Source organism: Salinicola sp. CPA57 (assembly GCF_003206035.1).
Taxonomy (GTDB): Bacteria; Pseudomonadota; Gammaproteobacteria; order Pseudomonadales; family Halomonadaceae; genus Salinicola; species Salinicola socius.
Genome location: NZ_PZJR01000001.1, coordinates 229553 through 287223 on the forward strand (window position 1 = coordinate 229553; position 57671 = coordinate 287223).

The window sequence follows — 57671 nt, forward strand, 5'->3', positions numbered from 1 at the left end:
TTGAATGCGTTTGCGGTGCCCGGTGGCGTGGTCGGCGTCAATGCCGGCCTGTTCACCACCGCCCCCAATGAAGACGAGTTCGCCTCGGTACTGGCTCACGAGCTGGGCCACCTGGCCCAACGCCATTATGCCCGGCGCATGGAGCGGGTCGAGGAGACGCAACTGCCGACCATGGCAGCGATGCTGGCGGGGATGATTTTTGCCGCGGGCGGCGGCGGTGGTGCCGGCATTGCCGCCATGATGGGCTCACAGGCAGCATTCATTCAGGATCAGCTGGCCTACTCACGACGCTTCGAGCAGGAGGCCGATCGCGTCGGTCTCAGCGCCATGTCCAAGGCCGGATATGATCCCCAGGCCATGCCGGAGATGTTTCGCACCTTGCAGAAGCTGGCCGCGCTTCAGGGCGGCAACCCGCCGGAGTTCCTGCTGACGCACCCGGTCACCGAATCGCGGATCAGCGATACCCAGGCTCGTGCCGACCAGCTGCCCTCTCCCCCACACCGTGACGACCCGACCTACGCCATGATCCGTGGTCGCGCGCTGGTGATGCTCAATCAGGACAATCCGAGCCAGGCAATGACGACGCTGGAACAGGACGACCCGCCCCAGGCCGCCGTCCGCTACCTGCAGGCACTGATCGACGCACGACAGTCGCGGCCGGACGCGGCACTGAAGACGCTCGACGAACTCGCCGAGGCGTATCCCGATCTTTCGATGATCCCCGCCACCGCCGCCGAGGTCGCCTACGACGCCGGCCGCCGCCAGGACGCGCTGACCCGGGCACAGCACCTCCTGCGACTCTCTCCCCGATACTATCCGGCGCAGTGGGTACAGGCGGAAGCCCTGGTGCAGACGTCTCCGGCCCAGGCATTCGACGTGCTGCGCGACATGAGTGAGCAGTATCCGGAAGATCCCGGCGTGTTCGGGTTGCTATCCGAAGCCGCCGGCCGCACCGGCCGCGACGCCTGGGGGCAGCTGGCGCGCGCCGAACAGCTCCAGCTCGAGGGCCGGATCGATACCGCCATCCGTCAGATCGACTCCGCCGAGAAAGTCGCCAAGCAGAACGGTGACTACGCCATGGCCAGCCGTATCGAACAGCGACACAAGGATTTCCTGGGCTATCGCGAAACGATGCGCAACTTTTAGCGCGGCAAGCCGTTCGGGGTGAAGAATGGGGGGTAAAAAGCGGAACATGAATCGAATGGTGGGCCCCGCCCGACGATGATGGGCACTACCTCTACGCTAAAGCACTCTAATGGCGCCCTCTGCCCGAAGCAGGCACTTCGGGTTGCGCGGGTTCTGACGCGGGAAGCATGGGCGTCGCGTCATCGCGGTCATTCCAATTCTGCGCCAGACGCCTGATAACTGCATAATCGAGCAGCAGGTGAATCGCCGCGCCGACCATGCCGCCCAGCAAGACCTCGCCGCTGCGTTGGGCGGCAGTGTATAAAATACTATGGTCGGTGGTGGCGGTCAGGATCACCAGCGGCGCGGTCCACAGGCAGACGCGCATGCGCGGCCAGCGTCGGGCGATGGCGGCGCAGATCGCCACGGCGGCGCCGGTAGCGGTCAGGGGATGCGCCGGATCGGGCATCAGCAGCACCGCTGCCGGCAGCGCCGCGCCCGTCCCGATCAACGTTCCCGCCGCCCGCCACAGGAACGAGCGCCGCGTTTCGCGAGCGGTTTCCTGCGACACGATCAGGGCGGAGACGACCGCCCAGACCGGGTGCCCCAGCCCGAGCGCATCCGCGACGGCATAGGACAGGATCGCCGCCGCGGTGCAGCGCGCCACCAACAGGGCCGAGCGAATCCTCGCCAGGTTGCGCGGGCCGAGCGAAGCGATCATCGCAGGAGATTGGTCCGTGCGAGTTCGACCAGTTCGTCGCCGCGCCCGTTCATGATCGCACGGGTCGAATAGAGGCTGAACCCCGCCACCTGCTGCGCCTTGATCTTCGGCGGCATCACCAGTTCCATGCCATCGGTGACGACATCGACCAGCGCCGGGCCGTCATGCGCGAACGCCTCGCGCAACACGGTTTCCAATCGATCCGAGCGCGTCACGCGCTGGCCAAAAAAGCCCATCTCGCGCGCGATCGTGCCGAAATCGGGGTTCTTGAGCGATACGTTGGTGTCGAGATAACCGGACGCCTTCTGCTCCAGCTCGACGAAACCGAGCGTGCCGTTGTTGAAGACGACGATCTTGATCGGAAGCTGCATCTGGATCGCGGTCAGGAGATCCCCCATCATCATCGTCAGCCCGCCGTCGCCCGACAGCGACACCACCTGCCGCCCGGGATAGGCCGCCTGCGCGCCCAGCGCCTGCGGCATCGCGTTGGCCATCGAGCCGTGGTTGAACGATCCGATCAGCCGGCGCTTACCGTTCATCGTCAGGTAGCGGGCTGCCCAGACCGAGGGCGTCCCGACATCGGCGGTGAAGATCGCGTCGTCGGTCGCAAGGTCGTTCACCATCCTGGCCACATACTGCGGATGCAGCGGCTTGTCGCCCTCGCGCGGGGCGGCGAGGTCATCGAGGCCCTCGCGCGCCTTGCGGTAATGCCTCAGCGCCTTGTCAAGGAACGTCCGGTCGCGACCACCCGCAATGAGCGGCCGAAGCATTGTCGCCGCTTCGGACACATCGCCGACAATGCCTTGGTGGAGCTGCGCGCGGCGGCCCAGCGCCGACGGATCGCGATCGATCTGCACGATCGTTGCCTTCTCGGGATAGAAGTTGCGATAGGGAAAATCGGTCCCCAGCATCAGTAGCGTGTCGCACTCCATCATCGCGTGATAGCCCGACGAAAAGCCGATCAGCCCGGTCATGCCGACGTCGAACGGGTTGTCCCACTCGATATGTTCCTTGCCTCGGAAAGCGTGGACGATGGGGGCGCCGAGCGCGTCGGCGAGCGCTACCACCTCGGCATGAGAGCCCGCGACTCCCGACCCGCAGAGCAACGTCACAGCCTTCGAGGCGTTCAGCGTTTCCGCGAGCGTCCCGATCTCGTCGGCATTGGGAACAATGCGCGGCGCGAACAGCGGCGGCATTTCGGCACGCGCATGGGCGGGCGCGTCCTTCATCGACACGTCGCCGGGAATGACCAGCACCGCGACGCCGCGCTGCCCGATCGCGGTGCGGATCGCGCGATGAAGCAGTTCGGGCAGTTGCGCCGGGTCCTGCACCATCTCGCAGAAATGGCTGCATTCGCGGAACAGCTCGGTCGGCCGCGTCTCCTGGAAATAGCCAAGGCCGATCTCGGACGAAGGAATGTGCGCGGCGATGGCGAGCACGGGGACGTGATTGCGCTGGCAGTCGTAAAGCCCGTTGATCAGGTGGAGATGACCCGGCCCGCAACTGCCGGCGCAGACCGCAAGCTTGCCCGTCGCCGATGCCTCCGCGCCAGCGGCGAAGGCGCCCGTTTCCTCGTTGCGCACATGCATCCACTCGATGCTGCCCAGCCGCCGCAACGAGTCGTTGATCGCGTTCAGGCTGTCGCCGGTAACGCCCCAGATCCGCTCGACACCGATATCGGCAAGAGTCTGGGTGATGAGGTCGGCAACCGACAGCGTTTCTGTTTTTCCGAATAAGGTCATGAGAGAACTCCTACGATGGCGATGCCGCCGCTGATGGAAAGGATGGCGAAGAGGGCGCTGGCCATCACGCTGGCCGCAGCCTCGTCCGCATAGGTTTGATGCGCCAGGGCAAGCGTCGGCACTGCGGTCGCCGCCGGCAGCACGCCGATCAGGAAGACCTGGGCGAGCTGGTCCCCCGACAGGCCCACCGCCATCCCCGTCCCAAGGATCAGGGCGGGCTGAACGATGTTCTTGAGGCTGACATTGACGAGGACGTCGCGGTCGATCCGGGGCGTGATCCGGGACAGGATCAGGCCAAGCGTGAAGAGCGCGGCGCCGCCCGCCGCCCTGCCGATCTCGTCGACCGAGGATGTCAGCAGGTCGGGCAGGCGGACACCGGCAACGGCAAGCACCGCGCCGAAGACCGGCAGCAGCACAAGCGGCTGCAGCACCGCCGAGCGGATCGCGCGCGCGATGCCGCTGCTGCCGCCGAGCAGAACCAGCGTCAGGGGAATGAGGATCAGCGTCACGATGAGATTGCCCATCACCACCGCCAGCACCGCGGACGGTCCGATCGCCGCGATCAGGACGGGGGGGCCGCAATAGGCCATGTTGGGAAAGGACGCCGCGATGGCCTGGACGGAGGCCTCCGGCACGGTTCGTTGGAACGCGAAGCGAGCGAGCAGCAGCCCGATCGCGTAACTGCCGACGAGCCCCGCTGCGAGCGCGGCGAGGTAGGGTGGGTTCAGGATCTCCGACGGCTTGGCTGCCACGGCCGCCAGAAATAGCGACAGCGGTAGCGCGAAGGTGACGACGAAACCCGCCAGCACCGCGGCGGCGTTGTCGGGCAGCACCTTCCAGCGCCCGGCGAACCAGCCGAGCGCCGTCACCAGCGCGATCGGCGCCAAAGCCGAGACGATCGTGCCGATCATGCCGTCCCGAGCTCCGCGTAGGCCGGCGTGTAGAGCATCCCCTCGATCCATGCCCGGACATCCGCCGGACGCTCGACCGTCGCCGCGCAGATGAAGCGTACGTCCTCGACCGGCCAGGCGCGGAGCACCTCGGCGACGCGGCCCTTGTGGGTCAGCGACACATACATTCCGCGTGCCCGGCGGTAGATGTGTCCGAACTTCAGGCATACCTCGCCGACGGTCGGATCGTAGAGGATCGGCAGGAAGCGCATCGGGTCCGCCATCACCATCTTGTAGAACAGCGTCTCGTTGCGATAGAGGAGCTCGATCAGATAGATATAGCGTTCGAGGTCGCTGTCCTTGGCCGCAAGATGGGTCTGCACGCGCTCGACCTGCCGGTCCAGCGTTTCGACCGTATCGGGAAGCAGACCGACGAGGCCGTATCGTTCCCGTTCGGTGGCGGTAAAGGCGGTGCCCTTGTTGAGATGTGGATCGTTCAGCAGGGCTACCCCTGAAATGTCAGCAGGGGAGGATTTTATTCTCGATGCGTTTGCCATTCTGAAACCACCTTGATCTGCACATGACAATGCATATGAAAGTCCTATCGTAAGATAAATTCCGATATGACTTTTAAGGTTTTTTGATATGATATGAATATCGAAATCAGAAAACCGAAACCCAAAGACGTCTCATGTGGCAGTCACGCCGGAAAGAGCCGTCGTGATCCGGGAAGAAAACAATGACTAAACCGCAGCTCGATCTCCGTCGGCTTCGCTATTTCGTCGCTGTTGCGGAAGCATCGAGCTTCAAACGCGCGGCGGAGCATCTCGGCATGGCGCAACCGCCTCTCAGCCAACAGATCATGGCGCTGGAGGCGCAATTGGGTCAGCGACTGTTTATCCGCCATGCGCGAACGGTCGAACTCACCGATGCCGGACAAGAGCTTCGCGCGCTTGCCGAACCTCTTCTAACCGCAGCGGCCGCGATCCCCGCCCGTGTGCAGAGCGCAGCCAAGGGACGCAAAGGGGCGCTGTCAATTGGGTTCACGCCAGGCGCAACGCTACATCCGCTGTTACCAAGGGCCATTCGGGCCTTTCGTGAAGAGGCCCCTGACGTCGATCTGCTGTTCGAGGAACGCGACACAGTGCCACTGTGCGACCGCGTGGCAGACGGAAAGGTGCAGGTCGCCTTCATCCGGCCGCCCGCGCCCGTTCGCGACCGACTGCGCGTCGAGCATATCGTCGATGAACCGATTGTCGCCGTCGTCCCGCATACGCACCGCCTGGCGAAGTTGGAGCAGGTCTCTCTGGCCGATTTCGCCAACGAAGATGTGGTGATGTTCGAGCGCAGCCTGGCTCCCGCCATCTATGATGCGATCCTTGGCGCTTGTGCGGATGCCGGCTTTTCTCCCCGGATCGTCCACCATGCCCCTCAAAAGGCATCGGCGATGATGCTGGCGGCCGGAGGTGCGGGGGTCACTTTCGTCCCGGCCTCGATGCGGGGGGTTCAAACCGGTGCCCTGAAGCTGGTAAGACTCGTGGGGCCGCAACCCGTTGCCGCGTTCGCCATCGCCACCCGTGACCGAGAGCAGAGTGTGCTCGCCCAACGCTTTCGCCAGACCGTCATGGCCGAGGCCGCCTTGCTGGCGGAACCGGACGTCAAGACGGCGGGATAGAGGCGAGCCATTGGCACGGCGGATGAAGAGTCGCCAAATAGAACAGCGTCATCCATTGTCGGGATTGCCGCGCCTACCTGTCATTGTTCCAAATGGCGCACCTATCAGAAGGTACGGTAATCGGCGGTGTTAGCGTCACGATTGCGCGTAAAATCGCGCTGTGGCGTGGAATCGGCGGGTCTGGTGGGTCGTGTAGGATTCGAACCTACGACCAATTGGTTAAAAGCCAACTGCTCTACCAACTGAGCTAACGACCCAGAACGTGCGACCGGCGAGAAATGCCGAATCAGTGCCATAAAGGCGAGGGATTGATCGATGGTGGGTCGTGTAGGATTCGAACCTACGACCAATTGGTTAAAAGCCAACTGCTCTACCAACTGAGCTAACGACCCATGCGCTGTTGATCCATGGCGCTAATCGGCGCCAAAAGCATCGACCCGTCGGAGAGTGGTGGGTCGTGTAGGATTCGAACCTACGACCAATTGGTTAAAAGCCAACTGCTCTACCAACTGAGCTAACGACCCCTTCCGACTGGGCGCACATATTACTCATAACCATCGGAGCAGGCAAGCGTTTTTTCCCGCCCCGAGGCGGCTGTCACGACACCGGAATCAGGAGTCTTCGCGTCGCGGACGACGCGGTTTCTTCATCGCCGTCACCGGACGACGCTTGTTCTTGTCGCGGCTCCAGCGATTTTTCTCGTCAGGGGTCAGCTCCGGCACCTTGCGCGGTTCGAGGCCGGCCAGGGTCGACAGCTCGTCGATCTCGTCCTGGGTCATCTCGGTCCACTCGCCGGCCTTGGCTCGCTTGTCGAGGAAGATGTTGCCATAGCGCACGCGCTTCAACCGACTCACCGTCAGCCCCTGGGACTCCCACAGCCGGCGAACCTCACGGTTGCGCCCTTCCAGGATCACGACGTGGAACCAGGTATTGATGCCTTCACCACCGAACTCCTGCACGTCGGAAAAACGCGCCGGGCCATCCTCGAGCATCACGCCCTCGACCATGGCGACCACGTGCTCGCGCTTGACCTCGCCCATCACGCGTACCGCGTATTCGCGCTCGATCTGGTGGGAGGGATGCATCAACCGGTTGGCCAGTTCGCCGTCGGTCGTGAACAGCAGCAGCCCGCTGGTATTGATATCCAGCCGGCCGATCGCGATCCAGCGCTCGCCTTTCAGTCGCGGCAACCGCTCGAACACGGTTCGCCGCCCCTCCGGATCCTTGCGCGTGCACAGCTCGCCTTCCGGCTTGTTGTACATGATGACCCGGCGCGGGACTTCCTCGACCGCCCGCAGGTTGATCGGCCGATCGTCGAGTGCCACGCGATCACGCGAGCCGACCCGGTCACCCAGCTTGGCGACCTGACCGTTGACCTTGATCCGGCCGGCGCTGATCGCCGTTTCCATTTCCCGCCGCGAGCCATAGCCGGCACGCGCGAGCACTTTCTGCAGCTTTTCGGTGTTGATGTCCGTCATGATGTTTCATTGCCTCATCGGCTCGAGAAGCCACCGGTGATCGCCTGCCAAAGGGCAACCCGATCGGTCGTGGTGACGCTCATGTGTCCGTGTCCGACTTGCCATCCGCCGGGGCGGAGTTCGACTCCGCTTCCTCGGCCTGACGCTGTCGGGCACGTTCGGCCAGTCGCGCTTCGAGCTCGGCAAAACTCGGCGACTCGCCGGGGGACGCCATCTCGGCGTGTTCGTCATTGTCGGAACCTTCCGACGTTGCCGATATATTTTCCGTATCATTCGATCCGTCATCGATATCCGCGCCGCCCTCGATACCCGCACTGAGGTCGCCCCCGATCGTCTCGTCATCGGAGGGCCCGGCATCCGATGCATCGCTGCCATCGGACACCTCGGGAAACGGCTCGGCCATGCCGGTTTCGAACGTTTCGAACGTCTTGAGCTCATGCATCGGCGGTAGCGAATCCAGCGTCTTCAGCCCCAGATCATCGAGGAAGGCCCGCGTGGTCGCATAGACCGCCGGCCGCCCCGGCACGTCGCGATGACCGACGACGCGAATCCAGCCGCGCTCCACCAGCGTGCGCATGATCGAGCTGCTGACCGCCACCCCGCGCACCTCTTCGATATCCCCGCGAGTGACCGGCTGGCGATAGGCGATCAGCGCCAGCGTCTCGAGCAGCGCCCGGGAATAGCGCTGCGGTTTTTCGTCCCACAGCCGCGACACCCAGGGTGAATAGCGCTGCCGGATACGCAACTGATAGCCCGATGCCGATTCGTTGAGCTCCAGCGCCCCGCCGGCTGTCAGCCGATCCGAAAGCTTGTTGAGCGACTCGCGAAGCGCCGCTCGCGAGGGCGGCTGCGCTGACTCGAAAAGCCCCTCGTCGAACAGCGTCTCGAGTCGCTCCAGCGATACCGGCTCGCCGGCGGCCAGCAGCACCGCTTCGAGAATGTCGTCCAGCATGGGGGTCACGTAGGGGTCGGTCAGGCGGTTCATGCCTTCGCCTCGTCGTCGCTGCCGGTCTCGAAGACACCCTCTGCTTCGCCGGGAGCGCCTTCGGTCTCGTCGACGATGCCCGCTTCCAGCGCCAGCCGCGCCCGCAGGTGAATCGGCGAGAGCGGCGCATTCTGCACGATTTCGATCATCGACTCACGCGCTAATTCGAGAATCGCCATGAAGGTCACGATGACCCCGGCACGCCCCTCGGAAAGCGCGAACAGCGCCTCGAACGGAGTGTAATGATCCGCGTTCAGCCGGGCCATGATCGCGAGCATTCGCTCGCGGGTCGAGAGTACTTCACGACTGATCCGGTGCGACTGACGCAGATCGGCCCGCTTGAGCATGCCGCCCAGCGCGCCCAGCAGATCGCCCAGCGAGACATCCGGATGCACCACGCGCGGTTCGAGCTGCGGCAGCGCCGCCTGGGCCGGGTGCCAGTCGCGTCCCATGCGCGGCAGCGCATCGAGCTCCTCGGCGGAAAGCTTGAGCTGCTCGTACGCCTGCAGGCGACGGATCAGCTCGGCACGCGGATCGTGCTCTTCATCCTCTTCATCGCCCTTGGGCGGACGCGGCAGCAGCGTGCGCGACTTGATCTCGGCGAGCATCGCGGCCATCACCAGATACTCGCCGGCGAGATCGATCTCCATCGCCTGCATCAGATCCACGTACTCGACGTACTGATGGGTGATCGCGGCGACATTGATGGCCAGGATATCGAGATTCTGGCGGCGGATCAGATAGAGCAGCAGGTCGAGCGGCCCTTCGAAGGTCTCGAGAAAGACCTTGAGCGCTTCTGGCGGAATGTAGAGATCCTGCGGCAGCTCGGTCAGCCCTTCGCCATTGACCCGCGCCACGAACTCCAGCGGCAGCTGACCGGCAGGCGACGCCTCGGCGGCATCGGGTCGTTCGGATTCGATAACGCTCACGCCGCCTCCCTCTTTGTCGCGCGATGAAAAGCCGCTGCTGAATGAAAGGATGTCCAGTCTATCAAGCGTTGGCAGCGTGGCCTATCGGGAGGAGGCGATCGCTCTTTTCGGCGGCGTTGTCAGGCAAGATCGTCTTAGGCAGGCTGGCGCGCAAATCGGCGATAGGTAAATTCATCGTCTCGACTCGAATCGATGATCGCCAGCGTCTGGATCTCTTCGTGATAGGGCGAAAGCTCGCAGACCGGGTCCATCTGGGTGGCGTCGCCGGTCAACATCAGGGCCTGGCAGCGACAGCCGCCCCAGTCGATCTCGCGGCGCTCGCAGCCCTGGCAGGCGTCGGGCATCCAGTCGGTGCCGCGATAGGCGTTGAACGCGGGGCTGTGCTGCCAGATATCGCCCAGGGCGTGCTCGCCCACGTTCCAGAACTCGAGTCCGGGGATCGTCTCGGCGGCGTGGCAAGGCAGCACCTTGCCCGCGGGCGTGACGTTGAGCGACTGGCGGCCCCAGCCGTTCATGCACGGCTTGGGCAGCCGCGCGTAGTAATCCGGCACCACGGCGTCGATCACCAACTTGCCCTTGAGGCGCTCGCGGGCCGCCTCCACCAGATCGAGCGCCTCCATTACCTGTTCACGCGGCGGCATCAGCGCGCCACGGTTCTGAAGCGCCCAGCCGTAGTACTGCGCGTGAGCGATCTCGAGACGCCGCGCGCCCAGCGCCAGTGCCAGTTCGACCAGATCGGGAATCTGATGCAGGTTGACGCGATGGATCACGCTGTTGAGCGTCAACGGCAGCCCGACGTCGGTCACTTCCGCCGCAAAGGCCAGCTTCTTGTCGAAGGCCCCGGGGAGATTGGCGATATGATCGTTGACCTCGGCAGTCGCGCCCTGCACCGAGAGCTGCACGTGATCGAGCCCGGCATCCGCCAACGCTTCGAGCCGCGCCCGGCTGATATTGACGCCGGCGGTGATCAGGTTGGAGTAGAGGCCGTGCTCGGCACAGCTCGCCACCAGCGCTTCCAGATCCTGGCGCAGTGCCGGCTCGCCACCGGAAAGATGCACCTGCAGTACGCCAAGCTCGGCCGCCTCGGCAAAGACCCGCTGCCAGGTCCCGGTATCGAGCTCTTCGCGCTTGCGGGTCAATTCGACCGGATTGGAGCAGTACGGGCACTGCAGTGGGCAGCGGTGGGTCAGTTCCGCCAACATGCCGATGGGGGGTGGCTGCATCGAGGGCGACTGTCGCGCTTCCGGCTGAGTATTCATGCCACTTCCAGGACGTTCTTGGTGATCAGATCGGCGAGCATCGCCCCCACGTCGACGAGTATGCGATCCCGCGGCGCGGCGAACGTCTGCGCAAGATCATCGACGATGGCGGCGACATCACGCTCGCCATCGACGCGGGTGAGCACCTGCTGGGCGATGGGATCGAGCTGGAACACGCGTTCCGGCGCCAGCAGCACCCAGCCACCGCGGGCCTTGTCCTCGCGCAGCCGAACGCCGCGCGGGATCTTCACCACGTCGGATTCGTGAAGACCGGGCACGCCGCCGGTGTCGCCATTGCTATCGGTATCGGCACTCATCGGGCATGCCTCCCGTGGTCATTCAGGCCGTCACTCAGGTGGCCACTCACGTAGCCACTCACGTAGCCACTCACGTAGCCACCCAGGCCGTCACCTTCGATCTCCTGCCCTTCGATGCCACTGCCCCAGGCGCCCGGCGGCACCAGACCCGCTGCATTCGAGCCGGAACCGACATAGGCGTGTTGCAGCGCATCGAGCATCGCCCACAGCACGCTGCACTTGAAGCGCAGCGCATCGATCACCGCCTGCTGCTGGTCGGCGCGCTTGGCATGGCGTTTGACGTAGTCGAGCGCCATCTCGGCGTCGCGCGGCGCCTGGGTCAGGCGCGGCTCGAAGTAGGAGAGCGTCTCGCGGGAGACGAAGTCGTAGTGTTCGAGCATGCCGCGCACGCGCTGGCCGATCACCATCGGCGAGAACAGCTCGGTCAGCGACGAGGCGATCGCCTCCAGCAGCGTCCGATCGCGCACGAAGTGGGTATAGGCTTCGACGGCAAAACGCGTCGCCGGGAGGATGCCGCGAGTCGAGACGACCAGCTCACGCGACAGGCCGAGGCCGTCGGTCAGCTTGAGCCAGCGCTCGATGCCGCCCTCGCCCGCCACTTCACCGTCGTGATCGACCAGTCGCGAACGCCAGGTTCGGCGCAGGTCAGGATCGTCGAGCCTGGCCATCAAGGAAGCATCCTTGATCGGAATCATCGCCTGATAATAGTAGCGGTTGAGCGCCCAGGCCTGGACCTGACGCTTGTCGAGCTCACCGTTCTGGAGCATCAACTGGAACGGATGACGATGATGGTAGCGGGTCTCGCCGACCTCGCGCAGGCGCGCTTCCAGCGCTTCGATGCTCAGCGGTTCGACGAGATCGGGATGGTTTTCGAAATTCAGCAAGAGAGCTCCATGCCGTCATGGGCGATGTCCCAGCCGGCGCGTTCGGCCGCCTGACGCTCGGGAGAATCCGCGATCAACACCGGATTGGTGTTGTTGATATGGACGAAGACACGCCTGCCCAGCGAGAGCTCGGCCAGCGCCGCGATGCTGCCCTCGGCGCCGGACATCGACATGTGGCCCATGCGCTGGCCCGTCTTGTGGCCGACGCCCGCGCGTACCATTTCGTCGTCGCGCCACAGGGTGCCGTCGAACAGCAGCAGGTCGGCACCTTCGAGACGCGCAGCGAGTGTCGGCGTCATCGCGGCGCAGCCGGGGATATAGTAGGCGCGCTTGTCGCCGCCGATCAGTTCGACGCCGACGGTACTCTCGCCTTCGACACCGATCTCGACCCGGTCGCCCTCCAGAAAGAGCGCGGTCTTGCCCGGCACCGCGAACAGCCGAGCCTGCAGGCCGTCGAGCAGCGTGAAGGGTTGGTCCAGGGCGATCGATTCACGACTGACATGATCGGGGTTCAGTACATCGAAGATCGGGCTGCCACGCAGCACATCCTGGATCATCGGCGTCGCCAGCAGCCGAAACGGCGAGCTTTCGCGGAGATTGAGCAGCCCGCCAATATGATCGACGTCGGCATTGGTCAGCAGCACGCTGGCGATCGGCGTGTGCCGTCGGCCCTCGCGCGGATGCAATGCCGGCGTCTGTTGAATCTGTTTGAGAATATCGGGCGCGCAGTTGATCAGCGCCCAGTTTTCGCCGTCGACACTGACGGCAATCGAGGATTGGGTTCGCGGCGTCACGCGCGGATCGCCTTCCCAGACCAGGCGGCACACCTCGCAGCGGCAGTTCCACTGAGGCGAACCGCCACCGGCGGCCGCCCCCAGTACGCGCAGCTGCAGAGCAGCGCCGCCGCGCGTGTCTTGCTGTTGGCTCAAAATTCAGCGGGCATGTAGTCGTTGATTTCCATGCCGACGCAGATTTCCTTCACTTCCGGGGTCGTCCAGCTCATGGGGAGCTCCTTGATCTTCGGTTTGGGGTGAGCGCTCGAACGAGCGGCACTTCATTCTAGTCAAAGGGCGCGATTGGCCCAATGCTTTTATTAGCAAGAAAACGATTCTACCCTTCGGCGCCTGCCGTGTCCGCCGTGCGATAACGCCCGACATAGTCGAACAGCTTCTCGTCGACCCGCCAGTGACGCCCGGTCTTGCGGCCGATGACGAAGTCCGGCGCGCGCAGACGCGCCGCTTCGGCAGCCGCCTCCTCGGCCGAGCCTGGCCGCCAGCCGCTGCCCGGAGCGCGCAGATGCTGGCGTAGAAAGACGCGTGCAAAGACATGCTGCTGAGCGGGCGTGTCGAGCCCGAACCATTCATCCAGCGTCTCGCCGTCTTCATCATGGTAGGTCACCTTGAGCCGCGGCACCCCGCGCCCGTTGGTGGTCGCCTCGAGCTGCATGCCACTGACCCGCAGGACCTTGGCGTGACGCAGCTTGAGCGCATCGCGCAGCTTGTCGTCCGGATCGACCAGGTGCTCGCCGCAGTGGCCGCAGGCGCGTGCGGCGATATCGTTCTCGCCCCCGCACTGCTCGCACACCTTGAAGCGAAAGCGGAAGGTACATTGACTTTTTATAGCGCCCGAGGCCGCGCCCTTGCTTTCATCGGCGCCCGACCCAGCGCCGGCATCAGGCTCACCCGTCGGGTTTGACCTTTCGCTTTGCGCGTGGCTTTGGCCGCGATAGACGATACCTTGACAGCGCCGACCGTGATGTTCGATCACGAAGTCGCCGTCGCGCTTGCCCCAAAAGGTATTGGCGAAGCCGCATTCGGGGCACTCGACCTGCACCGGTTCGCTTTCGCCGTCCGGGCGCGCCTGGGCAATCTCCGGCGCGTAGAGCTCCCAGGGGTTGCCGGCGTAGTCGAGAATCAGGCAGTCGCGCTTGCCTGGCGAGAGCCGCAGGCCGCGCCCCACGATCTGCTGATAGAGCCCCACCGATTCCGTCGGGCGCAGAATGGCGATCACATCCACGTGGGGCGCATCGAAACCGGTCGTCAATACCGCCACGTTGACCAGATACTTGAGCTCGCGGGCCTTGAACGTCGTGATCAGGCGCTCCCGCTCCGGCCCCGGCGTCGCCCCGGTCACCAGCGCGCTTTCCCCTGAAGGCAACAGCCCCAGCACCTCCTCGGCGTGAGCCACCGTCGCCGCGAAGATCATCACCCCCTCTCGGTCCCGGGCACGTTCGATCACGTCGTGAATGATCTGCGGCGTGGCACGATTGCCTCGAACCACGCCGTTGAGATCGCGCTCGGCAAACTGGCCGTTGCGCTGTGGGGTCAAGCGCGAGAAGTCGTAGAAGGCCATGGCCCCGTCGATGCGCCGGGGTTCGGCGAGGTAGCCCTGGCGCACCATCACGCGCAGCGGCTGCTCGAACACGCAATCGCGAAAGAACGCCGCCTCCGGCCCTTTCACCATGCCGTGGTAGTGGCGGTGATAGAGAAAGCCCTCGCCAAGCCGATACGGCGTTGCCGTCAGTCCCAGCACCTTGAGGTTGGGCCGCGCCTGGCGCAGTCGCGCGATCACCTTTTCGTAGGTGGAGACGGTCCGCTGACCCGCTTTTCCCGACGCTGCCGCATGGCGCTCCGAACCGCCCTCTCGAGTGAACGTGACCCGGTGGCACTCGTCGATCACCAGCAGCGTGAACTCGCCGGTGGCGAAATCGTCCAGACCGTTGACCACCGACTGCACCGAACCGAACACCACCTGGCGACCGCTCTCCTTGCGGCCCAGGCCGGCGCTGAAGATATCCGCCTCCAACCCATAGGCCAGGTACTTGGCATGGTTCTGCTCGACCAGTTCGCGCACGTGGGCCAGCACCAGTACCCGGCCACGGGCACGCCGCGCCAGCTCGGCGATGACCAGAGATTTACCGCTCCCGGTCGGCAACACGACCACGGCCGGGTCGTCGCTGCCACGAAAGTGCGCGATGACGTTATCGACGGCTTGCGTCTGGTAGGGCCGCAACTGGGGAGCGTGGGAGAAGGGGGCGTCGTTGACCATGGCGGCAGATTATATACGTCCATCCACCCCGATGCTTACAGCGACGCCCCCGCACACACGGTCAACGTCTGCCCCGTGATCGAGCGCGCGTCACGGGAGATCAGGAACTCGATAGCGGCGGCAATCTCGTCAGGCGCAATGAAATGCCCCATTGGCGGCGCTTGAGGCGGCACGCCAGTTCGAGCCGGATCATTGAGCATCGGCGTGTCCGTCGGCCCCGGGGCCACCAGATTGACCGTCACGCCTTGGCCCACCAACTCCATCGCCCATGAGCGCACCAGCCCCTGTTGCGCCGCCTTGGATGCCGAGTAAGCGCTTTTCCCCCTCGCGCCCTGCTGTGTTCGGCTGCCCACGAGGATGATCCTCGACAGCGGGTGTCGCTGTGCCATCAGCCTGTCGACCAGGCGCGAGGGCGCCTCCACGTGCAGCCGCCACATCGTCTGCGCTTGTGCTGGATTCAGCGCCCCCAGATAGGCCGTATGCATGAAGCCGGCAGCATGGACCAGGGCTTCGATGGCCAGATCCTCGACCAGCCACGCCATCCCATCATCGGAATCCAGCAGATCCGCCGGGCACCATCGAAATCCAGCGGTCTCGATGGGTGGCGGCCGCCGACTGATGCCGATCAACTCATGGCCTTGATGGAGCAGTCGACGGGTCGTTGCCAAGCCAATACCTGAACTGCAGCCGGAGATCAGAATGCGCATGTCGGTCAAACACCTCGGCAAAAATGGAAGAATCAATCATACTCGATCACCATGCCGAAGCCGTTAGACCAAAGCACTATCTTTTATTTTTCATTTAAAAACATAAAATTATAGACAAAATGGCTAACAGCTAGACCTTGGTATAAGCTTGTCTTTCTTGCGAAAAAAGATCGAATTGATCAGATTTGTCGCCACCAAAAAGATCGAATCAATCAGATGCTGGAGGCGGCATTCATGTCACAACGCTCAGTCACCGCACAGGCGATTCCGCCCGCGCCGCAAGCCGAAGGCAGTTCCGAGCCCCTGCTACCTCGCACGGCAGGCGAATACATTCGCTGCATCGGCCCTGGACTTGTCCTGGCCATGGCTTTTCTGGGCACCGGGGATCTGGTCAGTTCCACCGTATCGGGCGCCAACTACGGCTATGCCCTGATGTGGACACTGGTCGTCGCGCTCTTTGCGCGCTACTGCATGATCTCGGCCATCGCCAAGTACAAGCTCGAGAACCGCTTTGGCGACACGTCGGTCCTGCAAGGCTTTCAACGCGTCTGGCGAGGATTCCCGATGTTCTTCGGGGTGGCGATTTTCTTCTACGCCATCATCATCCAGATGAGTTTCCTACGCGCCTGCGCGGTCGCGCTCTACCATCTTGGCGGTGGTATCGGGACGACTACCTGGGGTTACTTCATCGGTGGCGCCATCGTCGTGGTACTGACCATCGTGATGCTGTCGAGAAGTAACGCCTACCAGTGGCTGGAGTGGACGGCACGAATCGCATCGGTGGTCATCATCGTGACCTTCATCGGCGCGATCGCCGCGACCGGGCATATCGATCTGGTGGAAATGGTCAAGGGGCTGACCTTCTCGATCCCGGCCAACAACGGTCCCTTCGACGCCATTTTCATCGCCGTCGCGACGATCGGCACCATCGGTGGCTCGGCACTCAATCTGCTCTACCCTTACTTCATGGATGAACGCGGCTGGAACGGCCCCCGGTATCGTCGTCTACAGCAGTTCGACCTGCTGGCGGGCATGTTGCCGCTGCTGATCATCAATGTCCTGTTCTGGATCGTCGCAGCGGAAACCATCCGCGGTACCGGCATGACCGTCTCCAACGAGAACGACCTGGCGACCATGATGGAAATGGCCGTCGGCCCGCTCGGCCCGCCGCTGCTGTGGATTAGCCTGTTCCTGGCGGCGTTCTCCAGCTTCCCGGCCAACGCTCGCGGTTTCGCCAACCTGATGTTCAACGGCCTGCATCTGGCGACCAAACGCGGCAAGTCCTTTGCCAAGCCCGTGGACGATCCCTGGTACAACCGCGTGCTGATCGCTGCCTTCATCGTCGTGCCGCTGTTCATCTGCATGCCGCAGGCACCCAACCTGGTCTATCTGAGTGTCTTCGGCACCAGCGTGATCACGGCGATTCTGTTGCCGCCGATTCTCTATGGCGTGCTACGCATGACCAGCTCGCGTCGGTTCATGCTGGACGAGCACGTCAACCGCTGGTGGCAGACGCTGATTCTGATGGTGCTGTCGTTGATCGGCCTGTGGTCGCTTTACGCCATCGTCGACAATCTCATCAAGGCAATTGGCCAGTTGAGCTGATTGGGAAACAACGAGGAAATTTCATGAGCAACGAATTCCAGGGCATCGTGCCTGCCATGATCACCCCGCTGGACGAGCACGAGGAGATCGACGAGCCAGGTCTGCGTGATTTGACCGAGACCCTGATCAACAAGGGCGTCCACGGGCTCTTCGCATTGGGCACCAACGGTGAATTCTTTTCGCTCACCGATGATGAAAAAGTGCGCGTCGCCTCGATCGTCAAGGACCAGGCCGCGGGGCGCGTACCGGTCTTCGCCGGCACCGGTGGCTATACCACGCGTGGCGTGATCGCACTCAACCGCCGGATGGAAGAGGTCGGCGTCGATGGCCTGTCGATCATCACGCCCTATTTCAACGGCGCCACCCAGGCCGAGCTGATCACCCATTACGAGCGCATCGCCGAGGCCACCGACCTGCCGATCCTGCTCTACACCATTCCGGCCAAGGCGGGCGTGACGCTGACCATACCCAGCGTGGCGACGCTCTCTGAAATACCCAATATCCGCGCGATCAAGGATAGCGGCGGCGACTTTGACCGCCTGGTGCAGCTAATCCGCCTGCGCCGCGACGACTTCGCCGTCTTCACCGGCACCGACTCGATGATCCTGTGGACGCTGATGGCCGGCGGCGACGGTGCCGTTGCCGCGACCACCAATGCCGTGCCCGATGTCGTGATGACGATCTGGAACGCCTGGCAGGCCGGCGATTTCGAGACCGCTCGCGAAGCTCAGGAGAAGCTCCGCCCCCTGCGCAACGCCTTTGCGCTGGGCACCATGCCGAGCGTGCTGAAGATGGCCGCCGGTCTTCTCGGCATGCCGGCCGGCCCGGCCCGATCACCGGTGCAGGCACTGGAGCCGGAAGCGCTGGAGAAGCTCAAGCAGGCCATCAAGGTCTACGACCGTGTCGAACGCTGAGCCCGCACCGAATGACGAGTCCACCGGCGTCGAGACGATACCAACGCGCCTGCTGATCCTCGCCGATGACCTGACCGGCACCGCGGACTCGGCCATTGGCTGTGCCCGGGCGGGGCTGGAGACGACCGTGGCCCTGGACGCCGAGGACATCGTCGGCACCGAGGCCGTGGCCATCGACATGGATTCTCGCGGCCGCACGCCCGGCGAGGCCGCCGACCGTCACCGCAAGGCACTAGCGGCCTGGCGTGGCCGCCACCACTATCTCTACAAGAAAGTGGATTCGACCCTGCGCGGCAACGTCGCCGCCGAGATCGCGAGCCTGGTGGACGTTGCCGGCATGGCGATCGTCGCCCCCGCCTATCCGGCCACCGGTCGCACCACGCGTGACGGTCGTCAATGGCTCCATGGCCGGCCGGTGGAAGAGACGGAGGTCTGGACCAACGAAGGCATTACCGGCCAGGCCGATCTGGTGGCGATGCTTCGGGGGACGGCGCTGCGCACCGGCCATCTCGATCTCGTCGCGCTCAACGGCCGCGAGGAGGATGTCGTCGCCACACTACGCGAGCAGCAGCGGCTGGGCGTCCAGGCCGTGGTCTGCGATGCCGAGACGGACAGCGACCTCCGCCGTCTCGCGGCGCTCAGCGCCAGGCTGGAAAATGTCTTCTGGGTCGGTTCCGCCGGTCTTGGCGAGAGGCTTCCCGAGGCGCTGAAACTCGTCGGAAGCGTGACCGGTCAACCGGCGCCGCGTACGCGTACGCGTCCGACGCTGATCGTCATCGGCAGCATGAGCGGTATCTCTCATGCCCAGGCCGATGCGCTTGTCGGCCATGCCAAGGGGCTGGAGGTCATCGAGATCGAAGCCGCCACGCTGCGTCCGTCGGCCCCGCAGAGCGCCGTGGCGGCACTGAATCGGCGTGTCGCCGGGTCGCTCGCCGAGGGGCGGGACGTGATGGTACGCCTGCGCCAGAGCGAGGATCGCGATGCCGCCGAAGGGCCCCAGCTCAGCCTCGCGCTGGGCAGGCTGTTGGCTCCCCACCTGGGCACTGTCGATCGCCTGATTGCCACGGGCGGCGCTACCGCCAGGGCGCTGCTGATCGCCGCCGACATCACCGAACTCGTGCTGCTGGACGCCCCCGATACCGGTATGGCACGGCTGCGCTGCCAGCTTGGGCAGCGCCAACTGGAGGTCGTGACCAAGGCCGGCGGTTTCGGCGATACCCACGCCTTTCAACGGGTCTGGAACGACAGGCCCATCGCTACTGCTTCTTCGTCCACACCTTCGCCCACACATTCGCCCAACCCAAGGACACTGTCATGAGCGAACGTCCCGTCATTGGTATCACCATGGGCGATGCCGCCGGCATCGGCCCCGAAGTCATCGTCCGCGCGCTCGCCCACGACGCGGTTCACGATATCTGCTGCCCGCTGGTCATCGGTGACGCCGGACGCCTGCGCAAGGCAATGGCCATCGTCGGTTCGAAGCTCGAGCTACACACCGTCGAATCCCCCAGTGAAGCGCGCTTCGAACGCGGCACGCTGGAGTGTATCGATCTCGGCCTCATTCCGGACGATCTCCCCTGGGGTGCCGTCTCCAGCGTCGCCGGCGATGCCGCCTACCAGTACATCGCCCGGACCGTGGAGCTGATCGAGTCCGGCGAGTTGAATGCGATCTGCACCGCCCCGCTCAACAAGGAAGCGCTGCACGCCGGCGGCCATCTGTTTCCCGGCCATACCGAACTCCTGGCCCACCTCACCGGCACCGATGAGGTCTCGATGATGCTGGTGACACCGAAAATGAAGGTGATACACGTCACCACCCATATCGGCATCATCGACGCCATCGCACGCATCGAGCCCGGCCTGGTGACTCGCACGATCGAACGTGCCCACGAAACGCTGGCGCGTGCCGGACAGCACGATCCGCGCATCGCGGTCTGCGGTATCAATCCGCACGCCGGCGAGAACGGTCTGTTCGGTTATGGCGAAGAGGAGGAAAAGATCGTCCCGGCGATCAAGGCGTTGCGCGAGCGCGGCTGGAACGTCGAAGGCCCTCTGCCCGCCGACACGCTGTTCTTCCGTGCCGGCCGCGGAGACTTCGACTGCGTGGTGGCGATGTATCACGACCAGGGCCATGGCCCGGTCAAGGTGATGGGCCTGGAAGCCGGCGTCAACGTCACCGTCGGCCTGCCGGTGGTACGTACCTCGGTCGATCACGGCACCGCCTTCGACATCGCCGGCAAGGGTATCGCCGACGAACGCAGCCTGATCGAGGCGCTGCGTCAGGCGGTCGAACTGGCGAGCCGCCGGAAGCCGAAGGCGGCGTGAGCCGTAAACACGACAAATCTTATCGAGCACATAGGAGACAGACATGCCGACCATCGGTTTTGCAGGACTGGGACTCATGGGAGCCGGCATCGCCGGCAATATCCTGAAAGGTGGCTATCCTCTCGAAGTTCTGGCGCACCGTAACCGTCAACCCATCGACGACCTGGTCGCCAAAGGGGCCACCGAGGCGAGAGACGCCGCTCAGCTTGGCGCCGATTGTGACATCGTCTTCCTTTGCGTGACCGGCGCACCCCAGGTAGAGGCGCTGATCGAAGGGGAAGCGGGTATCCGCGCCGGCGCCAAACGGGCGGGTCGTGATGCGCTCGTCATCATCGACTGTTCGACTTCGGAGCCGACGGTCACGCGCAGGCTCGCCGAATCGCTGGCAGCGGAGGGGTTCGACTTGATCGACGCGCCGCTCGGCGGCACGCCGACCCAGGCCACGGCCGGCGAACTACAGGCGATCGTGGGCGCGGATGATGGCGTGCTGGAACGCGTAAGGCCGGTTCTCGAGACCTGGACGTCGAAGATTATCCACGTCGGCCCGGTCGGCGCCGGCCATACCATGAAACTGCTCAACAATTTCCTTGCCATGGGCTATGGCGCGATCTTTGCAGAAGCCCTCACCATCGGTGCCAAGGCTGGCATCACGCCGCAGACGTTCGATAGCGTTATCCGGGGATCGCGCATGGACAGCGGTTTCTACCGCACCTTTTTCCAGTACGTCCTCGAGCGCGATCGTGACGCCCACCGCTTTACCTTGACCAATGCCCACAAGGACACGCGCTATCTGGCCTCGCTGGCCGAGGCGATGAACGTGGAGGCCGGTGTCGCCAAGGCGGTCCGCGATCTCTATGCCAGCGCCGAATCCCAGGGCGACGGTGAAAAATTCGTGCCCGAACTGTCGGATATCGTCGCATCCCGCCATCACCTGTCACTGGCTTGATCTTTCCACTCGATGCCAAGGAGCGACCATGACGACCGTAAGTGAAGTCACTTTTGATGGCGAGCTGCGCCCCGCCTTGGGGGATTCGGCACGACTGAATGCACTGCTGCCCTCCCCCTGCGTCCAGAATCACGCTGCCAATCTTCACGTTCTCCCCTCGGGCGAGCTGCTCTGCGTGTGGTTCGGCGGGACTCAGGAAGGCATCCCGGACATTTCGATCTATCTCTCGCGTCTGCCGACCGATGGCGAGCGCTGGAGCGAGCCGGTCAAGCTGTCCGATGACGACACGCGGTCCGAGCAGAACCCGATTCTGTTCGACGCCGGCGATGGCGAGCTCTGGCTGCTCTACACCGCCCAGCTATCGGGGCACCAGAACACTTCGATCGTGCGTCGACGCATCTCTGTCGATGAAGGAAAAAGCTGGGGGCCGGTCGAGACGCTGTTCGATCGCCCCGGCACTTTCGTTCGTCATCCGCCGGTGATCCTCGATAACGGTGACTGGATATGCCCGGTCTTCTATTGTCGAACGCAGCCGGGTGAACGCTGGGTCGGCAACGATGACATCAGTGCCGTGCTGGTTTCCAGCGACCGTGGTCGCCGTTGGGAGGAGCATGAGGTGCCCGACAGCGTCGGTTGCGTCCATATGAACGTGATCGAACTCGAGGCCGGCGAACTCGTGGCCTTCTACCGAAGCCGCTGGGCGGACAATATCTACCTCAGCCGTTCCCACGACGGTCGCCATTGGAGCGCTCCGGAAAAAACGGCGCTTCCCAACAACAACTCATCGATCCAGAGCATTCGGTTGGCAAACGGCACGCTGGCCATGGTTTACAACCATATCAATGCCGACGGCGTCTCGGAGAGGAGAACGTCACTCTACGACGATATCGAAGATAGCGAATCTCACGGTGAGCTAAGAGACCAGGATGCGATCCATGGCAAGAGCGCGTTCTGGGGCGTACCTCGCGCGCCAATGAGCCTGGCTTTTTCACGGGATGGCGGCAAAACCTGGACACGACGCCGGGACCTGGAAGTCGGCGACGGCTACTGCATGACCAATGACTCGGCGACGCGGGCAAACCGGGAATATTCCTATCCATCGATCGTCCAGAGTGCCGACAACGCCTTGCACATTGCCTTTACGCGATTTCGGCAGTGCATTCAGTACAGTCGAGTCACGCTGGACTGGATCGAGGGTTGAAACCGGGATCCCGGTCACAGGGAGGGCGCTATGGCATACTATCGTTGATGTCCAGGAGTCTGTTATGAAAGTCGCCAAACGCCGCCATGACATGCTGGAAGCCGTCCATGCCGGCATCACCAGTATCGAGGCTCTCTGCCGCCACTTCGGCATCTCCGAAGCGACCGCCCGGCGCGATCTGGGCGCGCTTTCCGACCAGGGCCTGCTGGTGCGCACCTATGGTGGGGCGGCAGCCCACATCGGCCATCGCGAACCGGAGCTGACGCTGGAGCAGCGACGCACGCGCCAGGGCGACGTCAAGGCGCGCCTGGCGGACTGCGCGCTGGGTTGCATCGAAGACAACGACACCGTGCTGCTGGATGGCGGCACCACCACAGCGGCGCTGGCCGCCAGGCTCGGCGAGCGGCGTGGTCTTCACGTGGTGACCAACAACCTGGCCGCCCTGCCCTGGCTGACACAGCTGCCGGAGGGACACACCACCGTGCTCGGCGGCGACCTGCGCGCCTCGAGCATGACCGCGTACGGTCCGCTGGCGCACGCAGCCCTTTCACGCCTGACGGTCGACCGACTGTTTCTCAGTGCCGACGGTGTCACCGAGCTGGGGCTGTGCGAAGCCAGCCCGGAACAGGCGTGGCTGAAGGAAGCGATGATCTCCCGGGCGGCGGAGGTCTACGTCATGGCCGACGCCACCAAGCTGGGTCGCGCGAGCCAGCAGCACTGGACCCCGTTCCCGCATCAATGGACGCTGATCACCGATGCCTCGGACGAACGCCTGGAGTCGTTCAGAGCCCTCGGCGCCACGGTCAGACATCCGGCAGCGACCGAAACCTGACCGCCTTGGCGCCCTGCCTTACAATGGGGGTCATGGCGCCACCGCGCCCACGACATGACTCTGCCCGGAGCGCTTTCATGCAGGCTGATACTTCCCACCCATCCCCCACGCCACTCGAACGTTACATCGAGCAGCTGCGCGCCATTGAAATCGACATCGAGGCGATGGACGCGCAGGCCGCACGCATCCGTCAGGATCAGCTGGAATTCGTGCTGGTCGTCGCCACCGACGAGCCCGCGTTCTTCCAATTGATGCTGCCCGGGGTGTGGCAGGCTGCTCCTGCCACCCATCGCACGCTGCTGCTGGAAACCGCCAACGATGTGATGAACACGCTGAAAGCCGCCAAGCTGGTGGTGCACAACGAAGCCGTGCACGTCAGCGTGGAGCAGTTCGTCGAGGGGCCGGATCAGGGCGTGGCGCTAATTCCCGGACTGCTGGAACTGCTCAAGAGCGCCGTTGCCGAATTCCAGGAACGTCTCGGCATGGGCGAGGCACCACGCGTACACTGAGGTCAGTAAAGACGCGCTGGCGGCAACCGCTCCGCAGCCCGTTCCCACGACCGTTTCGACATCGATAAGGGAGATCATCATGGCCGATGCCACCCACTTCGTGGTCATTGCCGAATTTCAGATCAAGCCGGGCCAGATGCCGGCCTTTCTCGCGCTGGCGCACAACGACGCCAGTGAATCCCTGACCAACGAGGAAGGCTGCCTGGCATTCGACGTGCTGACCCCGGAGGGCAACGAGAATGTCGTCGTGCTTCATGAGGTCTATCGCGATCGTGCTGCCTTCGAGCACCACATGCAGATGCCGCACTACCCGCCGTTCAAGGCAGGCACCGCGCCGCTGATCGACGGCGAACCCTCGGTCCGTTTCTTCCATACTGCCAGGCGTCCCGAATAGACCCGCCGAGAACTGCGTCCCGCGGCATCCGCTAGCCGGGGGATGCCGCCCGCGGCTAAACTCGGCGCTCCATCAGTTCAATCGGACGCCGCTGCATGCCCCCGAACATCCCGCAGGTTACCTTCGGCCCCACGCCGCTCTCCATCGAATCCGTCATCGCGCTGAGCGAACGCCGTGCCGAATCGACACTCGAGGCGGATCCGCAATGGCGAGCGCGGATCGACCGGGGTGCGTCGGTGGTCGACGGCCTGCTGGATCGCGAGGGGCAGATCTACGGTATCACTACCGGCTACGGCGACTCCTGCGTCACCGCGATTCCGCCCTCTCAGGTCGAGGCGCTGCCGCGCCAGCTGTACACGTTCCATGGCTGCGGGCTGGGTCGCTTTCTCGAACCCGAGGCGGCACGCGCGGTGCTCGTCGCTCGCCTGCAGTCGCTGTGTCAGGGAGTTTCCGGCGTGCGCTTCGCGCTGCTCGAGCGTCTTCACGCCTGCCTGCGGGAAGACCTGCTGCCGCGCATTCCCGAAGAGGGCTCGGTCGGGGCCAGCGGTGACCTGACGCCGCTCTCCTACGTGGCGGCGATGCTGTGCGGCGAACGCGAAGTGATCTGGCGAGGCGAGGTCCGGATGGCAGCCGACGCGCATGCCGAGCTCGGCTGGGAACCGCTAATGCTGCGCCCCAAGGAGCCCCTGGCGCTGATGAACGGCACCGCGGTGATGACCGCGCTGGCCTGCCAGGCCTTCGGCCGGGCCGAATACCTGCTGAAGCTCGCCACCCGTATCACCGCGCTCAACGTGATCGCCCTGCGCGGCAATTCCAACCATTTCGAAGCCCGGCTGTTCGCGGCCAAACCGCATCCGGGTCAGTCGCGCATCGCGGCGTGGCTGCGCCAAGACCTGGAAAGCGAGAAGTCCGATAGCGATGATCTGCCATCGCGGCAGCGCCTGCAGGATCGCTATTCGTTGCGCTGCGCGCCGCACGTGCTGGGCGTGCTGGCCGACAGCCTCGGCTGGCTGCGGGGGTTCATCGAAACCGAGCTCAACAGCGCCAACGACAACCCGTTGATCGACCCGGATGCGGGCGATGTCATGCACGGCGGTCACTTCTACGGCGGCCATATCGCCTTCGCCATGGATAGCCTCAAGACACTGACCGCCAATGTCGCCGACCTGCTCGACCGCCAGCTCGCGCTACTGGTCGACAGCCGCTACAACCACGGCCTGCCGAGCAACCTCTCCGGCGCACCGGCCGAGCGCGCGATGATCAATCACGGCTTCAAGGCGGTACAGATCGGCGCCTCCGCCTGGGCCGCCGAAGCGCTCAAGGGCACCATGCCGGCGAGCGTCTTCTCCCGCTCCACCGAGTGCCACAACCAGGACAAGGTGAGCATGGGCACCATCGCCGCCCGCGACGCCCTGCGCGTGCTCGAACTCACCGAGCAGGTCGCCGCCGCGACGCTACTGGCCGGACTGCAGGGGGTTGGGCTGCGCGGCGATCCCCTGCCCGCCCCGCTTGCCGAGATGGTCGACATCCTGCGCGAAGAGTTCGCCCCGGTGGTCGAGGACCGCGCCCTGGATGGCGAGCTCAGGCTCTGTCTTGAGCGAATACGGGCGCGGTATTGGGCGCTTTATTCGGAAATCTGAAAGGTGGTCACGACAAGTTCAGCAAGGACACTACTGCCTACGGTCTTACCACCCTATCGCACGGTCTGAAGAGAGGGCTTAACGCTCGCCCTCTCTTCGCTCTCCCTCTTTCTCGCGCCCGAAATCGCGAAACCCTGGCAGATCGTCGGCTACGCTTCGAGTCGGCGCGTACGGACATCCTGTCCTGACGCGCCTCTTTCGACATCCATGTCGAAAGACCCGGCTAACCGTCGATCCGCCAGCGCGCTCTCGAAGGCGCTGGCGGATATAACGATCCATAGCGACATCCTCATAAAAAAACCGGCTTGCCCCAAGGTTATAAACCCCAGGACAAGCCGGTTTTCGTCATGACGCCGGTTCCAGTGTCAGTCGACCCTCACATCAATCAACCCACACGCGGCCATTGCGGAACATCCGCATCCACGCGCCATCCTGCGTCCACGCCGACGGACGCCAGGAGTTGGTCACCGCACGGGCGACGCGTTCGGGGTGCGGCATCATGATGGTGACGCGCCCGTTCGGCGTGGTCAGCCCGGTGATGCCGGCGGGCGAGCCGTTGGGATTGGCCGGATAACGGCTAGTGACCTGGCCTTCGTTGTCGATGTAGCGCATCGCGATCTGGCCGCTGTTCTGCATGCTGCGCAGATGGCCGCTGTCCTCGAACAGCGCCTGGCCCTCGCCGTGGGCGACGGCGATCGGCAGGGTCGAACCGGCCATGCCGGCGAGCAGGATCGAGGGGCTCTCCTCGACCTGGACCATCGACACACGCGCCTCGAACTGCTCCGAGCCGTTGCGCACGAAGCGCGGCCAGCGCTCGGCGCCGGGGATCAACTCTTTCAGCTGCGAGAACATCTGACAGCCGTTGCAGACGCCAAGGCCGAAGGTGTCCTCGCGAGCGAAGAAGGCCGCGAACTGATCGCGAGCGCGGGGGTTGTAGAGCGCCGACTTGGCCCAGCCGCCGCCGGCGCCGAGCACATCGCCGTAGGAGAAGCCGCCGCAGCCGACCAGCCCTTTCATCTCCTCCAGACCAACGCGACCGGCAAGAATGTCGCTCATGTGGACGTCGACCGCCTCGAAGCCGGCGTGATCGAAGGCCGCGGCCATCTCCATGTGACCGTTGACGCCCTGCTCGCGCAGGATCGCCACCCGCGGGCGTACGCCACGTTGAATGTACGGCGCCGCGACATCCTCGTCGACATCGAAGGTCGGATTGGCCGAAAGGCCCGGGTCACGCAGGTTGAGCAGGCCGTCGAACTCGCTCTTGGCAGCCTCGGGATTGTCACGCAGCGCCTGCATTCGATAGCTGGTTTCCGACCAGATGCGCTGCGTAATGGCGCGGGTGGTTTCCAGCAGCGGCTCTTCGAACAGCGTCACGCGGATCTGGTCGTCGTAGCGCGGCCGGGCGATCACGCCGCAGGTCTCGATGCCGGCGGCGGCAAACTGCGCCAGCACGAACTCGGTCTCCTGACGGTTGACCTGAATCACCGCGCCGAGCTCTTCGGCGAACAGGGCGTCGACCGCGCCGACGGCATCGTCGGTGAGCCAGTCGAGCTTGATCTCGAGCCCGCCGCGGCCGGCAAAGGCCATCTCCAGCAGCGTCACGATCAGGCCACCGTCGCTGCGGTCATGGTAGGCGAGCAGCTTGCCGTCGGCGTTGAGCCCCTGAATGACGCTGAAGAACGCCGCCAGGTCTTCGGCCTCGTCGAGATCCGGGCAGACGTTGCCGACCTGGCCATAGACCTGGGCCAGGGCCGAGCCGCCGAGACGGTTCTGGCCACGACCGAGATCGATCAGGATCAAATCGCTTTCGTCCTGATCGAGCCGTAGCTGCGGCGTCAGCGTTCTCAGCGCATCGGTGACCGGCGCGAAACCGGTGATGTTCAGCGTCAGCGGCGCGGTAATGCTCTTCTCGTCGCGGCGATCGCCCTCTTCGACCTGCCAGGCCGTGCGCATGGACATCGAGTCCTTGCCCACCGGCACGGCGATACCCAGCGCCGGGCACAGCTCCATGCCCACCGCGTGGACGGCGTCATACAGCGCCTGATTCTCGCCGGCATGATCGGCAGCGCTCATCCAGTTGGCGGAGAGCTTGATGTCCGAAAGCGCCGCGATCGGTGCCGCGGCCAGGTTGGTGATCGCCTCGGCCACGGCCAGCCTCGCGCTGGCGGCAGGATCGATCAGTGCCACCGGCGGACGCTCGCCCATCGCCATCGCTTCACCCGCGTGGGTGTCGTAGCTCGACGTGGTCACCGCGCAGTCGGCGACAGGCACCTGCCACGGGCCGACCATCTGGTCGCGCGCGACCATCCCGGTGATCGAACGATCGCCGATGGTGATCAGGAAACTCTTGGACGCCACCGTGGGCAGACGCAGCACCCGATCCAGCGCTTCGCGCAGATCGAGGTTGTCGAGTCCCAGCCCCGGCAGGTTAAGCGTGTGGCGCTCGAAACCGCGCTGCATCTTGGGCGGCTTGCCGAACAGCACGCTCATCGGCAGATCGACCGGATCGGCCTCGAAATGGCCATCGCGCACGGCCAGATGGTGTGCCTCGGTGGCCTCGCCGACAACGGCGTAGGGGCAGCGCTCGCGGGTACACAGTGCATCGAAGACATCGAGCTGTTGCGGTGTCACCGCCAGCACGTAGCGCTCCTGGGCCTCGTTGCACCAGATTTCCAGCGGGCTCATGCCCGGTTCGACGTTGGGCACCGCGCGCAGATCGAACAGGCCGCCGCGGCCGCCGTCCTTGACCAGTTCCGGCAACGCGTTGGAGAGGCCGCCTGCACCGACGTCATGGATGAAGGCGATGGGGTTGTCGTCACCCAGCGCCCAGCAGCGATCGATCACTTCCTGGGCGCGGCGCTCGATCTCGGGGTTGTCGCGCTGCACAGAAGCGAAGTCGAGATCCTCGCTGGAGGCACCGGACGCCATCGACGAGGCGGCGCCGCCGCCCAGGCCGATCAGCATCGCCGGGCCACCCATCACGATCAGCTTGGCGCCAACCGGAATCTCGCCCTTGAGCACATGACCGTCACGGACATTGCCGTAACCGCCGGCCAGCATCACCGGCTTGTGATAGCCGCGACGCTCGATCCCGTCGGCGCCCACCGCATCGAGCTCGAAGGTGCGGAAGAAGCCGTTGAGATTGGGCCGGCCGAATTCGTTGTTGAACGCCGCGCCGCCGATCGGACCCTCGAGCATGATGTCGAGTGCCGACTGAATCCGCTCGGGCTTGCCGTAGTCGAACGCTTCCCACGGCTGCACGAACTCGGGAATCCGCAGATTGGAGACGGCGAAACCGGTCAGGCCCGCCTTGGGCTTGCCGCCACGCCCCGTCGCGCCCTCGTCACGGATCTCGCCGCCGGCACCGGTCGCTGCGCCCGGATGCGGCGCGATCGCCGTCGGATGATTGTGGGTCTCCACCTTCATCAGGATATGGATCGGTTCCTGAGTCGCGCCATAGACCTGGGTCTGTGGCGCGGGGAAGAACCGCCCCGCCGTCGGCCCTTCGATGATCGCGGCATTGTCGCTGTAGGCCGAGAGCACCTTGTTGCCGGACTGCTCGAAGGTGTTCTTGATCATCTTGAACAGCGAATGGGTCTGCGGCTCGCCGTCGATCACCCAGTCGGCATTGAAGATCTTGTGACGGCAGTGCTCGGAGTTGGCCTGGGCGAACATCATCAGCTCGACGTCGGTCGGATTGCGGCCCAGTTCCCGGAAGGCGTCGACCAGATAGTCGACCTCGTCGTCGGCCAGCGCCAGCCCCAGCTGATCATTGGCGTCCGCCAGCGCCGGGCGCCCGCCGCCCAACACATCCACCGTCGCCAGCGGTGTCGGCTGGTGGTGCGAGAACAGCTTGGCCGCATCGCTCGAATCGAATAGCACCGTTTCCGTCATCCGATCGTGCAGGCGCGCCACCAGAGCATCGTAGGCCTCGGCGGTCGGCGCACTTTTCAACGTCACGCGGTAGGCGATGCCTCGTTCGAGACGCGCGACCTGCTCGAGCCCGCAGTTATGGGCGATGTCGGTGGCCTTGGAGGACCACGGCGAGATCGTGCCGACACGCGGCACGACCAGAAACAGATGGCCGTCGGCGGGTGCACCCTGGTCGACGTCGACGCCATGGCCTTCATGGTTTTGGAAACCATGGCTTTGAAAACCATAGTCCAGCAGCCGATCCAGCACCTGGCGTGCCTGGTCATCGAGTTCGTCATGATGGTCGACGAAGTGAACATAGTGCGCCTTGAGAGACTCGACTTCGGGAACGACAGCGCGAAGATCGGCGAGCAGTTTGGCGTGACGGAATGCAGATAGCGCGGGAGCGCCTTGCAATTCGAGCATGGCGTGAAAAGCCTCCAGGACGGTCGAGGATCGCATCTGTCTGTTGCGAGACGGGGCAGCGATGCCGGGATCAGGGCGACATGATACTGGAAAGCGGCGGCGCTCGCTAAGGCAACGCATCGATCGGCAACAGACGTGACGGAGCCGCGAATCCATGGCACCAGCCCGCCGGCGCCGATGCCGTCGAAGTCCCGCGAACAGCGGCCCGTAGCAGACTAGCCAATAGATGACAGCGAGACGGCGGCCGGCTATGGTGTGCCGTCACGCTGTCACCGATCCCATTGCATGTCCAAGCTCCTGACACGTCTGCGACTCGCGCTGACGGTGCTGCTGACGCTGGCGACCCTCCTTTGTCCCGCTCAGCTGGCGCTGCGTTACAGCGACGGGCTCGACCCGATTCGCAAGCGCGATTTCCTGCAGGTCGCGACTCGCAATGGCCCCATCACCTTCTATGCAGGCGGGCATGGGCCGACCGGCTTCGAATACGAGCTGATGCGGCGTTTCGCACACTCGCTCGGTGTCAGCCTGGCAGTCGACAGTGATACCCGTATCGGTGGCGTCCTCGACGACGTCCGCAGCGGCAAGGCGGACATGGGCGCCGCCGCGCTGTCGCTCGACCCGGCTCAACCGGGCATTCGCTACAGCCAACCGATCCTGACGTTGCAACCGCTGGTGGTCTATCGCCGCGGGCTGCCACCGGTGCGCACTCTGGATGACCTGGTGGGGCTTCGAATCGGTGTCATCGCCGACTCCGGCAATGCCGAGGCGCTGCGCACGCAGCAGCAGAACCTGCCGGGGCTGGGCTGGCGCGAAGCGGACGGATTGACCATCGCCGATCTGCTGGAAATGGTCGAGCGCGACGATCTCGACGCCGCCGTCGTCTACACCCACCAGTTCAAGCTCAATCGCCTGTTTTTCCCCAACGTCGAGCGGGGCTTCGCGCTCGGCGAGCCGATGAGTCTGGCTTGGGCCTTCGCTGCCAATCAGCCGATCGATCTGCTCGACGCCGCCAACGAGTTTCTCCAGTCGCAACGCCGCCACGGCAGACTGGACGAGCTCATCGGTCGATACTTCGGCCACGACGATTACCTCGAGTACGTCGGTGCCCGGTTGTTCATCCGCCATGTCGGCACGCGTCTGCCGCGTTTCTTGCCTTACTTCAAGGAAGCCGCGCGCGAAACCGGTTTCGACTGGCGACTGCTGGCAGCGCTGGGCTTCCAGGAATCGCACTGGAAACCCGATGCCGAATCACCGACCGGCGTTCGTGGACTGATGATGCTGACACGTCCGACCGCCAGGGAGATCGGTATCGATAATCGCCTGGATCCGCGCCAGAGCGTCGACGGCGGCGCGCGGTATCTACTTCAGGTCAAACAGCGCCTCTCCGAGGACATTCCCGAGCCGGATCGGACCTGGATGGCACTTGCCGCCTACAACGTCGGACTCGGACACCTGTTCGATGCCCAGGAGATCGCACAGCTGCGCGGCGGCGATCCCGACCGCTGGGCAGACGTTCGCGAAGCGCTGCCGCTGCTGCAGGAACGGGAATGGTACTCGCGGGTACACCACGGTTACGCTCGCGGCGGGGAACCGGTAATCTACGTGCGTAACGTGCGTCGATACTACGAGATCCTCAAGTACGTCAATCGCAGTCAGCAGCAGTTCAATCAGTTGGGTGAGCGCGCACTGGACGGGAGCACCGCTCCCCTCGAGACCGTCGCTCCTCTGCTGTAATCGGGTTGTCGTTGGGCTGCCGTTGGCGGTTGCGGTGGAGAACCACAACGCCTATGCCCATGGTGGTTTCACGCCTGTCGCTGTATCTGGCGCTGCCGATTCTGGCGTTCGCCATCTGGCCGAGCGACGAGCCGGATCAGCGTTGGGTATTGATGCTGCTGCTGGGCGTGCTGTGGCTGGGTCAGCTTGCGGCCCTTCACCACTGCCTCAAGGTCAGCCGCTGGCTGTTGATCCCCACCGGGATACTGACCCTGACGATCATCGCCAGCTTCTTGATCGGCGAGGATTGGCTGAGCGTCGATGCCTGGCAGCGCTGGCTCGATATGCTCCCCGGCAACTGGGAACTGTTCCGCAGCCGCCCTCCCATCCTCGCCCTGTGCATGGTCTTCGGGCTGATCCTCAATGTCCTGCTGCTGTCGCGCCTGGGCCTTGGCTCGCCGATCCTGCTGCTGCTGGTCGCCATGGGCGGTGCCTGGCTCAGCTACCGCTCGCTGACCCCGCCCCCCCAGTATGCCTCCAGCATGAACGGCGTCCCGCTACCGATCCTGGCCGCATTGTGGCTCTTCTGGGTCGCGCACTGCGTGGCACTCTACCCGACGCTACGCTGCTACTGGCGGCGAATCCTGCCGCCCCTCATGGTCGGCGGATTGATTGCGCTGCTGGCCATGATCAGCTGGCAGGAGCAGCGCCAGACCGACAATCGGCGTCTCTACGAGATCGCTGCCAGCGAAGGCAGCAATATCGCCACGCTGATGGCCACGGAAACCTCGTCTCACCTCGAGGCGATGCGCAGGTTTACCAGCTTCTGGAACATGCTGGGGCACGTCCCCACCCGTTCGGAGTGGGAACAGCAGGCCAAGACCTATCACGACGACTTCGGCTACTTTCGCAACATCGCCTTCATCGATCTCGATGGCACCGTGATCCGTGTCTATCCGCTGCGTGGCAACCAGTCAGTGCTTGGCGTCAACCTCTATGACAGTGACCCCCAGAGCCGCGACGCGCTGGATCGGCCGCTGGTCTACGGCATCGAAGGTCAGACCGGTATCGTCGATTTCATCCAGGGCGGAAGGGGTGTCATCAGCTATCTGCCGGTGCGTGACGTCGTCGACGGCACGCTCCTGGGCGCCGTGGGGATGGTGGTCAGCGTGGACAACCTGCTCAATTCGCTGCTTGCGCAGACGGACAATCAGGATCGAGCCGTCACCCTCAGCGGCGCCGGTCAGCTCTACTTCCACTATGGTCCGATGGGCGATCTTGCCGACTGGCGCTATCAGCAGACGGTCGCCCTGGGCACCGACCGAATGACCCTGAGCGTGAAGCCCTCTTTCCACTGGCTGCAGGCAATGCGGGCCAGACTGCCGGAAATCACCCTGGTCTTCGGCATTTTCCTGGCCTATCTGCTGCACATGGTGCTCTACATCTACCGGCGCCTTTCGAATCAGCACCGTCTCGCCAATCAGGCGAATGCTTCGCTGCGCGAGGAAATCAAGGAGCGCGAACGGCTCCAGCAGGAAATCGAGTGGATCGCCAGACACGACGAACTGACCCAACTGCCGAATCGTCGTGAGCTGCTGCGCTGGATGGACGCCTATCGCGATCCGTTGCCAATGGCGTTATTGATCTGCGATCTCGATCATTTCAAGAGCGTCAACGACCACTTCGGTCACCTGGAAGGCGACCGCTATCTCCGGACGATCGCAAAGTCCTGTCGCCTGCCGGTCGAGCGAGCGGGCGGCATGTTCGCTCGCTACGGTGGCGAAGAGTTCGTGGCATGCCTGCCCCATTGCGATCGGCAGACGGCCGGAGAGATCGCCGAGACGCTGCGTCGAGCCGTTGCCGAAAGTGGACTGATCCGGCCCGATGACGAACCGGTCACACTGAGCATCGGAGTCAGCATCGCCGACACGCTTCCGCTGCACCGCGACCGGATCTTCCAGGCTGCCGACGATTCGCTGTACCGCGCAAAACAGGGCGGGCGCAACCGGGTGGTCCTCGCCGAGGCAATCTGAACCTGACCCATCTGAACGGCACGACCGTTTCGCTCGAAGATTTTTCCCACTTATCCCCGGGATTCCGCTGACGAATCGCCCTGACGGCGTTCCCGGAAGAACTGCTGGAGAAGCCGCCTGGCGGGCGCGGCGAGCACGCCACCCTCGATCTCGACGCGGTGATTGAACCACGGCTGAGCAAAAAGGTTGGCGCGGGATTCGACCATTCCGCCCTTGGGTTCGGCGGTGGCATAGACGACCCGCCGAACGCGAGCGTGAATGATAGCCCCCGTGCACATCAGGCACGGTTCGAGCGTGACGAATAGCGAACAGTCATCCAGCCGATAGTTGCCCAGCGTCTGCGCCGCGCTGCGCAACGCCTGCACTTCGGCGTGGGCGGTAGGATCCTGGCCGCTGACCGGGCAATTGTAACCGGCACCGATCACTGCACCGGCGGCGTCGACCACGACCGCGCCGACCGGCACCTCACCACTCTCGAACGCCCGTTGCGCCTGCTCGAGCGCGCGGTGCATGTAGAATTCGTCGCTACGTATCATGATCGTCCCGTATTGCGGCATCCAACGTCGCGCCGAGTCGCCGTCAGGCAGGATATACTCGCGGCAAGTCTGATTCGAAAAGCCTGATTCGAAAAGTCTGATTCGAAAAGCCTTCACTGACGCGCATCAAGGATACCCGAATGACACAAGCGCTGAACGACCTCATCCAGCTTCTTGGCCTGGAAGCGCTGGAAGAGAACCTGTTCCGCGGCCAGAGCCAGGATCTGGGACTGCCGCAGCTGTTCGGAGGCCAGGCCCTGGGGCAGTCCGCCGCCGCCGCGACCCGCACGGTGCCCGAGGATCGCTATCTGCACTCGCTGCATGGCTACTTTTTGCGCCCCGGCGATGCACGACTACCGGTGATCTACTCCGTCGATCGCGTTCGCGATGGCGGCAGCTTCACCACGCGGCGGGTCACGGCGATCCAGAAAGGCAAGCCGATCTTCTTCTGCAGCGCCTCTTTCCAGGGGCCTGAACACGGTCTGAGCCACCAACCCATGGCGCCCGAGGTGCCGTCGCCGGAGGCACTGCTGGCGGAGGGCAAGGCGGTCCACCAACGGTTTCGCGGCCACCCCGTCGAATTCATCACGGTCGAGGAGCGCCATGACTGTCCGCCCTCGCGAATGATCTGGTTTCGCATGGGCGGCGGGACTATACAGGACAAGGGCATGCCGGCGGACCCGGCCCTGCACCGCTACCTGCTCGCCTACAGCTCCGACTTCAACTTGCTGCTGACCTCGCTCCTGGCCCACGACGTGGAGTTCGGCGATCCGCGTCTGCGCATCGCCAGCCTGGATCACGCGTTGTGGATCCATCAGGACCCGAAGATCGACGAGTGGCTGCTGTACGTGATGGAGAGCCCTTGGGCGGGCGGCGCACGCGGTTTCGCCCGCGGCAGCTTCTATGATCGCGAAGGCCGCCTGATCGCATCGACGGCGCAGGAAGGATTGGTGAGAGTCGCCAGCGACGACTGACAGGCTCTGCCGAAGAGCCTGAGAAAGCCACAAAAAAAGCGTGGCCCGAGGGCCACGCTGTCAGGATCCTGCTTTCGGGAATCGATCAGTGCCAGTCAGGCGGCAGCTCTTCAGCCAGCATCCTTGATCGACGCCATGTCGATCACGAAGCGATACTTCACGTCACCCTTCTGCATGCGCTCCCAGGCTTCGTTGATCTGATCGATGCTGATCATCTCGACGTCGCAGGTAATGCCATTCTCGGCACAGAAATCGAGCACTTCCTGGGTTTCCGGCATGCCGCCGATCAGCGAACCCGCCAGCACGCGGCGACGGAATACCAGGTTGGCGCCGGAAACCGCCGGGTCGAGCGGCTCGAGCAGGCCGACCAGAATATGGATGCCATCCGGCTTCAGGGCATTGAGATACGGGTTGATGTCGTGCTGCACCGGTACCGTATCGAGCATGAAGTCGAACGTCTCGGTGATCGCGCCCATCTCGTCTTCGCTGGTCGAGATCACCACGTGATCGGCGCCCTGCTGCTTGGCCTCGGCCTTCTTGGATTCGGAACGGGTGAACAGCGTGACCTCGGCACCCAGTGCCTTGGCCAGCTTGACGCCCATATGACCCAGACCGCCCATGCCGATGATGCCGACCTTGTCGCCAGGCTTGACGCCGTAGTGCTTCAGCGGCGAATAGGTGGTGATACCGGCGCACAGGATCGGCGCGGCGGATTTGAGATCGATACCGTCGGGCATGCGCACGACGAAGCGCTCGCTGACCACGACCTTGTCGGAATAGCCGCCCTGGGTCAGCGTGCCGTCATGCTTGTCGGGGCTACCGTAGGTCATCACGAAGCCTTCGGCACAGTAGTTCTCGAGGCCATCGTTGCAGGCCTTGCACTGGCGGCACGAGTCGACCATGCAGCCGACGCCGACCAGATCCCCGACCTGGTACTGGGACACCTGGTCGCCAACGGACGTCACGCGACCGACAATTTCGTGGCCCGGTACGACCGGATAAGAGGCCATGCCCCAATCATCTCGGGCGAAGTGCAGATCGCTATGGCAGACGCCGCAGTAGAGAATGTCGATGGAGACGTCGTCCGGGCGCGGGGCGCGGCGCTCGAATTCCCAGGCTTCCAGCGGCGAAGTGGCGGAATGTGCGGCGTAACCCTTGGCGGGTGTTTTGGTAGCTTGTGCCATGATTCTGGCTCCCCATAACGATGGGTGAATGAACGGGATCGTGCGCACAGTGTGGTCGACAACTGGCCTGGTAGCCATGCCGTTTCCTCTGCAACATCTGCTCGATCCTCCTGAACCCGGCAGACTGCTACCCCTGGCGGGCCGGACTCATGCACAATACGCTGACCTTGATTATCATCGTCAGTGCGAGGTCGCCATGCTGGATCGTCTTCCCGAACCCTCTCGTCTGGATCGCGCGCCCCGGAACGCCGCAATCGGACCATCGCCCATGTGCGACGCCCGGGCGTCGCGGCTGGCGCGCACGCTGGCTCCGCTGGCCACGACCGACGGCTTTTCCGATACGGCCATCGACGGCGTCAAGCTGATCGCCTCGGGATGCAGCCATCCGCGGACGCCACTGATCTACGAGCCGGGGCTGTTCGTGATCGCGCAGGGAGACAAGATCGGCTATCTGGGGGATCGAGTGATTCACTATGGCCCCGGCAACTACCTGGTGCAGGCGATGCCGCTGCCGTTCGAGTGCGAGACGCTCGCCGATCCCGATACCCCGCTGCTGGGTCTATCCATCGGCGTGGATCCATTGACCCTGAGCGAGCTGGTGCACCATCTACCTGCGCCCGCCAGAGCCGAGCGCGGCAGTCCGGAACCCATGGCGGCAGTGGCACTCGATGCGCCCATGGCAGAAGCGGTGCAGCGCCTGGCCGACTGCCTGCAGGACGAGTATTCCAGTCGCGCGCTGGGCGAGGGGCGGGTGCGCGAGGTGCTGTTTGCCGCACTCAACGGGCCGCAGGGTCACTCGCTACGCCAGCTCGTCCAGCAGCACGGACACTACGCCCGCATCGCCGAATCGCTGAACTACCTTCACCGCCATTTCGCCCTGCCCTTGACGGTGGAAACGCTCGCCGAACGCGCCAACATGAGCGCCTCGCACTTTCATCATCATTTCAAGCGAGTGACCCAGCTTTCACCGGTGCAGTACCTCAAACGCCTGCGGCTGCTCCGGGCTCGGGTTCTGCTGGGTCAGCAGCGCGTCAACGTCGCGCGTGCCGCCGCCGACGTCGGCTATCGCAGCACCTCGCAGTTCAGTCGCGAGTACAAGCGCTATTTCGGCGTCAGCCCGTCGCGGGGCTAGGCACAAGGCGAATTCCGGCACTAGCCGAAAAGCCCCATCAGCCCACGTATCAGGTAATAGGCACCGACGACCGTAACGATCCAGCGCGTCCAGTAGCGGAACCCGTCATCCGTCAGTCGCGACAGCACCAGATTGCCGGTACGCGTGCCCAGGAAGGCGAAGGGAATCGCCAGCGCCACCCAACCCCACTCGCCGCTGTCCATGGCCATGGCTGCCTGCCAGTAGAAGAGGATCTTGAGGCTGTGCGCGATCACCTGAATGGTGGCCTTGGTGGCGACCACGGTGCGCCGGTCGAGCTGGGTGCGGATGAATCCGATGTCGATGGTCGGACCGGAAACCCCGACGGCGATGGTCAGGCCGCCGGAGACGAGGCCACACATGACGGCATGTCCGGGCCGCGAGACATCGAAGTGGAACCAGCGCTTGGGAATCCACACCATCACTGGCATCAACCCCAGCACGATCAGCACCACCGTCTCGCTGGGCGAATAGCGCACCAGTGTCAGCAGCGCCGCCGCGATCAATACCCCGCAGGCGATCATGCCGACGATTCGCCACTCGATGAATCGTCGCGATAACCAGGCCCGCGAGGCGTTGGCGGTGAGCTGGATCACCCCGTGTACCGCGATCGCCGTGGCCGCCGGCAGCCAGGCCAGCAGAAAGCCCAGCAGCACCAATCCGCCGGCCATGCCGAATACGCCGGACAGCACCGACGTCGAGAACACCACGGCCAGAAACAGCAACGCAACGGGGAACGCCATACGGGTTCTATACTCCAATGACGGGCCTCGGCGGCCCATGAAAAGATTCACGTCCGATGATGAATCCGCCAGGCTGACAGGCGTGCCATGCTCATCGGCACTTCACACACCGGAACAGGGAACGCTCCCGATGCGTCGTTCTGAATTGAAGCCCAATCCTCTTTTCCTGGCCGCGGCGCTACTGACGCTGGCCGGTTCCGCCAGTGCCTCCAGCGATGCCGCATGGCAAGAGCACGACCGTGCGGTCATCGAACAGTGCCAGCAGGCCAGCCAGTTTCCGGACGCCGCGCCGGCGGGCGACCCCGTGCTGTTCGACGATGAGGCGGGGATGACGGCACTGCTGATCCAGGGTCACTATCCACAGAAACAGATGAACGGTCAGGCCGGGCAGGAACTCTGCCTGTTCCTGCGCAGCAGTCAGGAGGTCTTCATTGCCGACGCCGACAAGCTGGCAATCGGCTCCGATGCCCTACCCAGTACCCCGACAGACGCCATCAGTGACGATGCCGAGTCCAAAGAGAGCGACCAGCCCCCCTCGGCGCCGAGTGGCGATACGCCCTGATCAGCCCCCGAGAGGCTCTGCCGGCGTCGACAGCACCCGCTGATAGAACGCCAGATCGAGCCAACGATCGAACTTGTAGGCGGCCTGACTAACGGTTCCCGCATGGCGGAAGCCCAGCTGTTGATGCAGCGCGATACTCGCTGCATTGGAGGCGTCGATGCCGCCGATCAGGGTGTGATACTGCTGGGCCTCGGCGCGCTCGATCAGCGCCTTCATCAGCCGGCGGGCGACGCCGCGCTGGCGGAAATCCCGATCCACGTAGACCGAGTGCTCGACGCTGTAGCGATAGGCGGCGTGGGGACGGAACGGGCCGTAGCTGGCGAAGCCCATCAATCGGCCGCTGGCGTCGTCGAGCATGCCGATGACCGGCAAATCGCCATCGCGTTTGGCCTGAAACCAGCCCTCGACGAACGCCGCGGTCCGCGGCTGATATTCGTAGAGCGCTGTCGTGTTGAGAATGGCATCGTTGAAGATCGCCAGCACGGCATCACCGTGGCGGTCGAACTCGCATTCGATCAGGGTCAAGGGTTCGATTCTCGTCGTCGGGTCGGTGTTCGCCGTGCAGTTCAATAGAGCGCATTGGCCTTGAGTTCGGCCAGCGCATGATCGCCGGCATCTTCGAGAACCAGAGACTGACCCTCGATCGAATAGTGCGCCGTCTCCGACAGCGTCGCCAGCCAAGCCTGTTCGAGCGCCGCCACCTCACCCGGGCACGCCATGCGAGTCGAGGCAAGCTGGGAGAAGGTCAGCGTATCGTCCTGCAGGGTATAACTGCCCATCAGTCGATTGCAGCCGGTCGAACCAGTCACACGCCCCTGGGCGTCGAGAACCAGATGCGCTTCACGCATATTGTCCGCGACGGTTACCGGTTTGCCGTCGAGCGTCATCAACTTCCAGTAGGTACCGACCAGCGCCTCGCTGGCGGCCCGAGTGTCGCTGTCGGCCCGAGTGTCGGGAACGGCATTGGCATCGCTGGCGCCAGGATTCGTGGTACAGCCGGAAACGGCCACGCCGGCGGCCAGAGCGGCAGCGACGGTCAGCAGAGAAAAACGTGTCAGCACGGTGGCGTCCTCTTGTGTAAGCGGATGAAAAGCGCCTCTCGTCGGCAATCACGCCGGCAATGCGGATTGCCCGACGGGCGTCGATGGATGCGCTAGGCACTGTCTGAAAACTGCCTGCGCTCGCCCATACGGCGTTAAAAATCGGCTGGTGCGCCAGCCCGGTCAAGATGCTCATTGACACCGCGTAAACGGGTACGCCAGCCCGGTCTGTCTTCATCGATTTTTGCCTTGGCTACGCGCCCCGGTCTTGCCGTCGCTCGTCGACTTTTCAGACAGCGCCTAGTGGCGTTCGATCATCGCGGTCAGATCGTCCGAAATCATCGGCAGCGTCTCCCGCCAGGAGAGGTACGGCGTCGACCCGGTGCCGTTGACGAGTACCGCAAAACTGCCCCAGCGACCACTCTCGGTTCGAAAATAACCAGCAATGGCCCGCACGGTCACCGGCTCGTTGAGCGTACCCGTCTTGAGCATCACGTGATCCTGGAACGTCTGGCTACCGCGCCGGATGAAGTGCATCGGCCCGTTGGTGGGAACCTGCATGCCCGCCACGAAAGTGGGAAACAGCGATGCGCGTCCATACATGGCACCGAGCAGCGCATTGACGCTTTGCGCGGAAACGCGGTTTTCCGGGGTCAGGCCACTGCCGCTGCGCAGCGTGACCGCGCCATGCCCTGGCAGACCGGCGGCGAAGCGCTCCAGCGCCCGGCCGGCATCCGGCAGATTCTGCTGGGTGCCGGCGGTCAGATCCAGCGCCAGCGTATCGGCCATGAAATTGTTGGAGTAGTTGAGCGTGCGCAGCAGCAGCTCCTGCAGCGGCTTGCCCTCCACCGCCGCCAGCGACTGCGCAGAAGGCGGCGGCGCCTGACGACTGATCGCGTAGCCACCGCTGATCGGAATGCCAGCCTGACGCAGCAACGACAGCAGCGTCTGGCCAGTCTGATCGGCAGGGTCCGAGCTCGCCTTGTAGACCGGACGCGGATAGCTGCCGGCGGGGATCTGACCGCTGACGCGCAGCGTATCGCCCTGACTATCGGTGATCCGCTTGGCATCGAGACTGGCCGAACCCCCTGCCGCCACTGTGGTCACGTCGTTCTCGATGCGAATGGTCGGCGCCACCGTGTCGCAACTGGTAATGCGTGCCGGCTGACCGACCACGCCCGGCATCACCGTAGCGCACCAGCTGCCGTAGTTGATCGCGGCGGAAGAGAGTAGCGAGGCGTAGGCGTTGGTGCCTTCCGTCTGCGTCTGGCAGCGATCGGTGGTGGCACAGGCCACCGGCCCGAAGCGCCACTGGCTGACCACCAGTTGGCCGTCGACGCTGGAAACGCCGAGCTCCCGCAGCTTCTGGATCAGGCGCCAGAGTTCTTCCGAAGTCAGCGCGGGATCTCCGCCGCCTTCGAGCACCAGATCGCCGTGCAGCACGCCGTTGGCATCGAGCGAACCGGTGGACACGAAACGCGTGGTAAAGCGATGCTGCGGGCCCCATCGATCCAGCGAGGCGGCAGCGGTGTAAAGCTTGGTGACCGAAGCCGGCGACAATGCCTGGGCCGGATTGATGGCACCCAGCACTTCGCCGCTATCGAGCAGTTGCGCCTGGGCGCTGACCACGAAACCTTTGTCGGCCAGCCGGCCGACATGATCGAACCCGGCCGCTTGCACAGCGATGGAGACAACGGAAAGGGATAACGCACCGACAAACAGAGAACTCCGACCTAGCCATCGCCGCATAATGGGGTGCTCGCTCCAAAGAAAAATGGGGGCCTATCTGATCCAGAGCGTACCAACTAACGGCCCCCGGAAGCGATGGCTGGTGCCATGTTAAAGTACCAGAAGACAAAAGCGCGAAAAGATGACAGCGCTACCGGACGTCAGTGCGACGAGAGTCGAGAGAAGATCTGGATGACGGCGACGCCGGCGATGATCAGCGCCATTCCCAGATAGGCGGGCAGATCCGGTCTCTCGCCATAGACCACGATCCCGATCAGCGTCACCAGCACGATACCGAGACCCGCCCAGATCGCGTAGGTGATGCCGATGGGCAGCGATTTGAGCACCAGCGACAGCGCATAGAACGAGAAACCGTATCCCGCCACCACGATGATGCTCGGCAACAGCCGTGAAAAGCCGGCGGAGGCCTTCAGCGAACTGGTCGCCACCACTTCGGCGATGATCGCCAGGGCGAGCAGAAGATAGCTCATGAGATCGGCATCCTGAATCGGCTGGTAACGATGGCTGGGAGCTCGACACGATAGCACCACAGCGCCTGGCCACTCTCGAAGTACTTCTGTTCGAACGGCGTCAGAAAAGTCTGCTCGCGCGGCGTCGTGGATGCCCCCCCCGGTACGAAAGGCGCGATCTCGCCATCGACGCCACAGAGCGTTTTCACCCCCAGCGCGAACTCCTGCACGTAGATCTCCCAGTTGGAGCGCAATTCGAGCGTACCACCGAGGGCGAGTATCGCCGGGAAGACCGGATGACCCTGCCAGCGCTTCTTGAGCTGCGTGCTCTTGGGGTAAGGATTGGGATAGAGCAGATAGTGCCGCGCCGGTCGCCAGTCGGCGTCTCTCGCCAGACGCCAGAAGTCGACCAGATCGGCGCGTACCAGCAGCGCGTTGTCAGGCAGCGCGCCGTGATCACGGGACAGCCGCTGCTCGCTACGATCCACCCCGATCACGGCATGGTCCGGATGGTGCTCGGCCAGTCGACGCGTGGAAAGGCCGACTCCACAGCCGGCATCCAGAATCAGCGGCCGATTCTGAGCCGCCAGCCAGCGGGCCGCCCCGTCGAAGGCATCACGCGTGTGCTCGGCGGGTGGGCGCTGCCACTCGCTGTCGCGGGCACGCTGAACGCGGCGGACCAGATCCTGATGCGGCCCCTGCTGACTGGAGATGATGGCGCGCGAGGACGCTTGCATGACAAGTCCCGTTGAATGATGAATACCACTAAATGATGAATACCGTTTACGGGCTGATGACAGTCGCGCAATCTAGACAGTCGCGCAATCTAGACAGTCGCCCATTCTAACAGCGACGGTGCCGTCGTTCTCGCGGCCACTGCCACGATATTCCCGCAGCGACCGCGCCGGCTTCGTCGCAGCCATTGCAGCGGTAGACGCAGAAGGAGCGCAAAGGAATCGGGCACCAACCTATCCATTGGCGCGGCATGACGGCGCACGCGCGCAGGTGTATCATCCCTGCCCACATTCAGCCAATCCTGGCAATACGGCCTTCGATGGCTTGCACGATGACGGTTTTTCACTGGTTCAGGGCTGTTTTCCAATGGCTCCGCCGCCGATAGCGCCAGCCTCGGCCGGGAATGCCCTTTCATCGCCGTTTCGTCATCCCCATGCCAATCGTTTACCGATTGCCCCCAATATTCACGAGGGACGTGGCTTGTCACATTTACCGGTCATCGTCGGCATGGGCGGCGTCAACGCCGCGGGTAGAACCTCCGGGCACCAAGCCTACCGCCGTACGATTTTCGACGCTCTGCCATCGGCCGAACAGACTCAGACACTCGTCGCACTGGCAGCCATGATGCAACTGGTCACCTCGGACGAGAGCGGCCAGTGGCAAAGTGCCGATGGCGAAACACTGAGCGAGCAGGCGGTCGCCAGCCGCTACCGCGAGCATATTCTCAAGCACACGCTGATCCGGCGCATCGAGGACGACGCCTTCCAGGAAGCCGGTATTCCCGGCAACCGCGAAGTTCGGATGACGCTCGGCGAGCCGCTGCGCTTCACCACCTCTCGACGCCAGCTGCCACAACCGCTGCCCGGGGGCTGGGAAGTTCGCGAGCTCGACAAGCAGACGGTCGAGGTCAACGTTCCCGCCGGCACGCTCGATGCGCTGCTGCCCGAACGGCGCCAGGCCCTGGTGCGTGCTGCCGGTCGACTGCCGCAAGGTTTCGCGCCCGATACCTTCTATCGGAGCGTTCATCACCCCCGCGGCCTGTCGATGGCGATCTTCGGGGTCAGCGACTGTCTCGGTCAGAGCGGACTCGACTGGGAGTCACTGCGCGATCGAGTGGATCCCGACGCTATCGCCGTCTATGCCGGCAACTCCATCGGCCAGCTCGACGACGCAGGCTGGGGCGGCATGCTCAAGAGCTTCGTCACCGGCCAGCGCACGACCTCCAAGCAGATGCCGCTGGGCTATGGCCAGATGCCGGCGGACTTCCTCAACGCCTATGTGCTGGGAAGCGTCGGAGGAACGGGGGCGATCCAGGGCGCCTGTGCCACCTTCCTCTACAACCTGCGTCTGGGCATCGACGACATCCGCCAGGGTCGCCGGCGCGTGGTCATGGTCGGTACCAGCGACGCGCCGGTGACGCCGGAGATCATCGAAGGCTTCCGCGCCATGAGCGCACTGGCCGACGACCAGAGCCTGATGGCGCTGGATGCCCTCGAGCTGCTGACCGATGAGGACTATCAGCGCGCCTGCCGCCCGTTCGCGCGCAACTGCGGTTTCACCATCGCCGAAGCCTCGCAGTTCATCCTGCTGATGGATGACTCGCTGGTACTCGAGACCGGCGCGCAGATTCTCGGCGCCGTGCCGGAGGTCAATGTCAACGCCGATGGCTGGAAGCGCTCGATCTCCGCCCCCGGCATCGGCAACTACCTGACGCTGGGCAAGTCCGTCGCGCTGGCCACCTCGATTCTCGGCGAGCAGAGCGTACGTCATCGCAGCTATCTTCATGCCCATGGCACCAGCACGCCGAAGAACCGCACGACCGAGTCGCATATCTTCGATCAGGTCGCTCGGGCCAACGGCATCGAGAACTGGCCGGTCGCCGCGATCAAGGCGTTCATCGGCCACTCCCAGGGCAGCGCCGCCGGCGATCAGATCGCCAGCGCCCTGGGCACCTTTGCTCACGGCTGGGTGCCGGGCATTCCGACACTCGATGCGGTCGCCGACGATGTACATGCCGAGCGGCTGCGCTTCTTCCAGCAACCGCTTGCGCTCGAGACCGACTGCAGCTTCATCAATGCCAAGGGCTTTGGCGGCAACAACGCCACCGGACTGCTGCTGTCGCCGCAGGTGACCGAGCGTCTGCTGGCCAAGCGCCACGGCCAGCGTGCGCTCGACGACTGGCGCCATCGTCGCGAACAGACGCTCGCCGCGGCGGCACGCTATGAAGCTGCCGCCGATGCCGGCCGGTTCGAGGTCATCTATCGCTTCGGCGAGGGCGTTCTGGAAGGGCCGGAGCTGGAAGTCGGCCGCGATTCGATCCGCATTCCCGGTTACGCCAACCCGGTGTCACTGAAGGTCGACAATCCTTTCGGTACACTGGACTGAATTCGAGCACGGAGTGCTTTGAATGCACAATATCGTCGTCTACCCCGGTACCTTCGATCCGATCACCAATGGTCATCGCGATCTGATTCACCGGGCCGCGCGGATCTTCGACAAGGTCGTGATCGCCGTCGCACAGAGCCCTCGCAAGCAGCCGACGCTGTCGCTCGAGGAGCGCGAGGCACTGGCCCGAGAGGTCGTTGCCGAATGGACCAACGTCGAGGTGATCGGCTTCAGTGGCTTGCTCACCGAGCTGCTGGTCCAGCAGCGGGCACGCATCATTCTGCGCGGGCTGCGGGCGGTATCGGACTTCGAGTACGAGATGCAGCTGGCCAACATGAATCGCGCCCAGGCGCCGGACGTCGAGACCCTGTTTCTGACGCCGGAGATCGAGAACTCCTATATCTCCTCGACGATCGTGCGCGAGATCGCGCGCCTCGGCGGGGACGTTTCCCAACATGTATCGCCATGCGTGGCCGAGGCCCTGCGGCGGCGATTCGCGGCAGACGGCGATCGTCCGTCAGGAGGACATTGATATGGCTCTGATGATTACCGATGAATGCATCAACTGCGATGTCTGCGAGCCGGAATGTCCCAACGATGCGATTTCGCCCGGCGAAGAGATCTACGTCATCGACCCGAGCCGCTGCACCGAATGCGTCGGCCACTTCGACGAGCCGCAGTGCCAGCAGGTGTGTCCGGTGGACTGTATACCGCTCGACCCGGAGCGCGAAGAGAGCAAGGATCAGCTGATGGAGAAGTACAGGATCATCACGGCGGCTTGATATTTCACCTGGGATGTCAAGACATTGGATCCCCACCTTCTCCGGCGGCGCTCGTCCTTATGCCGTACAGCTTCCTCGCGCAGTGGCGATAACCGCCCATTCATCTATCTGATATCTGACGGTCTAGCGCCTGAACAGATGAATGCGCCAAACAGAATGATGAGAGGCAAATAGCGCCGTGGGCCGCACCGACACGTTTTCGCCTGAACCCGGAAACCCCACCAGGCGCTACACCACCGGGCATATCTGGAAGCTGGCCTGGCCGATCATTCTCTCCAATATCACCGTGCCACTGCTCGGCCTGGTGGATACGGCCGTCGTCGGCCACCTGCCGGATTCGCGCTACCTGGCCGCGGTGACGCTGGGCGCGACGCTGTTCAGCTTTCTCTACTGGGGCTTCGGCTTCCTGCGCATGGGTACCACCGGGCTGACCTCCCAGGCCGTTGGACGTGAGGACGACAGCGGCGTGAGACTGCTGCTGGCCCAGTCGCTGGTCATGGCGGCAGTGATAGGACTGGCGCTGATCGTGTTGTCAAAACCGCTGATCGATATCGGCCTGTGGCTGCTCGATGGCAGCGAAGCGGCGATGTCGCTCGCCGCCAGCTACGCGCATATCCGGATCTTCTCGGCGCCGGCGGTGCTGGCCAACTACGCCATTCTGGGCTGGTTCATCGGGCAGCAGAAGACCCGGATCACACTGGCGATCCTGCTGCTCACCAACGGCGTCAATATCGTGCTCGACCTGCTGTTCGTGGTTGGCTTCGGCCTGTCCAGCGATGGCGTGGCCTGGGCATCGCTGATTGCCGACTACAGCGCGCTGGCCTTCGGCCTGTGGCGGGTCGCCGTCCACTGCCGCGAGCTGGGCGGGTCGCTGTCACGCGAGGCGCTGTGGGTGTGGGAGCGCTATTCGGCGCTGATCCGTGTCAATCAGCACCTGTTCGTGCGAACGTTGGGGCTGCTGTTCGCCCAGGCGTTCTTCATCGCCCAGGGTGCCAACTTTGGCGATACCGTGCTCGCCGCCAATGCGGTGTTGCTGCAGTTCATCATGCTCACCTCCTTTGCCCTGGACGGCTTCGCCAACGCCGCCGAGGCCCTCACCGGACGTTCCGTCGGCCGACGCGACTGGGACGACTTCGGCGACGCCGTGCGTGCCGCCGGCAAGCTGTCGCTGCTGGTGGCCGGCGTTTCGATGCTGCTGTTCGCGGTCGCCGGCGACGGTCTGATCTCGCTGCTCACCGATCTGCCGGAAGTCCGCGCCACCGCCGCCGACTATCTGCCGTGGATGATCGCGATGCCGGCATTGGCGGTCTGGAGCTACCTGCTCGACGGCGTCTTCATCGGCGCGACCGAAAGCCGCGCCATGCGCGACACCATCTGGCTGGCAATCGCCTGCTATCTGCCGATGTGGTGGCTGACCCAGAGCTACGATAACCATGGCTTGTGGTTCTCGTTCCTGTTTTTCACGCTGGTGCGCTCGGCCTCGTTGGGCGCGTACTACCTCCGGTATCGCCGCAGCAAGTGGTCTTCGGCCGCGGCTCGTTGATTCGGCGCGTCAATCGGATGGCGATACTCGACCAAGGTTGACTGATGGGGTCGCGATGGATGGGGTAGCCTGCCGCTAATCTCTCCCTGACACGAGTCTCCACCATGCTGCAGCGCGTCTCCCGTCCGGCGGTCAAGCTGGTCGAGCGCTATCTGCCCGACCCCTATATCTTCGTGCTGTTGCTGACACTCATCGCCGCGTTGGCCGCGATGCTGTTCGAACAGCGCTCCCCGCTGGCGGTGATGCAGTACTGGGGCGACGGCTTCTGGGGTCTGCTGTCGTTCTCGATGCAGATGCTGCTGGTACTGGTCACCGGCTTCATGCTCGCCAGCTCGCCGCCGATCAAGCGGATGCTGGACAGGCTCGCCGCCACCGCCAGAACGCCTGCTCGCGCGATCATTCTGGTGACGCTGGTTTCGCTCGCCGCCAGCTGGATCAACTGGGGCTTCGGTCTGGTCGTCGGAGCACTGTTCGCCAAGGCGCTGGCCCGCCAGGTGCGGGTCGACTATCGCCTGCTGATCGCCAGTGCCTATTCCGGCTTCGTAGTCTGGCACGGCGGTCTGGCCGGTTCGATTCCGTTGACCATCGCCACGCCGGGCCATTTCAGCGAGGATCAGATCGGAATCATTCCCACCTCTCAGACGATCTTCGCCGGCTACAACCTGATCATCCTCGTTGCGCTGTTCGTCATCATGCCGCTGGTCAACCGCTGGATGCTGCCGCCGGAAGACGAGAGCGTCTTCGTCAGTCGCGAGCAGCTCGCCGAGCCCGCGAGCCTGGATCCGAACGCCGTCACGCGTCCGGCGGACCGGCTCGAGAACAGTACGCTGCTGTCGATGCTGGTGGGTATTCCGGGGCTGCTCTATCTGGTGCACTACTTCGTGTTCGCCGGCGGTGGGCTCAACCTCAACAGCGTCAATTTCCTGTTCCTGTCGCTCGCCATCGTCCTCCACCGCACGCCGCGCAGTCTGCTCGCGAGCCTCAACGAGGCGATCCGGGGCGGGGCCGGCATCGTCATCCAGTTCCCGTTCTACGCCGGGATCATGGGCATCATGATGCAGTCCGGTCTGGCGCAGTCGCTCTCCGAGGTGTTCGTCGCCATCGCCAACGCCGATACCCTGCCGTTCTGGTCATTCATCAGTGCCGGCGTGGTCAACCTGTTCATCCCTTCCGGCGGCGGCCAGTGGGCGGTGCAGGCCCCGGTCATGCTGCCAGCCGCCGAAGCGCTCGGTGCCGATGTCGCGCGCGTCGCCATGGGCGTTGCCTGGGGCGATGCCTGGACCAATCTGCTGCAACCGTTCTGGGCGCTGCCGGTGCTCGCCATCGCCGGCCTCAACGCCAAGGACATCATGGGCTTCTGTCTGATCCAGCTGGTGGTGACGGGGGTGGTGATCGGGCTGGGGCTGACCCTGTTCTAGTGTGGTGTCTCACAAATACCATCCAATAATATCGGTCCCTGGCGCCGCCATGCGGCGTTGCTCGTCGTTGCCATAGACCCCACTATGACGCCTCCTCGCGCCTTGCCTGGCAACGCCATGCACCCGGTATTTCTTCGCGTTACTTGCGAGACGCCACACTAGCTTCGGTACGATAACGTCCTCCCGTGGCCTGGCGGACGCCGCCCGGGGGCTGATCGATGAGCCGATCGATGGGCAGTCGTGGTGAAACGTGTTACATCTGGCGCACAATAACGTCTTGCATCCATTCCGAGGACACCGTGACGCCAGATGACCTGCCTCGACAGCACGAGCTGTCGATGACCGTACTCATGACCCCCGACATGGCCAACTTCAGCGGCAAGGTGCATGGCGGGGCCATTCTCAAGAAGCTCGACGAAGTCGCCTACGCCTGTGCCAGCCGCTACGCCGGGAGCTACGTGGTAACGCTGTCCGTCGATCAGGTGCTGTTCAAGCAGCCGATCCATGTCGGCGAGCTGGTCACTTTCCTGGCGATGATCAATCACGTCGGTCGCTCGTCGATGGAGGTCGGCATCAAGGTGCTGGCCGAATCGATCCAGGAGCGGGTAATACGCCACACCAACAGTTGCTACCTGACCATGGTCGCCGTCGACAGTGAAGGCAATCCGGTTCCCGTACCGGCGCTGGATCTGAAGACCCCGCTGCAGAAGCTGCGCTTCGAAAAGGCGGCGTTGCGCAAGAAGTTGCGCAAGCAGGAAGCCGAGGAGGAGCGCAGCGCCGTGGCCGCTCATCTCAAGGCCTATCCGGCCGGTCATTGAAACCGCCCCCCTCGCAAGGTACTCGCCAATCAAGCCGCTTATACGGACAAGGACGTTCGATGTCTGAAACCGACCCTCGTCAACCTCGTGCCACAAGACGGCTCAGCCCGTTCGGCGAGCGGCTGCTGCTGATCTGGGATCTCGCCGTCGTCGTATTGGTGGCGATCAACCTGATGCTGCTGCTGTTCGACAGCCTGTATCTGATCCCGCCGCTCAACGCTGCTTTCGATGCCGTAGCGCCGGGTCTTCACGATGCCTACGCCGAGAACATCCGGGCCAATTTCTTCGAGATCGATCTCTGTTTCGTCGCCATCTTCATTCTCGACGTGCTGCTGGGATGGATAATCGCCATCGCCCAACGACGCTACGCCCGCTGGTTTTTCTATCCGTTCGTGCACTGGTATGACGTGCTCGGCTGCATTCCGCTGGCCGGGTTCCGCCTGCTACGTATCCTGCGCGTCGTCTCGCTGCTGATACGTCTACAGCGCCTGGGCGTGATCGATGTCACCGGCTGGCGTCTCTACCGCTTCTATCGCACTTACTACGGCGTGCTGATGGAAGAGATTTCCGATCGCGTCGCGCTCAATCTGCTTGGCGACATGCAAAACGAAATCCGCGACAGCGAGCATCTGGCCCAGCGTATTTCGACCGAGGTGATCCAGCCGCGCAAGGCGGCGCTGGTCGAGGAGATCGCAGCCCGCCTGGAGCGCACGATCAACAAGGGCTATGCCGAAAATCATCAGCAGGTTCATCGTTACGTCGCCGCCCTGGTCGCCAGAACGGTGGAGGAGAACGACGAGCTACGCCGTCTGCGCCGGCTGCCCATGGGCGATGCCGTAGCCGAGAGTATCGAGCGCAGTCTCAGCGATATCGCCAGTCGTGTCGTCCACGAGGCGATCGACGGCCTGCGCTCACCGCATTTCCATTCGATGTTGACCGACCTCGTGGGCAGCGGCATCGACGCCTGGCTGCACGTCGACGACAAGGCGGATCGGGTCACCCAGCAGGTGCTGATCGACATGCTGGAACTGCTCAAGGAGCAGGTCGCGGTCAAGCGCTGGAAGAGCGAATTCAGCGCACCGCAGACCGTCAATGATCGTCGCCCCGGCCGCGATGCATCGGTCTGATCGAGATAGAACGGTGTGACCGATACAGAACGGCCCGCTCGAGACAGATCAGCCCGACCGGGTGTCTCGGTCGTCGCCTCTGCGACCGAGCATCCGGTGCAGCGTGCCATCCCTCAGTCGGAAGTGGTGGAACATCGCCATGCAGACGTGACCGACGATCATGAACGTCAGTAGCCAGGCAAAGGTGCCGTGAAGCTTGCCGAAGCCAGCGGCCCAGGGCGCATCCGCGCCCTCGAACCAGGCGGTGCCGAATACGTGGACGCCGTAACCCATCCCCCAGGTCATCAGCGCACCTGACAGCGGCATCAATATCAGCAGGGCATACATGGCGACGTGCCCGGCAATGGCCAGGCGCTGCAGCTTCCCTTCATGGGCGGGCCGCCGCGACAGCTGCGACAGTGCCCACAGCGTGCGTATCGCCATCACGGTCAGGACACTGACCCCGATCGTCGTGTGCCAGGGCAGAATCAACTGGCTGAAGACGTTGTTCTTCCAGATAAAACCGAGAAACACGCTGGCCAGCTGTGCGATGACCAGCAAGGCGATCAGCCAGTGCAGCGCTCGCGTGACCGACCCATAACGTCGCGGGGAATCCTTCAGCATCATTTTCTCTCTCTAAACGGCGTGGACGCGACGGCGTCAGCCGAGGATCCGCAGCACGGTGTAGGGCGCTTCGCAGGCTTCCCGTTCGTCGCGCTCGTCGATCCGACCCAAGGTCATGTCACGGTCATTGTCGTAAGCCACGAACAACCGCGCGTTATCGAGCACGGCCAGGCCCTCGGCCTTGTGCTCGAACTCCAGCACCTCGCCGTGGACGTCTTCGACGATCGACGGACTGCCGCCCTCGATCAGTTCGGCCAGCGGCATCGACCACAGATAGCCACCGGTCTGCTCGCCATGCGCATCCTCGACCTCGAAACTGGCCATCAGATAGAGACGATCGTTGTGGGGGTCGTATTCGAGACTCGACAGGCCGCAGATGTGACGGACACCGGCATATTCGGAGGGCTCGAAGCGATAGCGCTCGCAGAGTTCATCGACGAACTCGAGGTTACCGTCGGCCGTCATGCGATAGTGAACGCCCACCACTCGCGCCACATAGTCGAAATCATCATAGCTCCGACCCTGCTCGCGTACCCCGAACAGCAGCAGGCCGTCGCTCTCGCGGTCCAGATCGGGACGCGCCGGAACCGCCGCCAGTCCTTCGATCTTGTAATAGGGCAACCCAATGGCGTCATCGAGCTTGCGACGCAGCTCCAGTGACCCCTCCACGCCGTCGCGGGGGTCGGGATCCACGACCTGCACGCGGTCCGGCTCGCCCACCGGCCAGATCAGCAGGTGATTGTAGGCGTTGAGCGCATGACTCTCGTCGTCGATACGGTCGAAGCCGGTGGTCGCCAAGATGTAGCGACCGTCCACGGTCAGGGCGAAGTCCTCGTATTTGACCGCCCGCCGGATGGTCTCAGCCGTCAGGTACTCGAGGCTCTCCGGATCGGGCAGGCCATCGACCAGATCGAAGGCGAACGCCGCGGAACGCTGCTCGCCAGGGATCGGCTTGTCGCTGGCCAGGATCAGACGCGATCCGTCGAAGACCACTGCCGACACCTCGACGTTGACCAGCGAACCATTGTCGTACTTCAGCCCGGGCGGGAAGCAGTTAAGCGTGCCCTGGGTGATGACCTCGGTGCGTAGCATGGGGAAACTCCTGATCGACTCTTGCGGGCGCTCTGCAGGCCGATGGGGCCTGCCGGCTGCCGCGATGGCGTGGCATTGAAACAGACGGTATTGAAAAAGATGAGGCTCAAACGGATAGACCTGAGACAGATAGACCTGAGACAGATGAAACTCAAACAGAAAGAGCCGGTGGTCAGCCGGCCCTCTTCGCATGTCCCAGCCTGCCTCCCCTCGTTCAGCCGCAGGAAATGTCCGTGATCTTGCGCTGATCATCGACCTTGATGTTGAGCCGCTCCGAGCGATAATCCATCGTGTAGGCTTGGCCGGGTTCGATCACTCGAATGTCGGCGGCGCGCGAACGATCCGCGATTCGTGCCCGCACATCGTCGTCCAGCATCGTGCCGACCAGACTGCCTACGGTCTGCGCGCCGCAGGCGTCCGCGGGAACCGGCTTGACGTCAGGGGGCCGGGGCGCCTCGTCGGGCTTGGGGGCGGTACTGCAACCGGCCAGTAGAAAGCCGCTCACGATCAACGCCGCGCCGGTAATCTTCATGTCCTACTCCTTTCTGTCTTGGTGTCCTATTCCTGATCGAATGGACTTCGGATCGCTCAATCCTAGCAGCTAGCGGGCGGCTCGGCATCGGCTGGTCGACCGGGCGCACTACCGCTAGACTCAAGCCTTGGCCTGGACAGGTTCGTCCCCCGGCCGTCGACAACAGCCGTCCCGGACGGACGACCGATAATCATCGAGTCTTCAGGCTCCTCACACGAGCCTTCACGCTCACCGATCGCAAAGGAACGCCGCCATGCGCCCGTCGCTCTCCACTCGTCTCATCACCTCCGTCGCCGCCGCCGCGATCATCGCCAGCGTCGGCTTGAGCCAGGCCCTGGCGCAGGACGATCAGCAACCGATTCGCGTTGCATCCAAGATCGATACCGAAGGCTCCCTGCTCGGCAACATGATCGTCGACGTGCTGGAGAACGCCGATCTGCCGGTCGACAGCCGTCTGCAGCTAGGCCCGACCAATATCGTGCGCCAGGCACTGGTGGCCGGCGACATCGACCTCTACCCCGAATACACCGGCAACGGCGCGTTCTTCACCGATACCACCGACGATCCGGCGTGGAAAGACGAGCAGGCGGGATACGACAAGATCAAGGCCGCCGACAGCAAAGCACACCAGTTGGCATGGCTGACGCCGGCGCCCGCCAACAACACCTGGGCCATCGCCCTGCGCCAGGACGTGGCCGATGACAACGACCTTTCCACCATGGCCGACTTCGGTCAGTGGGTCGGCGACGGTGGCGAGATCAAGCTGGCCGCCTCGGCGGAATTCGTCGAGAGCGACGCCGCTCTGCCGAGCTTCCAGCGCGCCTATGACTTCACGCTCAGCGAAGACCAGCTACTGGTTCTCTCCGGCGGCAACACGGCTGCCACCATTCGCGCTGCCGCCGAAGGCACCAGCGGTACCAACGCGGCGATGGTCTACGGCACCGATGGCGCGATTGCCGCCGCCAGTCTCAAGGTGATGGACGATCCCCAGGGCGTGCAGATGGTCTACGAGCCCGCCCCGGTGGTGCGTCAGTCGGTGCTCGACGCTTATCCTCAAATCGAGGAACTGCTGAAGCCGGTGTTCGAATCGCTAGACCGGGAAACGTTGCAGCGATTGAACGGCAAGATTCAGGTCGACGGGCTACCGGCGGACCAGGTCGCGCATGACTATCTCGTCGAACAGGGTCTGCTGGACTGATTTCGCTGATGGCGTCGACACGAAGCCGGCAATGGGTCGGCAACCGGGTACTGATGACGCTGCTGGTTGCCGCCGTCGCCAGTGTCGGGCTGCTGCCCTTCGCGAGTCTCTCTCCCAACCGGCTGGCCTCGGGTCAGTCGGTGATGCTGTGGGAGGCGTCGGCGAGCTGGCAGCTCGCCGCTTTCGCCCTGATCGGGCTGGCCCTGCTGCTCGCGGCGCTGGCCAGGCCCTTGAGCGCGCGCGCCGCCCTTTGGCTTTCGCTGATCGCCACCCTGCCGCTGCTGGCGCTCGATTTTCAGGCACTGGGGTACTACGCCCACCGCGCGCTGGTCGATGCCTCGCCGGCCGCCCGGGTGTCGCAAGGCGCGACCTTCTGGATCCTGCTGTTCGTCTGCGTGCTGATTGCCATCGATGCGTTGCAGCGACTGCGTCTCGGCATGGCCGGACGCGCCCTGTACGGCGTGGCGGCGCTGGCCGTGATCGCTGCGTGCTTTTGCGGCGACCTGCTGGCACCGCTGTCGATCATGCGCGAATTCGCCAACCAGCGGGATAACTTCGTCGATCAGCTCATCCGTCATCTGCTGCTGGTGGGGGGCGCTCTGGTGCCGGCGCTGCTGGTCGGCCTGCCGTTGGGACTGATGGCGAATCGCCGCGCCCGGCTGCGCAACGGCCTGTTCAGCGTTCTCAACGTTTTCCAGACGCTACCCTCGATTGCCGTGTTCGGCCTGCTCATCGCGCCGCTTTCCGCGCTTGGCCGCGCCGTTCCCTGGCTGGGTGATCTCGGCGTCAGCGGTATCGGGGTGGCACCGGCGATCATCGCGCTGGTGCTCTATTCGCTGCTGCCGATCGTGCGCAACACCTACTCGGGCCTTGCCGGCGTCTCCAGCGGCGCACTGGAGGCGGCCCGCGGGATGGGCATGACCCCACGCCAGATTCTGTGGCAGGTGGAAATCCCGCTGGCGCTGCCGGTGATTCTCTCGGGACTGCGCATCGTCACCGTTCAGGCGATCGGCCTGGTCGTGGTCGCGGCGCTGATCGGTGCCGGTGGCTTCGGCGCCTTCATTTTTCAGGGGCTGGGCCAGTACGCCATCGATCTGGTCCTGCTGGGCGCCATTCCGACCATCGTGCTGGCGGTAATCGCCGACTTCGCGCTGCAGATTCTGGTCAGTTTGAGTCGCCCGGCCGGCACTCGCTGACCCCCGTTTCAGGATCCGATCAGGAACGATCCTCATGATTGAATTGCAAGGGTTGACCAAGACCTACGCGGGCAAGCACGTCGTCGACGATGTGTCGCTGACACTGGAGACCGGCGAGTTCGGCGTATTGATCGGGCCCTCCGGCTGTGGCAAGTCGACCACCCTGAAAATGATCAATCGCCTGATACCACTGAGCGGTGGCCGTATCATTCTCAACGGCGACGACGTCAATACGCTACCGACCGAGCAGCTCAGAAGACGGATCGGCTATGCCATCCAGTCGACCGGACTGTTCCCCCACTGGAGCGTGGCCCAGAACATCGCCACCGTGCCGCAACTGTTGAAATGGCCGAAGTCGCGGATCGACGATCGGGTCGACGAGCTGATGGCCATGTTCCATCTCGACCCGAGCGAATTTCGCCACAAGTACCCGCACCAGCTCTCCGGCGGCCAGGCCCAGCGCGTCGGCGTGGCCCGCGCGCTGGCCGCCGATCCCGAAGTGCTGCTGATGGACGAGCCCTTCGGCGCGGTCGATCCGATCACCCGCGAAGTGCTGCAGGCCGAGATGAAGCGCGTTCATCAACAGACCGGCAAGACCATCGTGTTCGTCACCCACGACATGGACGAGGCGCTGCAGCTGGCGACCCGCATCGCGCTACTCAATGGCGGCCGGCTGGTACAGTACGACCGACCGATCGAAATGATGGTGACGCCGGCGGATGATTTCGTGCGCGAGTTCATCGGCCAGGCGGATCTCGGTCTCAAGCTGCTCTCGCGCCGCTGGGTGCATCAGTATCAGCGGCCCCCGAGTCTCGCGCACCATGCCACGCTGCACGGCCTCGATCATTGCTGGCAGCTCGACGACGCCGGCCGGCCCGTCGCCCTCGAAGGCGCCAGGCTGGACGACGATCGTGGCGTGACTCCGGTCAAGTCTGAGTGGACGGCCACGCCCGACATGAGCCTGAAGGAGGCGCTTTCGCGCATGGTGTGGTATCGCGTGATGGTGCTGCCGGTGATCGATGAGGCGGGCAAGCTGATCGGCGAAATCGGCATGCAGGGCGTCATGGGCATCCAGGCCGAACAGCGGATGCACGCCTCATGAAGGGGTCGACTCTCGGCGTCGGGCGGCTTCGCGCTGCCTCGGCCGGCAACGGCGTTCTGGGCGTGCTGGTGCTACTGCTGATCGGGCTGACGCTGGGCATGGGCCAGCTTGAGCCGCTGTTCCGGGCGCTGTTTCCCGATCTCGGTACCCCGCTCTACTCGCGCGACAGCTTCCTCAACCTGATGCTCGCCCACATCGGCCTGGTGCTGGTGTCGTCGCTGATCTCGGTCACGATCGGCATCGCCGCCGGGCTGTTCGTGACCCGTCCGGTCGGGCGCGAGTTCGAACCGATGGTGTCGTCGCTGGCCGCGATCGGCCAGACCTTTCCGCCCGCCGCGGTACTCGCCATCGCCGTGCCGCTGGCCGGCTTCGGCTTCGCCCCGACCATCATCGCGCTGTCGCTCTACGGCCTGCTGCCGGTCATCCAGAACACCATCGCCGGCCTGGGTACGGTGCCGCAAACCACCCTCGAAGCCGCCCGCGGCAACGGCATGAGCCGCTGGCAGATTCTGCGTCGAGTCGAACTGCCCCTGGCAATGCGGG

At 64.0% G+C, this 57671-nt stretch carries 53 protein-coding genes and 3 tRNA genes (2 of these 56 running past the window's edge); 28 read left to right on the forward strand and 28 right to left on the reverse strand.

Annotation, left to right across the window (positions count from 1 at the left end):
- A protein-coding gene (locus DOM36_RS01040) for a M48 family metalloprotease (protein ID WP_075568392.1) crosses the window boundary here: on the forward strand, positions 1-1146 show its 3' portion. The gene continues 318 nt to the left of window position 1, outside the view; only the last 1146 of its 1464 coding nucleotides appear in the window; its start codon lies beyond the left edge, outside the window; its stop codon occupies positions 1144-1146.
- A gap of 106 nt (positions 1147-1252) precedes the next feature.
- Here the strand turns inward: DOM36_RS01040 and DOM36_RS01045 are convergent, their stop codons facing one another.
- Genes DOM36_RS01045 through DOM36_RS01060 form a run of 4 tightly spaced genes read right to left on the reverse strand, consistent with a single transcriptional unit; the run spans position 1253 to position 5035 of the window.
- A complete protein-coding gene (locus DOM36_RS01045) occupies positions 1253-1846 on the reverse strand; it encodes an FUSC family protein (RefSeq protein WP_110640693.1) in 594 nt (197 codons plus the stop codon).
- On the reverse strand, positions 1843-3588 hold the full coding sequence (gene poxB, locus DOM36_RS01050; RefSeq protein WP_110640695.1) for a ubiquinone-dependent pyruvate dehydrogenase: 1746 nt from the start codon (positions 3586-3588) through the stop codon (positions 1843-1845). Before poxB ends, DOM36_RS01045 begins: the two co-directional genes overlap by 4 nt.
- The gene (locus tag DOM36_RS01055; RefSeq protein ID WP_110640697.1) at positions 3585-4499 is read right to left on the reverse strand and encodes an AEC family transporter; all 915 of its coding nucleotides are present in this window, start codon (positions 4497-4499) and stop codon (positions 3585-3587) included. Before DOM36_RS01055 ends, poxB begins: the two co-directional genes overlap by 4 nt.
- Positions 4496-5035 carry a hypothetical protein gene (locus tag DOM36_RS01060; RefSeq protein WP_110640699.1) on the reverse strand — a complete coding sequence of 180 codons (540 nt, stop codon included), beginning with the start codon at positions 5033-5035 and terminating at the stop codon, positions 4496-4498. The genes DOM36_RS01055 and DOM36_RS01060 overlap by 4 nt, the downstream gene beginning before the upstream one ends.
- Positions 5036-5217: 182 nt before the next feature.
- Between DOM36_RS01060 and DOM36_RS01065 the strand changes: the two genes are divergently transcribed.
- Positions 5218-6153, forward strand: coding sequence for a LysR family transcriptional regulator (locus DOM36_RS01065; RefSeq protein ID WP_075568397.1), 936 nt, complete (start codon positions 5218-5220; stop codon positions 6151-6153).
- Positions 6154-6334: 181 nt separating this feature from the next.
- Here the strand turns inward: DOM36_RS01065 and DOM36_RS01070 are convergent.
- The 12 genes from DOM36_RS01070 to DOM36_RS01130 form a co-directional block, all read right to left on the reverse strand.
- Positions 6335-6410, reverse strand: a tRNA-Lys gene (locus DOM36_RS01070).
- Between the two features lie 59 nt (positions 6411-6469).
- Positions 6470-6545: transfer RNA gene (locus tag DOM36_RS01075), tRNA-Lys, on the reverse strand.
- A 56-nt stretch (positions 6546-6601) separates the two neighbouring features.
- Positions 6602-6677, reverse strand: a tRNA-Lys gene (locus tag DOM36_RS01080).
- An 87-nt stretch (positions 6678-6764) separates the two neighbouring features.
- Complete coding sequence (gene rluB, locus DOM36_RS01085) at positions 6765-7631, reverse strand: 23S rRNA pseudouridine(2605) synthase RluB (protein ID WP_110640701.1); 867 nt, start codon at positions 7629-7631, stop codon at positions 6765-6767.
- Between the two features lie 79 nt (positions 7632-7710).
- Positions 7711-8616: an SMC-Scp complex subunit ScpB gene (gene scpB, locus DOM36_RS01090; RefSeq protein ID WP_110640702.1), complete on the reverse strand. Its 906-nt coding sequence runs from the start codon at positions 8614-8616 to the stop codon at positions 7711-7713.
- Complete coding sequence (locus tag DOM36_RS01095) at positions 8613-9488, reverse strand: ScpA family protein (protein WP_232823697.1); 876 nt, start codon at positions 9486-9488, stop codon at positions 8613-8615. Before DOM36_RS01095 ends, scpB begins: the two co-directional genes overlap by 4 nt.
- A gap of 191 nt (positions 9489-9679) precedes the next feature.
- Positions 9680-10804, reverse strand: coding sequence for a pyrroloquinoline quinone biosynthesis protein PqqE (pqqE, locus tag DOM36_RS01100; RefSeq protein WP_110640707.1), 1125 nt, complete (start codon positions 10802-10804; stop codon positions 9680-9682).
- A complete protein-coding gene (pqqD, locus tag DOM36_RS01105; protein WP_110640709.1) occupies positions 10801-11121 on the reverse strand; it encodes a pyrroloquinoline quinone biosynthesis peptide chaperone PqqD in 321 nt (106 codons plus the stop codon). Before pqqD ends, pqqE begins: the two co-directional genes overlap by 4 nt.
- Positions 11118-12005, reverse strand: coding sequence for a pyrroloquinoline-quinone synthase PqqC (gene pqqC / locus DOM36_RS01110; RefSeq protein WP_232823686.1), 888 nt, complete (start codon positions 12003-12005; stop codon positions 11118-11120). The genes pqqD and pqqC overlap by 4 nt, the downstream gene beginning before the upstream one ends.
- Entirely contained in the window at positions 11999-12934 is a 936-nt protein-coding gene (gene pqqB / locus DOM36_RS01115) for a pyrroloquinoline quinone biosynthesis protein PqqB (RefSeq protein WP_232823687.1), read from the reverse strand. The genes pqqC and pqqB overlap by 7 nt, the downstream gene beginning before the upstream one ends.
- Before the next feature lie 181 nt (positions 12935-13115).
- Complete coding sequence (locus DOM36_RS01125; protein WP_110640711.1) at positions 13116-15053, reverse strand: DEAD/DEAH box helicase; 1938 nt, start codon at positions 15051-15053, stop codon at positions 13116-13118.
- Positions 15054-15088: 35 nt separating this feature from the next.
- Positions 15089-15760, reverse strand: coding sequence for an SDR family oxidoreductase (locus tag DOM36_RS01130; protein ID WP_198651156.1), 672 nt, complete (start codon positions 15758-15760; stop codon positions 15089-15091).
- 234 nt (positions 15761-15994) lie between these two features.
- Here DOM36_RS01130 and DOM36_RS01135 point away from each other — a divergent pair, with 234 nt between their 5' ends.
- The 10 genes from DOM36_RS01135 to DOM36_RS01180 all read left to right on the forward strand — a co-directional run bounded on the left by DOM36_RS01135 (position 15995) and on the right by DOM36_RS01180 (position 26126).
- On the forward strand, positions 15995-17365 hold the full coding sequence (locus tag DOM36_RS01135; protein WP_157958520.1) for an Nramp family divalent metal transporter: 1371 nt from the start codon (positions 15995-15997) through the stop codon (positions 17363-17365).
- A 23-nt stretch (positions 17366-17388) separates the two neighbouring features.
- The gene (gene dapA, locus DOM36_RS01140; RefSeq protein ID WP_110640713.1) at positions 17389-18279 is read left to right on the forward strand and encodes a 4-hydroxy-tetrahydrodipicolinate synthase; all 891 of its coding nucleotides are present in this window, start codon (positions 17389-17391) and stop codon (positions 18277-18279) included.
- Positions 18266-19597: a four-carbon acid sugar kinase family protein gene (locus DOM36_RS01145; RefSeq protein WP_110640715.1), complete on the forward strand. Its 1332-nt coding sequence runs from the start codon at positions 18266-18268 to the stop codon at positions 19595-19597. The genes dapA and DOM36_RS01145 overlap by 14 nt, the downstream gene beginning before the upstream one ends.
- The gene (pdxA, locus tag DOM36_RS01150; protein WP_110640717.1) at positions 19594-20604 is read left to right on the forward strand and encodes a 4-hydroxythreonine-4-phosphate dehydrogenase PdxA; all 1011 of its coding nucleotides are present in this window, start codon (positions 19594-19596) and stop codon (positions 20602-20604) included. The genes DOM36_RS01145 and pdxA overlap by 4 nt, the downstream gene beginning before the upstream one ends.
- A 43-nt stretch (positions 20605-20647) precedes the next feature.
- Positions 20648-21550: an NAD(P)-dependent oxidoreductase gene (locus DOM36_RS01155; RefSeq protein ID WP_110640719.1), complete on the forward strand. Its 903-nt coding sequence runs from the start codon at positions 20648-20650 to the stop codon at positions 21548-21550.
- Positions 21551-21578: 28 nt separating this feature from the next.
- Entirely contained in the window at positions 21579-22751 is a 1173-nt protein-coding gene (locus DOM36_RS01160) for a sialidase family protein (protein WP_110640721.1), read from the forward strand.
- A gap of 64 nt (positions 22752-22815) precedes the next feature.
- A complete protein-coding gene (locus DOM36_RS01165) occupies positions 22816-23583 on the forward strand; it encodes a DeoR/GlpR family DNA-binding transcription regulator (protein WP_110640723.1) in 768 nt (255 codons plus the stop codon).
- Positions 23584-23660: 77 nt separating this feature from the next.
- Positions 23661-24092 (forward strand): hypothetical protein, encoded by a 432-nt coding sequence (locus DOM36_RS01170; protein WP_110640725.1) that lies wholly within the window; start codon positions 23661-23663, stop codon positions 24090-24092.
- A 79-nt stretch (positions 24093-24171) separates the two neighbouring features.
- Positions 24172-24486: a putative quinol monooxygenase gene (locus DOM36_RS01175; RefSeq protein ID WP_232823688.1), complete on the forward strand. Its 315-nt coding sequence runs from the start codon at positions 24172-24174 to the stop codon at positions 24484-24486.
- A gap of 95 nt (positions 24487-24581) precedes the next feature.
- The gene (locus tag DOM36_RS01180) at positions 24582-26126 is read left to right on the forward strand and encodes an aromatic amino acid ammonia-lyase (RefSeq protein WP_110640727.1); all 1545 of its coding nucleotides are present in this window, start codon (positions 24582-24584) and stop codon (positions 26124-26126) included.
- A gap of 381 nt (positions 26127-26507) precedes the next feature.
- Here the strand turns inward: DOM36_RS01180 and purL are convergent, their stop codons facing one another.
- Positions 26508-30464, reverse strand: a complete 3957-nt coding sequence (purL, locus tag DOM36_RS01185) for a phosphoribosylformylglycinamidine synthase (protein ID WP_110640729.1) — start codon at positions 30462-30464, stop codon at positions 26508-26510.
- A gap of 285 nt (positions 30465-30749) precedes the next feature.
- Here purL and mltF point away from each other — a divergent pair, with 285 nt between their 5' ends.
- Together mltF and DOM36_RS01195 are read left to right on the forward strand one after the other, a co-directional pair.
- A complete protein-coding gene (mltF, locus tag DOM36_RS01190) occupies positions 30750-32198 on the forward strand; it encodes a membrane-bound lytic murein transglycosylase MltF (protein ID WP_075569278.1) in 1449 nt (482 codons plus the stop codon).
- Positions 32199-32257: 59 nt separating this feature from the next.
- Positions 32258-34210 carry a diguanylate cyclase gene (locus tag DOM36_RS01195; RefSeq protein WP_232823689.1) on the forward strand — a complete coding sequence of 651 codons (1953 nt, stop codon included), beginning with the start codon at positions 32258-32260 and terminating at the stop codon, positions 34208-34210.
- Positions 34211-34260: 50 nt separating this feature from the next.
- Here DOM36_RS01195 and tadA read toward each other — a convergent pair whose 3' ends face one another.
- Complete coding sequence (gene tadA, locus DOM36_RS01200) at positions 34261-34743, reverse strand: tRNA adenosine(34) deaminase TadA (RefSeq protein WP_075569315.1); 483 nt, start codon at positions 34741-34743, stop codon at positions 34261-34263.
- Between the two features lie 143 nt (positions 34744-34886).
- Here tadA and DOM36_RS01205 point away from each other — a divergent pair, with 143 nt between their 5' ends.
- Positions 34887-35720: an acyl-CoA thioesterase II gene (locus DOM36_RS01205; protein WP_110640733.1), complete on the forward strand. Its 834-nt coding sequence runs from the start codon at positions 34887-34889 to the stop codon at positions 35718-35720.
- A gap of 110 nt (positions 35721-35830) precedes the next feature.
- Here the strand turns inward: DOM36_RS01205 and DOM36_RS01210 are convergent, their stop codons facing one another.
- Positions 35831-36904, reverse strand: a complete 1074-nt coding sequence (locus DOM36_RS01210; RefSeq protein WP_110640735.1) for an NAD(P)-dependent alcohol dehydrogenase — start codon at positions 36902-36904, stop codon at positions 35831-35833.
- 196 nt (positions 36905-37100) lie between these two features.
- Here DOM36_RS01210 and DOM36_RS01215 point away from each other — a divergent pair, with 196 nt between their 5' ends.
- Complete coding sequence (locus tag DOM36_RS01215) at positions 37101-38036, forward strand: AraC family transcriptional regulator (protein WP_348626367.1); 936 nt, start codon at positions 37101-37103, stop codon at positions 38034-38036.
- 20 nt (positions 38037-38056) lie between these two features.
- On the opposite strand, the gene DOM36_RS01220 is transcribed toward DOM36_RS01215, so the two are convergent.
- Complete coding sequence (locus tag DOM36_RS01220) at positions 38057-38797, reverse strand: TSUP family transporter (protein ID WP_075569273.1); 741 nt, start codon at positions 38795-38797, stop codon at positions 38057-38059.
- Positions 38798-38927: 130 nt separating this feature from the next.
- Between DOM36_RS01220 and DOM36_RS01225 the strand changes: the two genes are divergently transcribed.
- The gene (locus DOM36_RS01225; protein WP_075569272.1) at positions 38928-39359 is read left to right on the forward strand and encodes a hypothetical protein; all 432 of its coding nucleotides are present in this window, start codon (positions 38928-38930) and stop codon (positions 39357-39359) included.
- Here the strand turns inward: DOM36_RS01225 and DOM36_RS01230 are convergent, their stop codons facing one another.
- The 5 genes from DOM36_RS01230 to DOM36_RS01250 all read right to left on the reverse strand — a co-directional run bounded on the left by DOM36_RS01230 (position 39360) and on the right by DOM36_RS01250 (position 43334).
- On the reverse strand, positions 39360-39884 hold the full coding sequence (locus DOM36_RS01230; RefSeq protein WP_075569271.1) for a GNAT family N-acetyltransferase: 525 nt from the start codon (positions 39882-39884) through the stop codon (positions 39360-39362).
- A 41-nt stretch (positions 39885-39925) separates the two neighbouring features.
- Positions 39926-40420: an META domain-containing protein gene (locus DOM36_RS01235; RefSeq protein WP_110640737.1), complete on the reverse strand. Its 495-nt coding sequence runs from the start codon at positions 40418-40420 to the stop codon at positions 39926-39928.
- Positions 40421-40699: 279 nt separating this feature from the next.
- Positions 40700-42148 carry a D-alanyl-D-alanine carboxypeptidase/D-alanyl-D-alanine-endopeptidase gene (gene dacB, locus DOM36_RS01240; protein WP_075569269.1) on the reverse strand — a complete coding sequence of 483 codons (1449 nt, stop codon included), beginning with the start codon at positions 42146-42148 and terminating at the stop codon, positions 40700-40702.
- 140 nt (positions 42149-42288) lie between these two features.
- Positions 42289-42618, reverse strand: coding sequence for a multidrug efflux SMR transporter (locus tag DOM36_RS01245; protein WP_075569268.1), 330 nt, complete (start codon positions 42616-42618; stop codon positions 42289-42291).
- A complete protein-coding gene (locus DOM36_RS01250; RefSeq protein WP_110640739.1) occupies positions 42615-43334 on the reverse strand; it encodes a methyltransferase domain-containing protein in 720 nt (239 codons plus the stop codon). The genes DOM36_RS01245 and DOM36_RS01250 overlap by 4 nt, the downstream gene beginning before the upstream one ends.
- Positions 43335-43839: 505 nt before the next feature.
- Here DOM36_RS01250 and DOM36_RS01255 point away from each other — a divergent pair.
- The 7 genes from DOM36_RS01255 to DOM36_RS01285 all read left to right on the forward strand — a co-directional run bounded on the left by DOM36_RS01255 (position 43840) and on the right by DOM36_RS01285 (position 51405).
- Positions 43840-45717, forward strand: a complete 1878-nt coding sequence (locus DOM36_RS01255; protein ID WP_075569312.1) for a beta-ketoacyl synthase — start codon at positions 43840-43842, stop codon at positions 45715-45717.
- A 22-nt stretch (positions 45718-45739) separates the two neighbouring features.
- Positions 45740-46249, forward strand: a complete 510-nt coding sequence (gene coaD / locus DOM36_RS01260; RefSeq protein WP_075569266.1) for a pantetheine-phosphate adenylyltransferase — start codon at positions 45740-45742, stop codon at positions 46247-46249.
- A 1-nt stretch (position 46250) separates the two neighbouring features.
- Positions 46251-46499 carry a YfhL family 4Fe-4S dicluster ferredoxin gene (locus DOM36_RS01265; RefSeq protein WP_075569265.1) on the forward strand — a complete coding sequence of 83 codons (249 nt, stop codon included), beginning with the start codon at positions 46251-46253 and terminating at the stop codon, positions 46497-46499.
- A 244-nt stretch (positions 46500-46743) separates the two neighbouring features.
- Positions 46744-48042, forward strand: coding sequence for an MATE family efflux transporter (locus DOM36_RS01270; RefSeq protein ID WP_075569311.1), 1299 nt, complete (start codon positions 46744-46746; stop codon positions 48040-48042).
- A 104-nt stretch (positions 48043-48146) separates the two neighbouring features.
- Positions 48147-49460 carry a short-chain fatty acid transporter gene (locus DOM36_RS01275; RefSeq protein WP_110640741.1) on the forward strand — a complete coding sequence of 438 codons (1314 nt, stop codon included), beginning with the start codon at positions 48147-48149 and terminating at the stop codon, positions 49458-49460.
- 338 nt (positions 49461-49798) lie between these two features.
- Positions 49799-50278, forward strand: coding sequence for an acyl-CoA thioesterase (locus tag DOM36_RS01280; protein WP_232823690.1), 480 nt, complete (start codon positions 49799-49801; stop codon positions 50276-50278).
- Positions 50279-50337: 59 nt separating this feature from the next.
- Complete coding sequence (locus DOM36_RS01285; protein WP_110640743.1) at positions 50338-51405, forward strand: ion transporter; 1068 nt, start codon at positions 50338-50340, stop codon at positions 51403-51405.
- 48 nt (positions 51406-51453) lie between these two features.
- Here DOM36_RS01285 and DOM36_RS01290 read toward each other — a convergent pair whose 3' ends face one another.
- From DOM36_RS01290 to DOM36_RS01300, 3 genes are all read right to left on the reverse strand, one after another.
- Positions 51454-52008 (reverse strand): cytochrome b, encoded by a 555-nt coding sequence (locus tag DOM36_RS01290; protein ID WP_157958521.1) that lies wholly within the window; start codon positions 52006-52008, stop codon positions 51454-51456.
- A 36-nt stretch (positions 52009-52044) separates the two neighbouring features.
- A complete protein-coding gene (locus DOM36_RS01295) occupies positions 52045-53100 on the reverse strand; it encodes a hypothetical protein (protein WP_110640745.1) in 1056 nt (351 codons plus the stop codon).
- A 214-nt stretch (positions 53101-53314) separates the two neighbouring features.
- Positions 53315-53632, reverse strand: a complete 318-nt coding sequence (locus DOM36_RS01300) for an I78 family peptidase inhibitor (protein ID WP_075569260.1) — start codon at positions 53630-53632, stop codon at positions 53315-53317.
- 253 nt (positions 53633-53885) lie between these two features.
- On the opposite strand from DOM36_RS01300, the gene DOM36_RS01305 reads away from it, so the two are divergent.
- The 4 genes in view from DOM36_RS01305 to DOM36_RS01320 are tightly spaced (at most 34 nt apart) and all read left to right on the forward strand, a layout consistent with a single transcriptional unit that may run on beyond the window.
- Positions 53886-54830: an ABC transporter substrate-binding protein gene (locus tag DOM36_RS01305; RefSeq protein WP_075569259.1), complete on the forward strand. Its 945-nt coding sequence runs from the start codon at positions 53886-53888 to the stop codon at positions 54828-54830.
- Positions 54831-54838: 8 nt separating this feature from the next.
- Positions 54839-56026, forward strand: a complete 1188-nt coding sequence (locus DOM36_RS01310) for an ABC transporter permease (protein ID WP_110640747.1) — start codon at positions 54839-54841, stop codon at positions 56024-56026.
- A 34-nt stretch (positions 56027-56060) separates the two neighbouring features.
- Positions 56061-57128: an ABC transporter ATP-binding protein gene (locus DOM36_RS01315; RefSeq protein WP_110640749.1), complete on the forward strand. Its 1068-nt coding sequence runs from the start codon at positions 56061-56063 to the stop codon at positions 57126-57128.
- Positions 57125-57671, forward strand: the 5' portion of a protein-coding gene (locus DOM36_RS01320) for an ABC transporter permease (protein ID WP_110640751.1). The gene runs 221 nt beyond the window's last position; the window shows 547 of its 768 coding nt (coding positions 1-547); its start codon is at positions 57125-57127; its stop codon lies beyond the right edge, outside the window. The genes DOM36_RS01315 and DOM36_RS01320 overlap by 4 nt, the downstream gene beginning before the upstream one ends.

Bases quoted from the DNA above. Each gene is read 5' to 3' on its own strand.
- DOM36_RS01045 (WP_110640693.1), bottom strand. From the start codon at position 1,846: ATGATCGCTTCGCTCGGCCCGCGCAACCTGGCGAGGATTCGCTCGGCC.
- poxB (WP_110640695.1), bottom strand. From the start codon at position 3,588: ATGACCTTATTCGGAAAAACAGAAACGCTGTCGGTTGCCGACCTCATC.
- DOM36_RS01055 (WP_110640697.1), bottom strand. From the start codon at position 4,499: ATGATCGGCACGATCGTCTCGGCTTTGGCGCCGATCGCGCTGGTGACG.
- DOM36_RS01060 (WP_110640699.1), bottom strand. From the start codon at position 5,035: ATGGCAAACGCATCGAGAATAAAATCCTCCCCTGCTGACATTTCAGGG.
- DOM36_RS01065 (WP_075568397.1), top strand. From the start codon at position 5,218: ATGACTAAACCGCAGCTCGATCTCCGTCGGCTTCGCTATTTCGTCGCT.
- rluB (WP_110640701.1), bottom strand. From the start codon at position 7,631: ATGACGGACATCAACACCGAAAAGCTGCAGAAAGTGCTCGCGCGTGCC.
- scpB (WP_110640702.1), bottom strand. From the start codon at position 8,616: ATGAACCGCCTGACCGACCCCTACGTGACCCCCATGCTGGACGACATT.
- pqqE (WP_110640707.1), bottom strand. From the start codon at position 10,804: ATGAATACTCAGCCGGAAGCGCGACAGTCGCCCTCGATGCAGCCACCC.
- pqqD (WP_110640709.1), bottom strand. From the start codon at position 11,121: ATGAGTGCCGATACCGATAGCAATGGCGACACCGGCGGCGTGCCCGGT.
- DOM36_RS01125 (WP_110640711.1), bottom strand. From the start codon at position 15,053: ATGGTCAACGACGCCCCCTTCTCCCACGCTCCCCAGTTGCGGCCCTAC.
- DOM36_RS01130 (WP_198651156.1), bottom strand. From the start codon at position 15,760: ATGCGCATTCTGATCTCCGGCTGCAGTTCAGGTATTGGCTTGGCAACG.
- DOM36_RS01135 (WP_157958520.1), top strand. From the start codon at position 15,995: ATGTCACAACGCTCAGTCACCGCACAGGCGATTCCGCCCGCGCCGCAA.
- dapA (WP_110640713.1), top strand. From the start codon at position 17,389: ATGAGCAACGAATTCCAGGGCATCGTGCCTGCCATGATCACCCCGCTG.
- pdxA (WP_110640717.1), top strand. From the start codon at position 19,594: ATGAGCGAACGTCCCGTCATTGGTATCACCATGGGCGATGCCGCCGGC.
- DOM36_RS01155 (WP_110640719.1), top strand. From the start codon at position 20,648: ATGCCGACCATCGGTTTTGCAGGACTGGGACTCATGGGAGCCGGCATC.
- DOM36_RS01160 (WP_110640721.1), top strand. From the start codon at position 21,579: ATGACGACCGTAAGTGAAGTCACTTTTGATGGCGAGCTGCGCCCCGCC.
- DOM36_RS01165 (WP_110640723.1), top strand. From the start codon at position 22,816: ATGAAAGTCGCCAAACGCCGCCATGACATGCTGGAAGCCGTCCATGCC.
- DOM36_RS01170 (WP_110640725.1), top strand. From the start codon at position 23,661: ATGCAGGCTGATACTTCCCACCCATCCCCCACGCCACTCGAACGTTAC.
- DOM36_RS01175 (WP_232823688.1), top strand. From the start codon at position 24,172: ATGGCCGATGCCACCCACTTCGTGGTCATTGCCGAATTTCAGATCAAG.
- DOM36_RS01180 (WP_110640727.1), top strand. From the start codon at position 24,582: ATGCCCCCGAACATCCCGCAGGTTACCTTCGGCCCCACGCCGCTCTCC.
- purL (WP_110640729.1), bottom strand. From the start codon at position 30,464: ATGCTCGAATTGCAAGGCGCTCCCGCGCTATCTGCATTCCGTCACGCC.
- mltF (WP_075569278.1), top strand. From the start codon at position 30,750: ATGTCCAAGCTCCTGACACGTCTGCGACTCGCGCTGACGGTGCTGCTG.
- DOM36_RS01195 (WP_232823689.1), top strand. From the start codon at position 32,258: ATGGTGGTTTCACGCCTGTCGCTGTATCTGGCGCTGCCGATTCTGGCG.
- DOM36_RS01205 (WP_110640733.1), top strand. From the start codon at position 34,887: ATGACACAAGCGCTGAACGACCTCATCCAGCTTCTTGGCCTGGAAGCG.
- DOM36_RS01210 (WP_110640735.1), bottom strand. From the start codon at position 36,904: ATGGCACAAGCTACCAAAACACCCGCCAAGGGTTACGCCGCACATTCC.
- DOM36_RS01215 (WP_348626367.1), top strand. From the start codon at position 37,101: ATGCTGGATCGTCTTCCCGAACCCTCTCGTCTGGATCGCGCGCCCCGG.
- DOM36_RS01220 (WP_075569273.1), bottom strand. From the start codon at position 38,797: ATGGCGTTCCCCGTTGCGTTGCTGTTTCTGGCCGTGGTGTTCTCGACG.
- DOM36_RS01225 (WP_075569272.1), top strand. From the start codon at position 38,928: ATGCGTCGTTCTGAATTGAAGCCCAATCCTCTTTTCCTGGCCGCGGCG.
- dacB (WP_075569269.1), bottom strand. From the start codon at position 42,148: ATGCGGCGATGGCTAGGTCGGAGTTCTCTGTTTGTCGGTGCGTTATCC.
- DOM36_RS01245 (WP_075569268.1), bottom strand. From the start codon at position 42,618: ATGAGCTATCTTCTGCTCGCCCTGGCGATCATCGCCGAAGTGGTGGCG.
- DOM36_RS01250 (WP_110640739.1), bottom strand. From the start codon at position 43,334: ATGCAAGCGTCCTCGCGCGCCATCATCTCCAGTCAGCAGGGGCCGCAT.
- DOM36_RS01255 (WP_075569312.1), top strand. From the start codon at position 43,840: ATGGGCGGCGTCAACGCCGCGGGTAGAACCTCCGGGCACCAAGCCTAC.
- coaD (WP_075569266.1), top strand. From the start codon at position 45,740: ATGCACAATATCGTCGTCTACCCCGGTACCTTCGATCCGATCACCAAT.
- DOM36_RS01265 (WP_075569265.1), top strand. From the start codon at position 46,251: ATGGCTCTGATGATTACCGATGAATGCATCAACTGCGATGTCTGCGAG.
- DOM36_RS01275 (WP_110640741.1), top strand. From the start codon at position 48,147: ATGCTGCAGCGCGTCTCCCGTCCGGCGGTCAAGCTGGTCGAGCGCTAT.
- DOM36_RS01280 (WP_232823690.1), top strand. From the start codon at position 49,799: ATGACCGTACTCATGACCCCCGACATGGCCAACTTCAGCGGCAAGGTG.
- DOM36_RS01285 (WP_110640743.1), top strand. From the start codon at position 50,338: ATGTCTGAAACCGACCCTCGTCAACCTCGTGCCACAAGACGGCTCAGC.
- DOM36_RS01290 (WP_157958521.1), bottom strand. From the start codon at position 52,008: ATGCTGAAGGATTCCCCGCGACGTTATGGGTCGGTCACGCGAGCGCTG.
- DOM36_RS01295 (WP_110640745.1), bottom strand. From the start codon at position 53,100: ATGCTACGCACCGAGGTCATCACCCAGGGCACGCTTAACTGCTTCCCG.
- DOM36_RS01300 (WP_075569260.1), bottom strand. From the start codon at position 53,632: ATGAAGATTACCGGCGCGGCGTTGATCGTGAGCGGCTTTCTACTGGCC.
- DOM36_RS01305 (WP_075569259.1), top strand. From the start codon at position 53,886: ATGCGCCCGTCGCTCTCCACTCGTCTCATCACCTCCGTCGCCGCCGCC.
- DOM36_RS01310 (WP_110640747.1), top strand. From the start codon at position 54,839: ATGGCGTCGACACGAAGCCGGCAATGGGTCGGCAACCGGGTACTGATG.
- DOM36_RS01315 (WP_110640749.1), top strand. From the start codon at position 56,061: ATGATTGAATTGCAAGGGTTGACCAAGACCTACGCGGGCAAGCACGTC.